This is a genomic window from Pseudomonas sp. IT-P4, assembly GCF_949767755.1.
GTDB classification, from domain to species: Bacteria; Pseudomonadota; Gammaproteobacteria; order Pseudomonadales; family Pseudomonadaceae; genus Aquipseudomonas; species Aquipseudomonas monachiensis.
Window position 1 is genome coordinate 1 of sequence record NZ_CATKPX010000029.1, and the last position, 57,671, is coordinate 57,671.

45 protein-coding genes, 3 tRNA genes, 3 pseudogenes and 1 riboswitch (1 of these 52 running past the window's edge) are annotated in these 57,671 nt (G+C 58.0%); of the genes and pseudogenes, 23 read left to right on the forward strand and 28 right to left on the reverse strand.

The window, feature by feature from the left end; all coding sequences use genetic code 11:
* Window positions 1-29: 29 nt before the first annotated feature.
* Window positions 30-1,472: a magnesium transporter gene (mgtE, locus tag ACM6IT_RS11740; RefSeq protein WP_056724156.1), complete on the reverse strand. Its 1,443-nt coding sequence runs from the start codon at window positions 1,470-1,472 to the stop codon at window positions 30-32.
* Window positions 1,473-1,807: 335 nt separating this feature from the next.
* Here mgtE and ACM6IT_RS11745 point away from each other — a divergent pair.
* Window positions 1,808-1,994 (forward strand): annotated as a pseudogene (locus ACM6IT_RS11745) (cell envelope protein SmpA); the annotation flags it as partial.
* A gap of 26 nt (window positions 1,995-2,020) precedes the next feature.
* Here ACM6IT_RS11745 and ACM6IT_RS11750 read toward each other — a convergent pair.
* From ACM6IT_RS11750 to ltaE, 7 genes are all read right to left on the reverse strand, one after another.
* Window positions 2,021-2,097: transfer RNA gene (locus tag ACM6IT_RS11750), tRNA-Arg, on the reverse strand.
* 71 nt (window positions 2,098-2,168) lie between these two features.
* A tRNA-Arg gene (locus ACM6IT_RS11755) sits at window positions 2,169-2,245 on the reverse strand.
* Window positions 2,246-2,352: 107 nt separating this feature from the next.
* Window positions 2,353-2,443 (reverse strand) — tRNA-Ser (locus ACM6IT_RS11760).
* Window positions 2,444-2,505: 62 nt separating this feature from the next.
* Window positions 2,506-2,694, reverse strand: a complete 189-nt coding sequence (gene csrA, locus ACM6IT_RS11765) for a carbon storage regulator CsrA (protein WP_002554426.1) — start codon at window positions 2,692-2,694, stop codon at window positions 2,506-2,508.
* Between the two features lie 188 nt (window positions 2,695-2,882).
* Window positions 2,883-4,124 carry an aspartate kinase gene (locus ACM6IT_RS11770; RefSeq protein ID WP_007971040.1) on the reverse strand — a complete coding sequence of 414 codons (1,242 nt, stop codon included), beginning with the start codon at window positions 4,122-4,124 and terminating at the stop codon, window positions 2,883-2,885.
* A 91-nt stretch (window positions 4,125-4,215) separates the two neighbouring features.
* Window positions 4,216-6,837, reverse strand: a complete 2,622-nt coding sequence (gene alaS, locus ACM6IT_RS11775; protein WP_414918040.1) for an alanine--tRNA ligase — start codon at window positions 6,835-6,837, stop codon at window positions 4,216-4,218.
* A gap of 146 nt (window positions 6,838-6,983) precedes the next feature.
* Window positions 6,984-7,988, reverse strand: coding sequence for a low-specificity L-threonine aldolase (gene ltaE / locus ACM6IT_RS11780; RefSeq protein ID WP_414918041.1), 1,005 nt, complete (start codon window positions 7,986-7,988; stop codon window positions 6,984-6,986).
* A 198-nt stretch (window positions 7,989-8,186) separates the two neighbouring features.
* Window positions 8,187-8,357, forward strand: a riboswitch (FMN riboswitch).
* Between the two features lie 99 nt (window positions 8,358-8,456).
* Between ltaE and ACM6IT_RS11785 the strand changes: the two genes are divergently transcribed.
* Window positions 8,457-8,966 (forward strand): 6,7-dimethyl-8-ribityllumazine synthase, encoded by a 510-nt coding sequence (locus ACM6IT_RS11785; RefSeq protein ID WP_223541278.1) that lies wholly within the window; start codon window positions 8,457-8,459, stop codon window positions 8,964-8,966.
* 110 nt (window positions 8,967-9,076) lie between these two features.
* Here ACM6IT_RS11785 and astE read toward each other — a convergent pair whose 3' ends face one another.
* The 7 genes from astE to ACM6IT_RS11820 form a co-directional block, all read right to left on the reverse strand.
* Window positions 9,077-10,087 (reverse strand): succinylglutamate desuccinylase, encoded by a 1,011-nt coding sequence (gene astE / locus ACM6IT_RS11790; RefSeq protein WP_056724150.1) that lies wholly within the window; start codon window positions 10,085-10,087, stop codon window positions 9,077-9,079.
* 12 nt (window positions 10,088-10,099) lie between these two features.
* Window positions 10,100-10,390, reverse strand: coding sequence for a hypothetical protein (locus tag ACM6IT_RS11795; RefSeq protein ID WP_046042326.1), 291 nt, complete (start codon window positions 10,388-10,390; stop codon window positions 10,100-10,102).
* A 61-nt stretch (window positions 10,391-10,451) separates the two neighbouring features.
* Window positions 10,452-11,798: an N-succinylarginine dihydrolase gene (gene astB / locus ACM6IT_RS11800; RefSeq protein ID WP_056724148.1), complete on the reverse strand. Its 1,347-nt coding sequence runs from the start codon at window positions 11,796-11,798 to the stop codon at window positions 10,452-10,454.
* A gap of 167 nt (window positions 11,799-11,965) precedes the next feature.
* On the reverse strand, window positions 11,966-13,435 hold the full coding sequence (gene astD / locus ACM6IT_RS11805) for a succinylglutamate-semialdehyde dehydrogenase (RefSeq protein ID WP_414918067.1): 1,470 nt from the start codon (window positions 13,433-13,435) through the stop codon (window positions 11,966-11,968).
* The gene (gene astA, locus ACM6IT_RS11810) at window positions 13,432-14,457 is read right to left on the reverse strand and encodes an arginine N-succinyltransferase (protein ID WP_056724145.1); all 1,026 of its coding nucleotides are present in this window, start codon (window positions 14,455-14,457) and stop codon (window positions 13,432-13,434) included. Before astA ends, astD begins: the two co-directional genes overlap by 4 nt.
* A 79-nt stretch (window positions 14,458-14,536) precedes the next feature.
* Window positions 14,537-15,556 carry an arginine/ornithine succinyltransferase subunit alpha gene (gene aruF / locus ACM6IT_RS11815; RefSeq protein WP_046042322.1) on the reverse strand — a complete coding sequence of 340 codons (1,020 nt, stop codon included), beginning with the start codon at window positions 15,554-15,556 and terminating at the stop codon, window positions 14,537-14,539.
* Between the two features lie 151 nt (window positions 15,557-15,707).
* A complete protein-coding gene (locus ACM6IT_RS11820) occupies window positions 15,708-16,928 on the reverse strand; it encodes an aspartate aminotransferase family protein (RefSeq protein WP_414918042.1) in 1,221 nt (406 codons plus the stop codon).
* Window positions 16,929-17,237: 309 nt separating this feature from the next.
* Here ACM6IT_RS11820 and ACM6IT_RS11825 point away from each other — a divergent pair, with 309 nt between their 5' ends.
* On the forward strand, window positions 17,238-22,259 hold the full coding sequence (locus ACM6IT_RS11825; protein ID WP_414918043.1) for a dermonecrotic toxin domain-containing protein: 5,022 nt from the start codon (window positions 17,238-17,240) through the stop codon (window positions 22,257-22,259).
* 17 nt (window positions 22,260-22,276) lie between these two features.
* Here ACM6IT_RS11825 and argR read toward each other — a convergent pair whose 3' ends face one another.
* The 6 genes from argR to acs all read right to left on the reverse strand — a co-directional run bounded on the left by argR (window position 22,277) and on the right by acs (window position 29,110).
* Window positions 22,277-23,257 (reverse strand): transcriptional regulator ArgR, encoded by a 981-nt coding sequence (gene argR, locus ACM6IT_RS11830; RefSeq protein ID WP_056724139.1) that lies wholly within the window; start codon window positions 23,255-23,257, stop codon window positions 22,277-22,279.
* A 203-nt stretch (window positions 23,258-23,460) separates the two neighbouring features.
* Window positions 23,461-24,225, reverse strand: coding sequence for an ABC transporter ATP-binding protein (locus ACM6IT_RS11835; RefSeq protein WP_056724137.1), 765 nt, complete (start codon window positions 24,223-24,225; stop codon window positions 23,461-23,463).
* Between the two features lie 37 nt (window positions 24,226-24,262).
* Window positions 24,263-24,961, reverse strand: coding sequence for an ABC transporter permease (locus tag ACM6IT_RS11840; protein ID WP_056724135.1), 699 nt, complete (start codon window positions 24,959-24,961; stop codon window positions 24,263-24,265).
* Window positions 24,958-25,647, reverse strand: coding sequence for an ABC transporter permease (locus ACM6IT_RS11845; RefSeq protein ID WP_015096506.1), 690 nt, complete (start codon window positions 25,645-25,647; stop codon window positions 24,958-24,960). The genes ACM6IT_RS11840 and ACM6IT_RS11845 overlap by 4 nt, the downstream gene beginning before the upstream one ends.
* 91 nt (window positions 25,648-25,738) lie before the next feature.
* The gene (locus tag ACM6IT_RS11850) at window positions 25,739-26,515 is read right to left on the reverse strand and encodes an ABC transporter substrate-binding protein (protein ID WP_056724133.1); all 777 of its coding nucleotides are present in this window, start codon (window positions 26,513-26,515) and stop codon (window positions 25,739-25,741) included.
* 639 nt (window positions 26,516-27,154) lie between these two features.
* The gene (gene acs, locus ACM6IT_RS11855; RefSeq protein WP_409078348.1) at window positions 27,155-29,110 is read right to left on the reverse strand and encodes an acetate--CoA ligase; all 1,956 of its coding nucleotides are present in this window, start codon (window positions 29,108-29,110) and stop codon (window positions 27,155-27,157) included.
* Between the two features lie 483 nt (window positions 29,111-29,593).
* Between acs and ACM6IT_RS11860 the strand changes: the two genes are divergently transcribed.
* The 4 genes from ACM6IT_RS11860 (at window position 29,594) to ACM6IT_RS11875 (ending at window position 32,996) form a co-directional block, all read left to right on the forward strand.
* A complete protein-coding gene (locus ACM6IT_RS11860) occupies window positions 29,594-29,857 on the forward strand; it encodes a DUF2790 domain-containing protein (RefSeq protein ID WP_056725860.1) in 264 nt (87 codons plus the stop codon).
* A gap of 185 nt (window positions 29,858-30,042) precedes the next feature.
* Window positions 30,043-30,318: a hypothetical protein gene (locus ACM6IT_RS11865; protein ID WP_414918044.1), complete on the forward strand. Its 276-nt coding sequence runs from the start codon at window positions 30,043-30,045 to the stop codon at window positions 30,316-30,318.
* A 526-nt stretch (window positions 30,319-30,844) separates the two neighbouring features.
* Entirely contained in the window at window positions 30,845-32,092 is a 1,248-nt protein-coding gene (locus ACM6IT_RS11870; protein ID WP_007978181.1) for a ribonucleotide-diphosphate reductase subunit beta, read from the forward strand.
* Window positions 32,093-32,498: 406 nt separating this feature from the next.
* Complete coding sequence (locus tag ACM6IT_RS11875) at window positions 32,499-32,996, forward strand: Bro-N domain-containing protein (RefSeq protein ID WP_414918045.1); 498 nt, start codon at window positions 32,499-32,501, stop codon at window positions 32,994-32,996.
* A 69-nt stretch (window positions 32,997-33,065) separates the two neighbouring features.
* Here the strand turns inward: ACM6IT_RS11875 and ACM6IT_RS11880 are convergent, their stop codons facing one another.
* The 3 genes from ACM6IT_RS11880 to ACM6IT_RS11890 form a co-directional block, all read right to left on the reverse strand.
* Entirely contained in the window at window positions 33,066-34,361 is a 1,296-nt protein-coding gene (locus ACM6IT_RS11880) for an McrC family protein (RefSeq protein ID WP_056725866.1), read from the reverse strand.
* Window positions 34,358-35,779 (reverse strand): McrB family protein, encoded by a 1,422-nt coding sequence (locus ACM6IT_RS11885; protein ID WP_414918046.1) that lies wholly within the window; start codon window positions 35,777-35,779, stop codon window positions 34,358-34,360. Before ACM6IT_RS11885 ends, ACM6IT_RS11880 begins: the two co-directional genes overlap by 4 nt.
* Window positions 35,780-36,189: 410 nt before the next feature.
* Window positions 36,190-39,693, reverse strand: a complete 3,504-nt coding sequence (locus ACM6IT_RS11890; RefSeq protein ID WP_414918047.1) for an alkaline phosphatase family protein — start codon at window positions 39,691-39,693, stop codon at window positions 36,190-36,192.
* 1,100 nt (window positions 39,694-40,793) lie between these two features.
* Between ACM6IT_RS11890 and ACM6IT_RS11895 the strand changes: the two genes are divergently transcribed.
* The 4 genes and pseudogenes from ACM6IT_RS11895 to ACM6IT_RS11910 all read left to right on the forward strand — a co-directional run.
* The gene (locus tag ACM6IT_RS11895) at window positions 40,794-41,768 is read left to right on the forward strand and encodes a TauD/TfdA family dioxygenase (protein WP_414918048.1); all 975 of its coding nucleotides are present in this window, start codon (window positions 40,794-40,796) and stop codon (window positions 41,766-41,768) included.
* An 11-nt stretch (window positions 41,769-41,779) separates the two neighbouring features.
* Complete coding sequence (gene murI / locus ACM6IT_RS11900) at window positions 41,780-42,682, forward strand: glutamate racemase (protein ID WP_414918049.1); 903 nt, start codon at window positions 41,780-41,782, stop codon at window positions 42,680-42,682.
* Window positions 42,683-42,800: 118 nt separating this feature from the next.
* Complete coding sequence (locus ACM6IT_RS11905) at window positions 42,801-44,018, forward strand: MFS transporter (protein WP_414918050.1); 1,218 nt, start codon at window positions 42,801-42,803, stop codon at window positions 44,016-44,018.
* Window positions 44,019-44,246: 228 nt separating this feature from the next.
* Window positions 44,247-44,420 (forward strand): annotated as a pseudogene (locus tag ACM6IT_RS11910) (HNH endonuclease); the annotation flags it as partial.
* A 210-nt stretch (window positions 44,421-44,630) separates the two neighbouring features.
* Here the strand turns inward: ACM6IT_RS11910 and ACM6IT_RS11915 are convergent.
* Window positions 44,631-46,421, reverse strand: coding sequence for a SulP family inorganic anion transporter (locus ACM6IT_RS11915; protein WP_414918051.1), 1,791 nt, complete (start codon window positions 46,419-46,421; stop codon window positions 44,631-44,633).
* A 118-nt stretch (window positions 46,422-46,539) separates the two neighbouring features.
* Between ACM6IT_RS11915 and ACM6IT_RS11920 the strand changes: the two genes are divergently transcribed.
* The 3 genes from ACM6IT_RS11920 (at window position 46,540) to ACM6IT_RS11930 (ending at window position 48,213) form a co-directional block, all read left to right on the forward strand.
* Complete coding sequence (locus ACM6IT_RS11920) at window positions 46,540-47,505, forward strand: hypothetical protein (RefSeq protein ID WP_414918052.1); 966 nt, start codon at window positions 46,540-46,542, stop codon at window positions 47,503-47,505.
* A 119-nt stretch (window positions 47,506-47,624) separates the two neighbouring features.
* Window positions 47,625-47,942 (forward strand): helix-turn-helix transcriptional regulator, encoded by a 318-nt coding sequence (locus ACM6IT_RS11925; RefSeq protein WP_056725875.1) that lies wholly within the window; start codon window positions 47,625-47,627, stop codon window positions 47,940-47,942.
* A 10-nt stretch (window positions 47,943-47,952) separates the two neighbouring features.
* Window positions 47,953-48,213 (forward strand): XRE family transcriptional regulator, encoded by a 261-nt coding sequence (locus tag ACM6IT_RS11930; protein WP_414918053.1) that lies wholly within the window; start codon window positions 47,953-47,955, stop codon window positions 48,211-48,213.
* Window positions 48,214-48,265: 52 nt separating this feature from the next.
* Here the strand turns inward: ACM6IT_RS11930 and ACM6IT_RS11935 are convergent, their stop codons facing one another.
* Window positions 48,266-49,321, reverse strand: coding sequence for an MBL fold metallo-hydrolase (locus tag ACM6IT_RS11935; protein ID WP_414918054.1), 1,056 nt, complete (start codon window positions 49,319-49,321; stop codon window positions 48,266-48,268).
* 216 nt (window positions 49,322-49,537) lie between these two features.
* On the opposite strand from ACM6IT_RS11935, the gene ACM6IT_RS11940 reads away from it, so the two are divergent.
* A complete protein-coding gene (locus ACM6IT_RS11940; RefSeq protein WP_056725879.1) occupies window positions 49,538-50,149 on the forward strand; it encodes a TetR/AcrR family transcriptional regulator in 612 nt (203 codons plus the stop codon).
* Window positions 50,150-50,275: 126 nt separating this feature from the next.
* Complete coding sequence (locus tag ACM6IT_RS11945) at window positions 50,276-50,806, forward strand: DUF1003 domain-containing protein (RefSeq protein ID WP_414918055.1); 531 nt, start codon at window positions 50,276-50,278, stop codon at window positions 50,804-50,806.
* Window positions 50,807-50,812: 6 nt separating this feature from the next.
* Here ACM6IT_RS11945 and ACM6IT_RS11950 read toward each other — a convergent pair.
* A pseudogene (locus ACM6IT_RS11950) lies at window positions 50,813-51,752 on the reverse strand (LysR family transcriptional regulator).
* A gap of 15 nt (window positions 51,753-51,767) precedes the next feature.
* Here ACM6IT_RS11950 and ACM6IT_RS11955 point away from each other — a divergent pair.
* The gene (locus tag ACM6IT_RS11955; RefSeq protein WP_414918056.1) at window positions 51,768-52,475 is read left to right on the forward strand and encodes a CTP synthase; all 708 of its coding nucleotides are present in this window, start codon (window positions 51,768-51,770) and stop codon (window positions 52,473-52,475) included.
* Window positions 52,472-52,795, forward strand: a complete 324-nt coding sequence (locus ACM6IT_RS11960) for an antibiotic biosynthesis monooxygenase family protein (protein ID WP_414918057.1) — start codon at window positions 52,472-52,474, stop codon at window positions 52,793-52,795. The genes ACM6IT_RS11955 and ACM6IT_RS11960 overlap by 4 nt, the downstream gene beginning before the upstream one ends.
* Window positions 52,796-52,940: 145 nt before the next feature.
* Here the strand turns inward: ACM6IT_RS11960 and ACM6IT_RS11965 are convergent, their stop codons facing one another.
* A complete protein-coding gene (locus tag ACM6IT_RS11965; RefSeq protein WP_056726322.1) occupies window positions 52,941-53,267 on the reverse strand; it encodes a DUF2025 family protein in 327 nt (108 codons plus the stop codon).
* A gap of 211 nt (window positions 53,268-53,478) precedes the next feature.
* On the opposite strand from ACM6IT_RS11965, the gene ACM6IT_RS11970 reads away from it, so the two are divergent.
* From ACM6IT_RS11970 to ACM6IT_RS11990, 5 genes are all read left to right on the forward strand, one after another.
* Window positions 53,479-54,606 (forward strand): glycerophosphodiester phosphodiesterase, encoded by a 1,128-nt coding sequence (locus ACM6IT_RS11970; RefSeq protein ID WP_414918058.1) that lies wholly within the window; start codon window positions 53,479-53,481, stop codon window positions 54,604-54,606.
* Window positions 54,607-54,814: 208 nt separating this feature from the next.
* On the forward strand, window positions 54,815-55,120 hold the full coding sequence (locus tag ACM6IT_RS11975) for a PepSY domain-containing protein (RefSeq protein WP_223541261.1): 306 nt from the start codon (window positions 54,815-54,817) through the stop codon (window positions 55,118-55,120).
* A 146-nt stretch (window positions 55,121-55,266) separates the two neighbouring features.
* The gene (locus ACM6IT_RS11980) at window positions 55,267-56,289 is read left to right on the forward strand and encodes a transporter (protein ID WP_414918059.1); all 1,023 of its coding nucleotides are present in this window, start codon (window positions 55,267-55,269) and stop codon (window positions 56,287-56,289) included.
* A gap of 108 nt (window positions 56,290-56,397) precedes the next feature.
* Window positions 56,398-57,264 carry a hypothetical protein gene (locus tag ACM6IT_RS11985; protein WP_056725895.1) on the forward strand — a complete coding sequence of 289 codons (867 nt, stop codon included), beginning with the start codon at window positions 56,398-56,400 and terminating at the stop codon, window positions 57,262-57,264.
* Window positions 57,261-57,671, forward strand: partial view of a TylF/MycF/NovP-related O-methyltransferase gene (locus ACM6IT_RS11990; RefSeq protein ID WP_056725897.1) — the 5' portion only. It continues 312 nt past the right edge of the window; 411 of the gene's 723 nt are visible here — the first part of the coding sequence; it begins with the start codon at window positions 57,261-57,263; its stop codon lies off the right edge, out of view. The genes ACM6IT_RS11985 and ACM6IT_RS11990 overlap by 4 nt, the downstream gene beginning before the upstream one ends.

A 57,671-nucleotide genomic window follows, 5' to 3' on the forward strand; every position in this document is an offset into this window, starting at 1 on the left:
AGACGGCGGGTTTTTTAGAGAAACGGACTTCAAAGCAGGAAGATTGTCGCCAGCCCCAGGAAGATGAAGAAGCCACCGCTGTCGGTCACGGCCGTGATCATCACACTGGCCCCCATCGCCGGGTCGCGCCCCATCTTCGCCAGGGTCATCGGAATCAAGACCCCCATCAACGCCGCGAGCAACAGGTTGAGCGTCATCGCCGCGGTCATCACCACACCCAATGACCAACTGCCATACAACAGGTAGGCAACCACACCGATCACCCCACCCCAGATCACGCCGTTGATCAGCGCTACCGCCAATTCCTTGCGCATCAGACGCGAGGTGTTGCCGGTGCTCACCTGGTCCAGCGCCATGGCCCGAACAATCATGGTGATGGTCTGGTTACCCGAGTTGCCGCCAATTCCCGCCACGATCGGCATCAATGCCGCAAGCGCCACGAGTTTCTCGATCGAACCTTCAAACAAACCGATGACCCGAGAAGCCACGAACGCGGTAATCAGGTTGATCGCCAGCCAGGCCCAACGGTTACGCAGGGATTTCCAGACCGACGCAAAAATGTCTTCTTCTTCACGCAAACCCGCCATGTTGAGAACTTCGCTTTCGCTCTCTTCACGGATCAGGTCGACCATTTCATCGATGGTCAGACGGCCGATCAGCTTGCCGTTCTTGTCGACCACGGGGGCGGAGATCAAGTCGTAACGCTCGAACGCCTGGGCGGCATCGTAGGCGTCTTCGTCCGGGTGGAAACTCACCGGATCGCTGGCCATCACCTCGGAAACCTGTTTGTCCGGATCGTTGACCAGCAAACGCTTGATCGGCAACACCCCCTTGAGGACGCCGTCGTAATCGACCACGAACAGTTTGTCGGTGTGACCCGGCAACTCCTTGAGACGGCGCAGATAACGCAAGACCACTTCAAGGCTGACATCCTCGCGGATGGTCACCATCTCGAAGTCCATCAGCGCACCGACCTGTTCCTCGTCGTAGGACAGAGCCGAACGCACACGCTCGCGTTGTTGCTGGTCGAGGGTCTCCATGAGCTCATGGACGACGTCTCGCGGCAGCTCGGAGGCCAGGTCAGCGAGTTCGTCGGCATCCATGTCCTTGGCGGCTGCCAGGAGCTCGTGATCGTCCATGTCGGCGATCAGCGATTCACGGACCGAATCGGATACTTCAAGGAGGATGTCGCCGTCGCGATCGGCCTTGACCAATTGCCAGAGCGTCAGACGATCGTCCAGCGGCAAGGCTTCAAGGATGTAGGCGACGTCGGCGGAGTGCAGGTCATCGAGCTTGCGTTGCAACTCGACGAGGTTCTGCCGGTGGACCAGGTTCTCGACCCGGTCATGATGCGGGCCTTCCTGGCGGTGAGTCAGGTCTTCTACAACTCGCTGGCGCTGCAGCAACTCGACCACCTGAGCCAGGCGATCCTGCAAGCTTTCCTGCGTTTTCTTTACTTCAACATCGGACATAGGCGAACTCCACTCCCAGCAGCGGGGCACGCCGGAAGGATCAATCAGTCAATTCATGATTGGTGAAACGGGGTACTGAGTAACTACTGGGTAAGTCCATGGAGGTATTCCACAAGCCCCGGCGGGGCTGACGGGCGCAATGATACACCGCCTGACGGTTTTAAACGTTAAAAAATCTCGGCTGAAACAAGCGCTTGCACAACAAACTTGAGCATCGTCCTGATCCTGGAAAATGCGACGACGCTTCCAGAAAAGAAAACACACCTCCTTTTCGAAATTGTAGTCGCTACCCTTGAAAAGGAACGTCACGGAGGACGCCGGGGAGCGTGTAGAGGCAATCATCAATCACCGGCATGAGCCAGCAAGACGCCGAAAGCGCCCTCGGCAAGCCGGACAGGATCAGCATTCGCAATTCGCCCACCAGCTATCGCTACGACAACCAGCGAGATCGCAGCACAGGTGGAGTTCGACGAGAGGGGATGCACGAAAGGAAAAGCCAAATCCCAGACGGCAAAAAGCCCGCATAAAATGCGGGCTTTTTGTTTGTATGGTGCACTCGACAGGATTCGAACCTGTGACCGCTCGGTTCGTAGCCGAGTACTCTATCCAGCTGAGCTACGAGTGCATTTGTGTTTTTATACCAGATCACAACTGGTTGAAGCCAAGTTACCTGCATTGCTGCAACTAACTCTTAAATGGTGCACTCGACAGGATTCGAACCTGTGACCGCTCGGTTCGTAGCCGAGTACTCTATCCAGCTGAGCTACGAGTGCATTTGTTGCCGCGCATTATAGGCCGTCTAATCTCTATGTCAAACACTTTTTCTAGTAATTTCAACAACTTACCGAAGAAGCCAGATTACAACGTACTACGCAAATAATGGCGGAGAACGGGGGATTCGAACCCCCGACACCCTTTTGAGGTGTACTCCCTTAGCAGGGGAGCGCCTTCGGCCACTCGGCCAGCTCTCCGCAACACGGGGCGTATATTAACCAGCTTCTTCCCCGTTTGCAAACATAAAAAACGATAAAAATTAATGGCTTGGTTCTTCGTCCTTCTCTTTCTTGATACGCAGGTAAATTTCTTCCCGGTGAACAGCCACCTCTTTGGGGGCATTAACACCGATGCGCACTTGATTTCCTTTGACGCCGAGCACGGTCACGGTGATTTCGCCATCACCGATAATCAGGCTTTCTGCGCACCGACGAGTCAGAATCAGCATACCTTTCTCCTCACGCATTACATTTCAGGGACAACAGTCTGCAAAAAAAAGGCACTCGACCCACAACCGGAGCGATCGCAGCCCTACATGCCTGAGTATTGACTAGCGCGAGCAAAAGAACAGCCTCGGGGGTCACGCCATTCAAAAAAACAAAAGGCGCGGTCAGACCGCGCCTTTTGGCAAACGCATCACTCGCCCTGGCGGGCCGGTGCGTCCAGTTCGAAAGCTGTGTGCAGAGCGCGCACAGCCAGTTCCAGGTATTTCTCTTCGATCACTACGGAGACTTTGATTTCCGAAGTCGAGATCATCTGGATGTTGATGCTTTCCTTGGCCAGGGATTCGAACATGCGACTGGCCACGCCTGCGTGAGAGCGCATGCCAACGCCGACGATCGACACCTTGGCGATCTTGGTGTCGCCCACGACTTCACGGGCACCCAGCTCGCCAGCGGTCTTTTCCAGCACGGCTTGCGCCGCCTGGTAGTCGTTGCGGTGCACGGTGAAGGTGAAGTCGGTGGTGTTATCGTGCGCGACGTTCTGCACAATCATGTCGACTTCGATGTTCGCGGCACTGATCGGGCCGAGAATCTTGAAGGCAACGCCCGGGATGTCTGGCACGCCACGGATGGTCAGCTTGGCTTCATCGCGGTTGAAAGCGATACCGGAAATGATCGGCTGTTCCATGGTTTCCTCTTCATCAATAGTAATGAGGGTGCCCGGACCCTCCTTGAAGCTGTGCAGTACGCGCAGCGGAACGTTGTACTTGCCGGCGAACTCGACCGCACGGATCTGCAACACCTTGGAGCCGAGGCTGGCCATTTCCAGCATCTCTTCGAAGGTGATCTTGTCCAGGCGCTGAGCCACGGACACCACACGCGGGTCGGTGGTGTAGACACCGTCGACGTCGGTGTAGATCTGGCATTCGTCAGCCTTCAGGGCTGCCGCCAGCGCCACGCCGGTGGTGTCGGAACCGCCACGACCCAGGGTGGTGATGTTGCCGTGCTCGTCGACGCCCTGGAAACCGGCGACAACCACCACACGACCCGCCTTCAGGTCACCGCGAATCTTCTGGTCATCAATCTGCAAGATACGCGCTTTATTGTGCGCGCTATCCGTCAGGATCCGCACCTGGTTGCCGGTGTACGACACCGCCGGCACGCCGCGCTTGATCAGCGCCATGGCCAACAGGGCAATCGTCACCTGCTCACCGGTGGAAACGATCACGTCCAGCTCGCGCGGAACCGGTTGGCCGTCGCCACTGATTTGCTTGGCCAGATCGATCAGACGGTTGGTTTCGCCGCTCATTGCAGACAGCACAACCACCAGGTCATCGCCGGCATCGCGGAATTTCTTAACCTTGTCGGCGACCTGCTCGATTCTCTCGACAGTGCCGACCGAGGTGCCTCCAAATTTCTGTACGATCAAAGCCATTTCAAAGCCGCCTCTGCCCATGAAGGGCGCCCAAATAATCACTCAAACAGCGTCGCGGCCCACCACTAGACTGCGGGCCGCAAGTACTGCCTTATAGACCCTGCTCTACAAACGGAACGGTCAGGGCCAGTGCCGCATCCAGTGCGCCAGCGTCGGTACCGCCGCCTTGCGCCATGTCTGGACGACCACCACCCTTCCCGCCCACTGCCGCAGCGGCTTGCTTCATCAAATCACCGGCTTTGAGTTGGCCAGTCAGGTCTTTGGTTACACCTGCAACCAGAACGACCTTTTCCTCATGGACACTGCCGAGCAGGATCACTGCGCGGCCGAGTTTGTTTTTCAGTTGATCGACCAGCGCCAACAGCGCCTTGCCATCCTGACCGTCCAGACGCACGGCCAGCACTTTCACGCCCTTGACGTCCAGCGCCTGGGCCGACAGATCGTCGCCCGCGGCACTGGCAGCCTTGGCTTGCAACTGCTCGAGTTGCTTCTCCAGCAGACGGTTGCGCTCCAGCACAGCCGACAGCTTGTCGATCAGGTTGTCGCGGCTGCCCTTGACCAGGCTGGCCGCTTCCTTGAGTTGTTCTTCCGCCGCATTCAAGTAGGCCAGCGCTTGCGCACCGGTGACGGCTTCGATACGACGCACACCCGATGCCACACCGCCTTCGCTGATGATTTTCAGCAGGCCGATGTCGCCGGTACGGTTGGCGTGGATACCGCCGCACAGCTCAACGGAGAAATTACCCATGCTCAGTACACGCACGTTGTCGCCGTATTTCTCGCCGAACAGCGCCATGGCGCCTTTCTGCTTGGCGGTTTCGATATCGGTTTCTTCGGTTTCAACTTCGGAGTTCTTGCGAATCTCGGCGTTGACGATGTCTTCCAGCGCTTTCAGTTGTTCAGGCTTGATGGCTTCGAAGTGACTGAAGTCAAAACGCAGGCGCTGACTGTCGACCAATGAGCCTTTCTGCTGAACGTGATCGCCCAGCACCTGGCGCAATGCAGCGTGCAGCAAGTGAGTCGCGGAGTGGTTCAACGACGTGGCGTGACGCACCTCGGCATCAACGTGGGTCTCGACCGGCGCACCGACGATCAGGCTACCCGAATCCAGGATACCGTGATGCAGGAATGCACCGCCGGTCTTGGTGGTGTCGCGCACGTCGAAACGCGCAGCGCCGGCCTGGAGGAAGCCGCAATCGCCAATCTGACCACCGGACTCTGCATAGAACGGCGTCTGATCGAGAACGACCACGCCCTCTTCGCCTTCGCTCAACACGTCGACCGACTGCCCATCCTTATAGAGAGCAACGATCTTGGCGGAACCGCTGTGAGCGGTGTAACCAGTGAACTGGGTATCGACGTCAACCTTGACCAGGCTGTTGTAGTCCATGCCGAAGGAGCTGGCCGAGCGAGCACGCACGCGCTGGGCTTCCATTTCCCGCTCGAAACCTTCTTCGTCGATGGTCAGGCTGCGCTCGCGAGCGATGTCGCCAGTCAGGTCCATCGGGAAACCGTAGGTGTCGTAGAGTTTGAACACCACGTCGCCCGGCACCACGTCGCCTTTGAGTTCAGCCAGATCCTGCTCGAGGATCTTCAGGCCCTGCTCCAGGGTCTTGGCGAATTGCTCTTCTTCAGCCTTCAGCACGCGCTCGATGTGCGCCTGCTGGGATTTCAGCTCAGGGAACGCTTCCCCCATCTCGGCGACCAGGGCCGCAACGATCTGATAGAAGAAGCTGCCCTTGGCGCCCAGCTTGTTACCGTGACGGCAGGCGCGACGGATGATCCGGCGCAGCACGTAGCCGCGGCCTTCGTTGGACGGCAGCACGCCGTCGGCGATCAGAAAGCCGCAGGAACGGATGTGGTCAGCCACGACTTTCAGCGAAGCCTGGGCATCGTTGGTGCAACCGATGGCCTTGGCCGACGCGCTCAGCAGGCTCTGGAACAGGTCGATTTCATAGTTCGAGTGAACGTGCTGCAGCACGGCACTGATCCGCTCCAGGCCCATGCCGGTGTCGACCGACGGCGCTGGCAACGGGTGCAACACGCCATCGGCGGTGCGGTTGAACTGCATGAACACGTTGTTCCAGATTTCGATGTAACGGTCGCCGTCTTCCTCCGGCGAGCCCGGTGGACCACCCCAGATGTCGGCGCCGTGATCGTAGAAAATCTCGGTGCAAGGACCGCACGGGCCGGTATCGCCCATGGTCCAGAAGTTGTCGGAGGCGTACGGCGCGCCCTTGTTGTCGCCGATGCGCACCATACGCTCGGCTGGAACCCCGATTTCCTTGGTCCAGATGTCGTACGCCTCGTCATCGCTGGCGTAGACAGTGACCCAGAGCTTTTCCTTCGGCAGGTTCAGCCACTTGTCGGACGTCAGGAAGTTCCAGGCGTAGGTGATCGCGTCTCGCTTGAAGTAATCACCGAAGCTGAAGTTACCCAGCATTTCGAAGAAGGTGTGGTGACGAGCGGTATAACCGACGTTTTCCAGGTCGTTGTGCTTGCCGCCGGCGCGCACGCATTTCTGGCTGCTGACGGCGCGGGTGTACGCGCGCTTTTCCTGGCCCAGGAAGCAGTCCTTGAACTGGTTCATCCCCGCGTTGGTGAACAGCAGGGTTGGGTCGTTGCCCGGAATCAAAGAGCTGGAGGCTACACGGGTGTGGCCTTGCTCTTCGAAGAAGCGAAGGAAGGCTTCACGGATTTCTGCGCTTTTCATTAGGTTCTTCCACGGAGGCTGCGGCCAAAGGCCTGTTCGAAACGTCAACAGACGAAGCGACGGCAAAGGGCCGCATTATATCGGCCCTGCGCGCGGGGTACAGCGTGTTTATACGATAGAAACGGTCAATTGGAGTGCTAACGCTATCACTTGCGCGAAAAGTCGACGAATGTCGCGACGACCTGCTCGATTTGCGCACGGCTGACGTCCATGTGCGTGACCATGCGCAGACGAGCGGCGGCACTGAGCTTGATCCCCCGCTCGGCGGCAAAGGCCTTGATCGCCTCGGCCTGGTCGCCCATCTGCACGTAAACCATGTTGGTCTGCACCGGCTCGACCTCGAACCCGGCCCCGCGCAGGCCCTCGGCCAGCAACTGCGCGTTGGCATGGTCATCGGCCAGGCGCGCTACATTGTTATCCAGCGCATACAGCCCCGCCGCCGCGAGAATCCCGGCCTGACGCATGCCGCCACCGACCATCTTGCGCAGGCGCCGGGCCTTGCCGATCAGCTCGGCCGAGCCGCACAGCACCGAACCGACAGGTGCGCCCAGGCCTTTGGAAAGGCACACCGAGACGGAGTCGAAATACCGGGTGATTTCCCGGGCATCCACACCCAGTTTCACTGCCGCGTTGTACAGACGTGCGCCGTCCAGGTGCAGTTGCAGGCCATGTTCGCGGGTAAAACTGTGCGCCCGCGCCAGGTATTCCAGCGGCAGGACCTTGCCTTGCATGGTGTTTTCCAGCGCCAGCAGACGGGTACGGGCGAAATGGAAGTCGTCCGGCTTGATCGCGGCGGCAACCTGCGCCAGGTCCAGCGAACCATCGGCCTGTACTTCCAGCGGCTGTGGCTGGATCGACCCCAGCACCGCCGCTCCACCCCCTTCGTACTTATAAGTGTGGGCCTGCTGGCCGACGATGTACTCGTCACCGCGCTCGCAATGGGCCATCAACCCCAACAGGTTGCTCATGGTGCCGGTCGGCACGAACAGTGCCGCGGCAAAACCCAGGCGCTGGGCCAGTTCGGCTTCCAGGTGATTGACCGTCGGATCTTCGCCATACACGTCATCGCCGGTGGCGGCTTTGGCCATCGCGTCGAGCATGCCGGCGCAAGGTTGAGTAACGGTGTCGCTGCGAAGATCGATAACGCTCATGAATCTGGCCTCGGTAAGCAGGGGAAATCCCTTTCAGTCAGGAATTACTGCGGGCATGGCGACGATTAATCAACCCTTGGGCTGGGATAATGCTCACTAATAAAGCGAAATACTCGATAGCAATCATCCAAAAGGGGCCATGCGCACACCGCAAATATGTGATAAAAACGCTGCGCCGCCAAACAATTTGGGCGGCAAAAACGTTCTCAGGGCGGGGTGCAACTCCCCACCGGCGGTAATTGCGTGCAAAGCGCATAGCCCGCGAGCGCTTGGCGACGACGCTGCTTCGGCGGTGGTTGGCGACAAGGTCAGCAGACCCGGTGTGATCCCGGGGCCGACGGTCATAGTCCGGATGAAGAGAGAACGGGATTGACAACAAAGGGCCGTCCGCCGGCATTCGTGCGAGCGCACCCTCAGATCCCCTTCGATTCATAACGCCCTGTTTTTCACACAAACAGGAGTCAGAACATGCAACCCACCGCAATCGACAGCAAAAGCAAACACCATCATGGCGAGCGCGTAGCGTTCATCCAGGCCTGCTGGCACAAGGATATTGTCGATCAGAGCCGTAAAGGCTTCGTCGCAGAAATGATTGCCCAGGGTTATCAGGAATCCGACATCGATTTCTTCGAAGTCGGCGGCGCCTTTGAAATGCCCTTGCACGCCAAGTTGCTGGCCAAGACCGGTCGTTATGCCGGCATCGTCGCCGCAGCCCTGGTGGTGGACGGCGGCATCTACCGCCACGAGTTCGTCGCCCAGTCGGTGGTCAGCGGCCTGATGCAGGTGCAACTGGAAACCGAAGTGCCGGTGTTCTCGGTGTCCCTGACCCCGCACCACTTCCATGCCGGTGAAGAGCACCAGAAGTTCTTCTTCGAACATTTCCAGCATAAAGGCCAGGAAGCGGCGAAGACCTGTGCGGATACGCTGATGAAGATCCGCTCGCTACGTCGCAGTGAGCCGCGTGCGGTAGCGGTCTAACACCGCAAAACCCTGTAGGAGCTGACGGGTGCAACGAGGCTGCGATCTTTTGATCTGAAAAGAACAAGATCAAAAGATCGCAGCCTTCGGCAGCTCCTACAGGGGTTGTGTCAGGCCAGGTTTGCGTCGGTGGTTGGCACAACCAGGATGCCGGCACGCAAACCATTCTTCACCCTGGGGTTCGGGAAGATGATCCGGGCGCCCTCTTCCTCGATGATCCAGCGGGTGTTGGCGATGTCTTCCGCCAGCAGGTAACCCACTTCAAGCTCCGAAAAGTTCTCGATGTCCGCCGGCAGGTTCAGGCGGAAGCTGTCGCTGTGCTTGATGATTTCCCGTGCCACGCTGTACAGCTGCAAACCGTCCAGCGCGTCCTCAGTCAGTTCCGGTTCAGTGCCCTCGATGATCTGCTTGAGGCGCTTCTCCAGCAGCGAGACGTTGACCCCGTCGTTCTGACCGAACGGCCGCGCCTTGCCCAACTCCAGGGTGAAGGCCTCGGCCCCCAGTTTGTCGTAGGTGTAGGAGCTGAACACGATGGACGGTTTGTTCTGCAACAGCACCGCTTCCATGCCGGCAGCACGCAGGCGCGCCAGCTCCTGACGGGAATGCTGGCGGTCTTCTTTCCACGGATACAGGGCGAACTGCTCGATTTTCGAGCCACGAATCGCCGTGTGCAGGTCGTAGTGCAGGCGCTGACGGTCCGGCAGGCTGAAGAAGCTCGCTGCCAAACGCTCCAGTTCACAGGCGCGCAGGGCTTCGCAACCGCTGCTTTGTTCATGACGGCCGTTGAACAGCCGATTGACGTCCTGCTCGACGAAACGCTCGCCTTTGCGAATCGCTTCCGGGTTGCCGAACAGGAACAGAATACGTGCGCGCGGCTTCAAGTCGCCGCGGGCAATGTCGTGCAACAGGCGATCGAGCAATTCGATCGGCGCTGTTTCGTTGCCGTGGATCCCCGCCGACAGCAGCAGGTCCAGGCCATTGTCACGGGCTTCAGGTGGCCGGACTTCCAGCGCACCTTCGCTCAACCAGCGCATGCGCACGCCTTCGACAGTCAGTTGAGTCTTCTCCGCCGGTTCGCGGCCGGCGAGGGTCAGTTCAAGCAGTTTGCCGAGGGCGAGCATAGAGCGGTTTCCTTAGTGGTCGTGGTTGCAATCCGGGCCGTGAACGTGATCCTCGTCGTCGCCGAGTTCAGCCGGTTCCATCTCCAGTTGCAGACTTACCAGATTAGTCGCCAATGGGCGCAACAGCAGGTTTGCGTATTCGGCGTCGCCTTCTTCGACGTCTACGCCGATCAGCAACTGGCCACGGCCGTCCTGCTGGATCCACAGCTCTTTGCCTTGCCACAGGACCGCGACACGGGTGCAGGAAGTCTCCAGTTGCGTGCCGTCAGTGTCTTCAAGGATCAGCTGCAGGGTATCGCTCATGTCTTTACGCTCTCGTTTGAGATGAAGCAGCGCGCTGCCGTAGAAAGCGGCGCGCCGTCGATCAATTGATCTGGAATGGATAAACCGCGCCCAGTTTAAGGATTTGCGTCAGTTCATCCAGTGCCGTCCGGCACTCAAGCAGCAATTGCGGGTCCGCCAGATCGTTTTCGGTCATGCGGTCGCGGTAGTGCTTCTCGACCCATTCGGTCAGAGTGCCGTACAACGGTGCCGTCATGATAACCCCTGGGTTGACGGCCGCCAGTTCGGTTTCGTTGAGTGCGACACGCAACCGCAGGCAAGCCGGGCCACCGCCGTTCTGCATGCTCTGCTTGAGATCGAAGACCTTCACTTCGCGGATCAGGCCGCCGGAGCCGGTCAAACCCTGCAGGTACTGCCAGACACGCTCGTTGCCACGGCATTCTTCCGGCACGATCAACAGCATGGAGCCGTCAGGACGCGACAGCAGTTGGCTATTGAACAGGTAGGAACGAACGGCGTCTTCCACGCTTACTGCGGAGCGCGGTACGCAGACGGACTGAAATTTCCCACCGACCTTGGCGAGTTTGCTCTGCAATTCAGCGAGCATCTTCTCGGTCTCGAGGAACGCGTCCTCGTGATAGAACAGCACTTCACCATTACCGACCGCAATCACGTCGTTGTGAAACACGCCCTGATCGATCACCGACGGGTTCTGCTGGGCGTAGACCACGCCGTCATCGCTCAAGCCGTGCAAACGGGCAACGGCCTGGGACGCTTCGAGGGTCTGGCGCGCCGGGTACTTCTGCGGTGCCGGGTAGCGGGTATCGAACGCGCTGCGACCGAACACGAAGAATTCGACACCGGCTTCGCCGTATTCACGGCAGAAACGGGTGTGGTTGGCCGCACCTTCGTCACCGAACTGCGCCACGGCCGGCAAGGCGGCGTGGTGGGCGAAGTGTTGCTGGTCAGCGAACATCGCCCCCAGCACGCGGCTGGTGGTCGGGTGTTCGATGCTGCGGTGGTATTTGCAGTTGAGGTTGGCGGCGGTGAAATGCACGCGACCATCAGCGGTGTCGGCGCTCGGGCTGACCGTGGCGGCGTTGGCCACCCACATGCTCGAGGCCGAGCAACTGGCCACCAGCAGCGGCATCGCGTCTTTGGCGGCGCGCTCGATCACTTGAGCGTCGGTGCCGCCAAAGCCCAGGCGACGCAGTGCGGCCACATCCGGGCGCTCTTGCGGTGCCAGTACGCCTTGCTGGAAACCCATTTCCATCAGCGCTTTCATCTTTGCCAGGCCTTGCAGCGCCGCTTCCTTGGGGTTGGAAGACTGCTGGCTGTTGCTCTGGGACGCGACGTTGCCGTAGGACAGGCCGCCGTAGTTATGGGTCGGCCCCACTAGACCGTCAAAATTGACTTCATAGGATTTCATCAGCGAGGCTCCACGAGAATCTGTTGTTATAGGCTTCAGTAACTAACTGTTCAGTGCGACCGAGTCGCGGCCTTCGCGGGCAAGCCCGCTCCCACAGGTTCAGCAGTGTTCACAAATTTTGTGTTCGACGCAGTCCTTGTGGGAGCGGGCTTGCCCGCGAATGGGCGTTACGCCATTTTCACGCCAGGCGTAAGGGCCGACGGCATCACCAGGCTCGGCGTTTCCAGCGAGGCCACCGGGTACGCGCAGTAATCAGCCGCGTAGTAGGCGCTGGCGCGGTGGTTGCCCGAGGCGCCGACGCCGCCGAATGGCGCGCTGCTCGCGGCGCCGGTCAGTTGCTTGTTCCAGTTGACGATACCGGCACGGCTTTCCAGCCAGAATTGCTGGTAACGCGCTTCGGAATCCGACAGCAGGCCGGCGGCCAGACCGTAGGCGGTGTCGTTGGCTTCAGCGATCGCCGCTGCAAAATCAGCGTAGCGGATCACCTGCAACAACGGGCCGAACAGCTCTTCGTCAGGACGATCGGCAACGGCGCTCACGTCCAGGATGCCCGGGGTCAACAAGGCCGATTGAGCCTGAGGCTGAGTCATTTCCAGCAGCGCCACGGCGCCGTTGGCCAGCAGATGTTCTTGCGCATCCATCAACGCTTTGGCCGCACCGAGGGAAACCACCGAGCCCATGAACGGCGCCGGTTGCTGATCGAAAGCACCGACCTCAATGGTCGAGCTGACCGCCACCAGGCGCGCCAGCAACGTATCACCCCAGGCACCTTGCGGCACCAGCAAGCGGCGGGCACAGGTGCAACGCTGGCCAGCGGAGATGAACGCCGACTGAATGATGGTGTACACCGCGGCATCGAGGTCAGCGACCTGATCGACCACCAGCGGGTTGTTACCGCCCATTTCCAGCGCGAGGATCTTGTCCGGACGACCGGCGAACTGCTGGTGCAGGTGATTGCCGGTGCGGCTGGAACCGGTGAAGAACAGACCGTCGATTCCCGGGTTCGCCGCCAGGGCGATGCCGGTTTCGCGAGCGCCTTGCAGCAGGTTCAATACGCCTGCTGGCAGGCCAGCCTCGATCCAGCACTTGACCGTCAGCTCGGCGACTTTCGGTGTCAGTTCACTTGGCTTGAACAGCACGCTGTTACCGGCCAGCAGTGCCGGCACGATATGGCCGTTCGGCAGGTGACCCGGGAAGTTGTAAGGACCAAACACCGCCACCACACCGTGGGGCTTGTGGCGCAGCACTGCGGTGGCGTCGCCCAGCGGGCCGCTCTTCTCGCCGGTACGTTCGCGGTAGCTCTGCACCGAGATGGCAATCTTGTTGACCATGCTGGTGACTTCGGTCGCCGCTTCCCACAGGGGTTTGCCGGTTTCTTCGCCGATGGTATGAGCCAGTTCGTCAGCGTGATTCTTCAGCGCAGCGGCAAAGGCTTCCAGCACCGAGATACGCTCTTGCAGGGTACGCCGCGCCCAGTCCGGGAACGCCTGACGCGCAGCTTGCACAGCCGACTCGACTTGACCGGCGGTGGCGCCAACGCCGGACCACAGCACCTGCTGGGTCACCGGGTTCAGCGATTCGAAGGCTTCGCCCCCACCTGCCAGCCATTCACCTGCAATGTAAAGCGACTTCATTATTTCGACTCCCGAGCAGCGGACAACGCCACGGCGCGTACTTGGTCGCCAGCGTTGAGTTGAAGACGTTTGGCGGTCTGCGGATCGACCACCAGGGTACCGGCGGCCAGACGTGCCGGCGCAGCAGTGATGCGGCAGTCCTCGCGCTTGCGGTTGTGAATGATAAATGGCGTGGCATCGTCACCCGGCGTGCCGACGGCCAGCACCAGTGCCTGGCTGTCACGCACGGCGCGGATCTTGCCGGTTTCGCACTCGATCGCAGGACCTGCGTCGAAAATGTCGACGTAGCCCTGGTAGCTGAAACCTTCGCTCTTGAGCATGGCCAGCGCCGGCTCGGTGTCCGGGTGAACCTGACCGATCACGTTGCGCGCGTCCGGCGACAGGAAGCAGGTGTACAGAGGGAATTTCGGCATCAGTTCGGCGATGAACGCCTTGTTGCCGACACCGGTCAGGTAGTCAGCCTGGCTGAATTCCATCTTGAAGAAGTGCCGCCCCAGGCTTTCCCAGAACGGCGAACGCCCGGCCTCGTCGGAAACACCGCGCATCTCGGCAATGATCTTGTTGCCGAACAGTTGCGGGAATTCGGCGATAAACAGCATCCGCGCCTTGGACAACATGCGGCCGTTGAGGCCGGTACGATAATCGGCGTGCAGGAACAGCGAGCACAGCTCGGAGTTGCCGGTCAGGTCGTTGGCCAGGAACAGCGTCGGGATTTCGCGATAGATGTTCAGCTCTTGCGAAGCGCTGACCGTCAGACCGACCCGGAAGTTGTACCAGGGCTCACGCAGGCCGACGGCGCCGGCAATGGCGGAAATACCCACCACGCGACCGTCGTCATCTTCGAGCACGAACAGGTAGTCCGCATCGCCCCGCCCGGCTTCGCCGCGAAAGGTCTTCTCGGCCCAGCCGACCCGATGGGCCAGCCGCTCTTCGTTGGCCGGCAAGGTGGTCAGGCCGGTGCCGGTGCTGCGGGCCAGGTCGATCAGAGCGGGTAAATCGCTGCTGCGTACGGGACGAACGATCATGCTATCTCCTCAAACGGGCCGCTTGCGCCACCCGTGAAACTTCGCTGCTTTCTAAACAAGCAATCAGGCCAGGCCGCTGTTAAACCGCCACCAGGCGCACGCTGGCACCCTCGCCGACGCCCAGGGCTTCGGCCGCTTCCAGGTCCAGGGTCACCGGTTTGCCCGGCGCGTAATCGAGCTCGAGCATCACAGCGCGGTAATCCTGCAACTGGGCATTGGCCACCAGATACTGGCGACCGACACCTTTGACCGGTTCGCCGATCTTCACCGGCACCACACGGCTCTGGGCGATCGAACGGATCCCCGAGACACGGGCATGCAGGGTCGGGCCACCGTCGAAAATGTCGATGTAGTGATCGGTCTCGAAGCCTTCGCGCATCAGGATGTCGAAGGTGATCTGCGCCCGCGGGTGCACCTGGCCCATGGCTTCCTGAGCGGAGTCCGGCAGCAGTGGCACGTAGATCGGGTAATGCGGCATCAGTTCGGCGAGGAACGTACGGCTTTTCAGCCCGCACAGACGCTCGGCCTCGGCGTAGTTGAGGTCGAAGAAGTTGCGACCGATGGCATCCCAGAATGGCGAGTCGCCGTTTTCATCGCTGTAACCGACGATCTCGGTCACTACGGAATCGGCAAAACGCTCCGGATGGCTGGCCACGAACAGCAAGCGGCCACGGGAGTTGAGCTCCGACCACGGCGAACCCACCAGCTCGCGCTGCACATAGAAACTGGTCAGCAAGCTGTTGCCGGTCAGGTCATGGCACTGCGAGAGCACGTGGATCTTGTTGTGAATCTTCAGCTCGCGGGAAGCGTGCACGAAGGTTTCGTTGCGAAAGCTGTAGAACGGCTCGGAGTAACCGGCCGACGCCACGATGGCCGAGCAACCGACCAGCTTGCCGGTGGCGGAGTCTTCGAGGACGAAGAAATAGCTTTCCTCACCGTTGAAACTCACTTCGGCGGCGAACGAGGCTTCGCTTGCCGCGATCTTGTCGCTCAGGCGTTCAACGTCATCCGGCAAGGAAGTAACACCAATCGGACTGTCCGCAGCCAGACGCTGTACCTCGCCCAGATCAGCCATTTGCGCGGGGCGCATCACCAGCATGGTGTCACTCCTTAATCTCAGAACTTACAGAAAAAAATCCCGGGCCATCTCCGCAGGAGACTGTGGGAGCGGGCTTGCTCGCTCCCACATTTGATCCGGCCCGGAACAAAAATTGGGTTCGACGCCTGACTTGCAGGCGTCGAAGGGTCTATCAGGCTTGCGTCAGTTTTGCCGCGGCACGTTCGAAGCGGTCCAGACCGGCATCGATATCGGCGTCTTCCACCACCAGGCTCGGGGCGAAACGCACCACGTCCGGGCCGGCTTGCAGAATCATCAGGCCTTCTTGCTCAGCGGCGTTGAAAATGTCCTTGGCCTTGCCTTTCCAGGCATCGCTCAGCACACAGCCGATCAACAGGCCCAGGCCACGGACCTGGGTGAACAGGCCGTACTTCTCGCCGATCTGCTCAAGGCGGGCCTTGAACTTGTCATGCTTGGCGTTGACACCAGCCAGCACCTCAGGGGTGTTGATCACGTCGATCACGGCTTCGGCGACAGCACACGCCAGCGGGTTGCCGCCGTAAGTGGTGCCGTGGGTGCCGACGACCAGGTGCTTGGCCAGGTCTTCGGTGGTCAGCATGGCGGCTATCGGGAAACCACCGCCCAGGCTCTTGGCGCTGGTCAGGATGTCCGGGATCACACCGTAATGCTGGTAGGCGAACAGGTGGCCGGTACGGCCCATGCCGGTTTGCACTTCGTCGAACACCAGCAGCGCGTTGTGCTCGTTGCACAGATCGCGGGCGCCTTGCAGGTAGGCCAGTTCGGCCGGCAGAACGCCACCCTCACCTTGAATAGGCTCCAGGACCACGGCGCAGGTCTTGTCGGAAACGGCAGCTTTCAACGCGGCCAGATCGTTGTACGGCACGTGGGTGATGCCGGTGATCTTCGGACCGAAGCCATCGGAGTACTTCGACTGGCCACCGACGTTCACGGTGAACAAGGTACGGCCGTGGAAGCTGTTGAGCGCGGCGATGATTTCGTACTTCTCGCTGCCATAACGGTCGAACGCGACACGACGGGCCAGCTTGAAAGCGGCCTCGTTGGCTTCGGCGCCGGAGTTGCAGAAGAAAGCGCGCTCGGCAAAGGTGGCGTCGACCAGCTTGTGTGCCAGGCGCAGGGCCGGCTCATTGGTGAACACGTTGGACACGTGCCACAGCTTGTTCGCCTGCTCGGTCAAGGCACCGACCAGCGCCGGATGGGCGTGACCCAATACGTTGACGGCAATCCCGCCGGCAAAGTCGATCAGCTCGCGGCCGGACTGGTCCCAAACGCGGGAACCGGCGCCACGCACAGGAATGAATGCGGCAGGCGCATAGTTGGGAACCATTACCTGATCGAAATCGGCGCGTTGTACCGCAGCGTGCTCAACGGACATCGGAGTCTCCTGAAGAGAAAACACTCGCCTGAAACTGGCGAGCTTGGTGAGGATTGTAAGGACAGTTTTCAGCCCGGCCTTGCCGCCAAGCGACAACTTCTTATAGCGCAAACCCCGGATTTTCCCGGGTTTACGGCAATGCGACATATAGGGTCGCAAAGGCGCAGTTTAACTGGCGGCGGACGTTTGCGGCAGGCTTGCTGCGCTGTAACGCCTGCCAATGGCCCGAGTGCGGTAAATATGTACCGCACAGCGTCCAGGTTCGCGGGTTTTCCTAGTGGCCTTTCAAAACCAACGGCCACTGCCCCCATGATTACCGAATCCACTGCCACTATTGCCTGCGACGCTTTCAGGCCGGACGCTCATTTCCAGCATCTGCAGAATGTGATCCCCCCTTGGCTGCGCCAGGCGGCGCCTCACAGACGCGAGGCGCTGCGCAACATCACTCCCACTCTGCCCGCCGGACTAAAGGCGGCATCGAAACATCACCACACGAAACTCGCCAGGCTGATCGCCCGACAGATCTCCAGCCAGAATCAGGTCGACAAGGCACTGGCCAACCTGCAAAACCCCGCGGATTTCGCCAAGCCGCTGCTCCAGGCCGAAATCAAGCGCCGCTTCGGCCTGGATCTGAATGTGCGCGAAACGTTTTTGCGCCTCTACCTGCCTGATCACCTGCCGTGGTTACGCCTGAAGTCAGGCGCTGCGCGCACCTGGACGGTATCGCTGCTGGATGCCGCACTGCACAATTTCGAAAGTGCCGAGACCCTTGCAGATGCCTTCGAACCCGCCTCGACGTACATCACCGCGCCATCCTCCAACGGGCAATTCCTGACCTTGCCGCAGATCCTGGAAAAGATGCCTGTCACGGTCTTTACCGCCATGTGCCGGGAGCTGGACATCGGCCAGCGCTATAAAACCTATCTGGAAGACAATCTGAGTATCGGCAATCCGGTGGACTCGGCGCTGCTGCGAGGGAAAATCCGCGACAGCCAGAAATCCGCAATCACCGCTGCATTGCACCTGGCGCAGATGCAAAAAAACCTGGGCAGCGACACCCACAGCCTTATTCTCGGCCTGCTCGACAACCTGCCGCAGCACAAGCAGCCATGGCGCTGTCATGACCTGAAGATCCTCAACGCGAGCCTCACCGGCATCCTGCTGTTTGCCCCGGACCTGGACCGCGCCCGGGAAGTGGTTCGCGTGGTGGCTTATATACCGGGCGACCCCGAACAGCCGATCAAGGAATACCCCTCGTCTGCGGCCTTCGCCGAAGAACTGGCCCGGCGTCTGCTCGACCCCGCCTATCAACAGTTTTTCAGTCGCTTCATTAACCATGAAGATCGCGGTCACTTTTTCGCACAGCTGAACCAACTGCTTGTCCCGATCACCTGGCAACCGGTCCGGCCAGGCGATCCTCGTCCGACCTGGCGGCAACAGCCCAACCCGCGCGCGGACCTGAAGATCGTGGCAACGCCTGTCACAGCAGAACTGTGGACTCACCTCTACCAGAGCAAGCTCAACAAAATCCTCAACGATGCGCGGGTGATCGCGGTGTCCACTGCAACGGTCGACCAGAAAGCTCGCTGGGCGCTGTGGGATTCCTTCACGGAGATCGCCTCGGCACTGCTGAACATCGCCGCTTTCGTGGCACTGCCATTCGTGCCGTTTCTCGGCGAACTGATGCTCGGCTACATGGCCTACCAGTTGCTCGACGAAACCTTCGAAAGCGTGGTCGACTGGGCCGAGGGGCGGAGTCGCGAGGCCTTCGGGCACTTGATGGGTGTGGTGGAGTCCGCAGTGCAACTGGGGACCTTTGCCGCAGGAGGGGCGATCGCCGCCGGCGAATTTCGCTCGGTATTGCCCCGGGAGATCGTTGAATTCATCGACGGCTTCAATACGGTAAAACGGCCAAACGGCGACACCCGCTACTGGCAGCCCGACCTGACCGGCTATGAACACCCCTCGGCGTTACCCAAGGATGCAAAACCGAATGAACTGGGCCAGCACCCGTATCAGGGCAAAAACCTGCTACTCCTGGAAAACAAGCACTACGCCGTGAGCAAGGATCCACTAACCGGCGGGTACCACATCGACCACCCCTCCCGCCCTGACGCCTACAAACCAAAACTGCGACACAACGGTGCCGGTGCCTGGCAAACCGAACTCGACCAGCCGTTGAGCTGGGACCAGGCCACCGTACTGCACCGTGTCGGCCCGGACATGCAGCGATTTTCGGCCAGTACTCGCGAACGCATCCTCAGCATCAGCGGCAGCCACGAAGATGTCCTGCGCAAGATGCACGTGAATACCGGGCGGGTACCGCCGCTATTGGCCGACACACTCAAACGCTTCGGGATCGATCAGGACATACAGACCTTTATCGATCAGATCGGCAGTGACCAGCCGGAGCACTTCCTTAAGGCGGATCCGGTGACACAGCTGGAACTGCTCAATGAAAACGGTTACTGGCCGGCAAACAAAGGCCTGCGACTGATCGACAAAAAAGCGCAAACCCTTTGGCAAAGCCCGGCGCCCGATGTACCCGTGGTGCAAATCGATACCACCCGCCTCACCGACGGCGACCTGCTGAAAACCTTTCTCCAGACCCTGTCGGACAGCGAAGCCAGAACGCTGATGAGCGAAGAATTCGGCCACCCCTCCCCAGGCCTGGAAAAGCGGGTGCAGCGATTGCGCAAGATACTCGCGCGGCTTGCCGAACAGAAACGGCAAAGCCTGTTCGATCAACGTTACCGCAGACTCGAACGTGGCGCTCGCGCGGCCATACAAGTGGTCATGGATGCCGAGCCCGGATTGCCACGCAGCGTTGCACAAGCGATTGTGGACACGGCAAGCGATCAGGAACTGCAGCAGCTGAAAAACTCAATCCTTGCCCCTCGCCTGGTCGAGTTGAGCCGGGAGGCCGGATTGCAAGTACGGGTGACACGCGCCTACGAGGGGCTTGATTTGCCATCGACCGAGAACAACCTCGACACCGACCGGCTGGCCTTGCACACCCTGGAAAAACTGCCGGGCTGGACGGCAGAGCTACGACTGGAAATCCGCCAGTACGCCCATGAGGGTCCGCTGATCGACAGCCTTGGCCGTATCGACGCGCCCCTGCGTAAAGTGCTGGTGCTCGGAGAAGAGGGTTCCTATCAGCCCTTCGATCATGACGGCGAAGAACTCAGCGGCATGGGCTCGCTCTACACCTGCCTGCTACAGGCCATGCCGGACAGCGAACGGGCGGCCTTGAATCTGAATATCGGTGAAGGTGAACGGCTCAAGCAGCTGATTCGCCAGCACGCCTTGAGCCGCGATGCATTGCGCGCACTGCTGATTCAACACCCCGACCTCAAACCCACCTACGACCCAAAAGTGATGCGCTTGCTCGGTGGCGGTGACGGGTATCGTCAAATGCCACGCAACACACCCACCTTGCAAGGTCGGGCACAGACACTGTTTCCCCATCTATCCGCCGAAGAACTCGACGCCTTCATCGAACGCTTGCAACTGCATCCCGGCGGACCGCGAGCAGAGCTGAGTCGACTCATGACTCAACACACGCAACTGCTGGAGGCACTTTCATCCTGGCGAGAGGAAATTCCGCTGTTCATTCCAGACACGCAAATCAGGATCACGCCCGGGCAGTTCGCTGCGCAACAGCAGGTCCGCCGTCAATTCACTATCGATCTGGCCGACTGTTGGCGCCAGCAATGGACCCTTCCCGAAACGACTCTTGAAACAGTCGACTTCAACTTCTCCCAAGCCATCATTGGCCAATTGCCAACACTGGACACCGACTTCAGCGGCGTCACAATGCTAAGGCTCGATGGTGGTAGCGCCACGCGGGGCCTGCACGAGTTTCTGCGCGGCTTTACCGGCCTACGCATCCTGAAACTGCGAGACTTCAACCTTGGCCGCTTGCCAGACACCCTTCCATCGCTGCGACTCGAAGAGCTCATTCTGAGCAATTGCTCGATCACCCTCAGCCCCGAAAGCCAGCTCGGGCTCGAGGGCCTGCATCAGTTGACCACTTTGGACTTGTACAACAACCCCTTGGGCCTGACACCCGATTTCGGCAGCATGCCGGACTTGAACTACATCGATTTATCGCAGACGGGCATCACTGAACTACCGCGCAACTTGCTGACTCGTCCGCGCCTGCGCACCGCCCTACTCAATGATAACCAGATCAAAGAGTTGCCCAGCGCACTGTTCACGCTGCAACAACGCACCCAGGAGGGTTTCGACCTGGCCAACAATCCGTTTTCCAGCGCAACCCGTGAACGCCTCAAACAGCACTTCCAACAGACCCATCAGGACTTCGGTATCTTTGCCGAGCAAGCAGATATCGACCGCACCCAGGCGCTGTACCCCATGATGGACCAGGAGGACGCCAGCAAATTCGTGTTCCTGCTCCCCGGCACACTGGACGAGGGGCGAATCGCATTGACCCGCCTGGAAGCCGAACTCACCACCCTTGAACACGACCTGTCGGCCTGGACCGGCAATATTCCGGCCGTCCACCCCCACAGCAATCAACCGTTCACTGCCCAGCAACTGCTGATCGAACATTCGACGCGGGACGCATTCAGAGAGTCCGTGCTGCGCTGCTGGCGCCGGGAAACCGATCCAGTGAACCTCAACGACTCGCTGCAAGCGACAACTTATGACCTGAGCCTGAACACGTGGATTACCGGTCACCTTCCGACACTTAGCGCAGATTTCAGCCATGTTTCTCTGGTTTACCTGGAGAGCGAGAGTGGCCTGACTTCGGGTGTCACGGGGTTCCTTGAGTGTTTCCCCAAACTCAAGACCCTCGTTATCAACGACTTCAGGCTGGGCAATATCCCGGAGGCGATCTTCCGGATGAGCGATTTGAGCTCGCTCAATCTCCCTGACTGCAACATCACCCTGACCCCGGAGTCGGTCCTGAACCTGGCCGAGATGGCCCGCCTGGAATTCATCGATTTGAGAAACAATCCGCTGGGGCTGGCTCCGGATATCAGCCAGATGACGGACCTGGCAACCCTGCAGCTGGACAACTGCGGGCTCCCCGAATTACCCGCCGGACTGATGCAACTCAAGAGCCTGGAAATCGTAGACCTGAGCGGCAACACGATCAGCCAGATACCCGCCGACCTCCTCGAAATGCCGTTGGAGGTCGCCGAAAGCATCAGCCTGCGGGGTAATCCGCTCTCTGAAGAAAGCCTGCAAATCCTGCTTGAGTACTTCAGGTTGACCAGCGTCGACTTCGGGGTTCAGGAAGTGATTGATCGGGCAGAATTGGAGATGTCGACTTCCGAGGCGTCCGAACCGGAAGACTGATCGGTATCAGGCGCGGATCAACCGCGCTCCGGCGGCACCGATGACAACTCGAACGGGCTGCTGCTGCGCCGCTGGTTGCGATCTTCCCGCGGCGTGGCACCGAAGAAATTGCGATAGGCGCTGGAGAAATGCGGCCCCGAGGAGAAGCCACAGGACAGGCCGATCTGGATGATCGACTTGCTGGTTTGCATCAACATCTGCCGGGCCTTGTTCAGGCGCAGTTCCAGGTAGTACTGGCTCGGCACACGGTTGAGGTATTGCTTGAAAATGCGCTCCAGTTGCCGACGGGACACGCACACGTGCTGGGCGATTTCGTCGGTGGTCAGCGGCTCTTCGATGTTGGCTTCCATCAGCAACACCGCCTGGGTGAGCTTCGGATGGCTGGAACCGAGGCGGTTCTGCAACGGAATACGCTGGCGTTCGCCGCCCTCACGGATGCGCTCGACCACCAGTTCCTCGGACACCGCACCGGCCAGTTCCGCACCGTGGTCGCGGGCCAGCACCGCCAGCAACAAGTCGAGCACCGACATGCCGCCGCACGCCGTCAGGCGATCGCGATCCCAGTCGAACAGGTGGCTGGTGGCAATGACCTTCGGAAAGCGCTCGGCGAAATCGTCCTGCCAGCGCCAATGCACCGCCGCGCGATAACCGTCGAGCAAACCCAGCTGTGCCAACGGGTAAACACCGGCCGACAGACCGCCGATCACGCAACCGGAACGCACCAGTTGCTTGAGCGCACTGCTGAGCGCCGGCGCCAGTGCGGTCGGTGGTTCGTCAGCGAGCAGGAACAGTTTCTGGAAGTTTTCGAGCTTGCCGGCCCACGCCTCGCCCGGCAATTGCCAGGCGCTTTCGGCCGGCGGTTCGGCCTGCAGGAACGACAACTCGTAAACCACGTCCGGATGCACACGCTGGGCAACACGCAAGGCCTCCTCAGCCAGCGCAAGCGTCAGTGCTTTAGTGCTGGGCCAAATCAGGAAACCAATTCGATGGGCAGTCATGGTGGGCAATCCGAAGCGGAGAACAGTGATGAAGGCATGGGCCAATGCTAGCCCGTAAATGAACGCAAATCTTAAAACCAGCAGAGATCAAACCTGTAGGAGCTGTCGAGTGAAACGAGGCTGCGATCTTTTGACTCGAAAAATCAAGATCAAAAGATCGCAGCCTTCGGCAGCTCCTACAAGGTGCACAACGGCAGCCCTGATTACTTCAGGCTACCCGAGAGAAATTGCTGCAAACGCTCGGATTGCGGGTTCACCAGCACTTCGCGCGGGTTGCCGCTTTCTTCGACCACACCTTTGTGCAGGAACACCAACTGGTTCGACACTTCACGGGCAAAGCCCATTTCGTGGGTCACCACGACCATGGTCCGGCCTTCCTGGGCCAGGGCCTGCATGACTTTCAGCACGTCGCCGACCAGCTCCGGGTCGAGGGCGGAAGTCGGTTCGTCGAACAGCATCACTTCCGGCTCCATCGCCAGCGCACGGGCAATGGCCACGCGCTGCTGCTCGCCGCCGGACATGTGCCCAGGGTAAGCATCCTTGCGATGGGCCACGCCTACCTTGTTCAGGTAGTGCTCGGCCTTGTCGCGGGCCTCGGCCTTGGACATGCCCAGCACATGCACCGGCGCTTCCATGATGTTTTCCAGCGCGGTCATGTGCGACCACAGGTTGAAATGCTGGAACACCATCGACAGGCGCGAACGCATGCGTTGCAGCTGTTTCGGGTCGGCTGCCTTCAGCGCGCCGTCCTTGTTCGCCACCAGCTTGAGCTCTTCGTTGTTGAGCAGGATCTTGCCCGCGTGCGGCTGCTCCAGCAGGTTGATGCAGCGCAGGAAAGTACTTTTGCCGGAGCCACTGGAACCGATGATGCTGATCACATCGCCGGCTGCCGCTTTCAGGGACACGCCCTTGAGCACTTCGTGACTGCCATAGCGTTTATGCAGGTCTTGGACTTCAAGTTTGTACATGCTGTCGGTTCTCACAAAAACAGTCAGTCAGTGGTATTCAGTGCTTGCGCGGGGCCAGGTAGCCCAGCCAGCGGCGCTCGGCCATCTTGAACAGCTTCACCAGGATGAAGGTCAGGCACAGGTAGAACACGCCGGCCGTGATGTACGCCTCGAACGGCAGGTAGAACTGGGCGTTGACCGTGCGCGCGGCACCGGTGATGTCGATCAGGGTCACGATGGACGCCAGACTGGTGGTCTGCAGCATCATGATCACCTCGTTGCTGTACTGCGGCAGCGCACGGCGCAGGGCCGACGGCAGCAGGATGCGCTTGTACATCTTGACCCGCGACATGCCCATGGCCTTGGCCGCTTCGATCTCGCCGTTCGGCGTGGCGCGCAGGCTGCCGGCGATGATTTCGGCGGTGTAGGCGCTGGTGTTGATCGCGAACGCCAGGCACGCACAGAACGTTGCGCTGGACAGCCACGGCCAGAGGAAGCTTTCACGCACCGCTTCGAACTGCGCCAGACCGTAGTAGATCAAGAACAGCTGCACCAGCATCGGCGTGCCGCGGATCACATAGGTGTAGAGCCAGGCCGACATGTTGACGACCGAGTTCTTCGAGACGCGCATCAGGCCCAGCGGCAAGGCGCACAGCAAGCCGAAGAACAGCGACAGCGCGAGCAGTTTGAGGGTGGTCACCAGGCCGCCGAGGTACAGCGGCATGGCCTCCCAGATGACGTTGTAGTCGAAGATCATAGATCAGCCGCCCTTACGCCTACCGAGTAGCGCTTCTCAAGGTGACGCAATGCCAGCAACGACACACTGGTGATCACCAGGTACATCGCCGCCACTGCGAGGAAGAAGGTGAAAGGCTCGCGGGTGGCATCGGCCGCCTGCTTGGCCTTGAACATCATGTCTTGCAGACCCACCACCGAAATCAGCGCGGTAGCCTTGGTCAATACCAGCCAGTTGTTGGTGAAACCCGGAATCGCCAGACGAATCATCTGCGGCACCAACACCCGGAAGAACACCTGGAAACTGCTCATGCCGTAAGCCATGCCGGCTTCGGCCTGGCCCTTGGGGATCGCCATGAAGGCGCCACGGAAGGTTTCCGACAGGTACGCACCGAAGATGAAGCCCAGGGTGCCGATACCGGCCGCCAACGGGTTCAGGTCGATGTACTCGTCAAAGCCGAGCAGCGGTGCGACGCGGTTGAGCAGGTCCTGGCCACCGTAGAAAATCAGCAGGATCAGCACCAGGTCGGGAATACCGCGGATCACCGTGGAATACAGGTCGCCCAGCCAGGCCAGCCAGCGCACCGGCGACAGACGCAGTGCCACGCCGATCAGGCCCAGAACGATGGCCATGGCCATGGACGACAAGGCGAGCTGAAGCGTCAGCCAAGCGCCATCGAGGATGACAGCCCCGTAGCCTTTCAACATGATTCAGGTCCTCGAAAGTTGGGATGAAAAAATGGCGCAAACCTCAGAGATCCTGTTGCTTGCGCCATTTCGGACTTGTCGCTGGGACGAGTTACTTGCCGTAGATATCGAAGGCGAAGTACTTGTCCTGGATTTGCTTGTATTTGCCGTTCGCACGGATGGCCGCGATAGCATTGTTGAGTTTGTCCAGATCTTCCTTGTCGCCCTTGCGAACCGCGATGCCTACGCCGTCGCCGAAGTATTTGACGTCGGTGAACGCAGGGCCGACGAAGGCGAAACCTTTACCGGCGTCGGTTTTCAGGAAGCCGTCATCCAGAAGCGTAGCGTCTGCCACGGTGCCGTCGAGGCGGCCGGCGGCCACGTCGAGGTAAATCTCGTTCTGCGAACCGTAAGGCTTGATCTCGGCACCCAGCGGGGCCAGGACTTCGCGGGCGAAACGCTCGTGGATGGAACCACGCTGCACACCGATGTTCTTGCCCTTGAGCTCGGTCAGGCCTTCGCTGACCTGAGTGCCGGCTTTCATGACCAGGCGAGCCGGGGTGTTGTAGTACTTGTTGGTGAAGTCCACGGACTTCTTGCGATCTTCAGTGATCGACATGGACGACAGGATCGCGTCGATCTTGCGCACCTTGAGCGCAGGGATCAGACCGTCGAACTCTTGCTCGACCCACACGCACTTGACCTTCATTTCTTCACACAGCGCGTTGCCGATGTCGTAGTCGAAACCAACGATGCTGCCGTCCGGTGCCTTGGACGCGAACGGAGGGTAAGCCGCCTCGATACCGATTTTCAGAGGTTTTTCATCGGCGAAGGTTGGCAAGGACAGCACGGACAGTGCCAGGGCGCCAAGCAGCACGAGTTTCTTCATCTTGGGACTCCATCGGTAAAGGGCAAAAACGGCAGAGTGAGCAACAGCCCAATATGCGAGTGAGTGGAACCGGAAAGCAGTGCTGCGTCCTGGGAAGCGGGTGTTGAAATTCAACACGAGCAACGACGAGCGAGTGATCGGCATTCTAACGACAGGCCCGAGGCCGATATTTCTTCAATGCGACAACTAATTACAGAAGCACTGAGAAAGCCGTTTTAGCACGTTGACAGCCCTGCAAAATCATGCAAGAGCAAAAGATATTGAACCGATCTATATTGCAAATTGCGGGCCTATTATTGGCAAACCCTTCTAATCCGGCAAGCGCAGTGTAATGGCTTATTTTTTTCAAGGGCATTTAAGGACCGGATTTGAGTACCGACGTTTCCCAATGCCCCGTATTGGCGCGACACGGTTACACATTCAGTAACCTGAAAGAACGCAGGTAACAGTAGGAAACCGCCCACAGAGGAAGCCGATAATTATTGGTTGAAGATCAAATGATCGCAGCCTTCGGCAGCTCCTACAGAGGAACGCGATTCATGTAGGAGCTGCCGAAGGCTGCGATCTTTTGATCTTCAAAAACAAAAGCCCCGCCAGGCTCAACACCTGACAGGGCTTTCAGTGACTCAGAACCCGCGCTTACGCGACATTCATCGTCTTGTGCGTATCAATCAAATGTTGCACCACACTCGGATCAGCCAGGGTGGAAATATCACCCAACCCATCGTACTCAGCCGTCGCAATCTTGCGCAGAATCCGGCGCATGATCTTGCCCGAACGAGTCTTTGGCAGCCCCGGCGCCCACTGGATCACATCCGGCGAAGCAATCGGACCGATCTCCTTGCGCACCCAGTTTTTCAGTTCCAGGCGCAGCTGCTCGCTCGGCTCTTCACCGTTTTTAAGAGTGACATAAACATAAATGCCCTGCCCCTTGATGTCGTGCGGCACACCGACCACTGCGGCTTCGGCGACTTTCGGGTGAGCGACCATCGCGCTTTCGATCTCGGCGGTGCCCATGCGGTGGCCGGATACGTTGAGCACGTCGTCCACGCGACCGGTGATCCAGTAGTAACCGTCAGCGTCACGACGCGCACCGTCACCGGTGAAGTACATGCCGCGGAAGGTCTTGAAGTAAGTGTCGACGAAGCGGTCATGGTCGCCAAACAGCGTACGTGCCTGGCCTGGCCAGGAATCGAGAATCACCAGGTTGCCCTCGGCCTCGCCTTCGACGATGTTGCCCAGGTTGTCCACCAGGGCCGGCACCACGCCGAAGAACGGACGCGCCGCAGAGCCGGGCTTGAGCGCGTGCGCCCCCGGTAGCGGGCTCATCATGTTGCCGCCGGTCTCGGTCTGCCACCAGGTATCGACGATCGGGCAACGGGACTTGCCGACATTCTTGTAGTACCAGTCCCAGGCTTCCGGGTTGATCGGCTCGCCCACCGAACCCAACAGGCGCAGGCTGCTGCCATCGGCGCCTTCAACAGCGGCGGTGCCCGAAGCCATCATGGCGCGGATCGCGGTCGGTGCGGTGTAGAGGATGTTGACCTTGTGCTTGTCGACGATCTTCGCCACCCGGGTGATGTCCGGGTAGTTCGGCACGCCTTCGAACAGCAGCGTGGTCGCGCCGTTGGCCAGCGGGCCGTAGACGATGTAACTGTGGCCGGTGACCCAGCCGACGTCGGCGGTGCACCAGTAGATTTCACCCGGGCGGTAGTCGAACACGCGCTCGTGGGTCATGGCTGCGTACAGCAGATAGCCGCCAGTGGTGTGTTGCACGCCTTTCGGCTTGCCGGTGGAACCCGAGGTGTAAAGGATGAACAGCGCTTCTTCGGCGCCCATCTCTTTCGGCGCGCACACGGTGCCCGCCACTTTCATCAGGTCCTCGAACCAGATGTCGCGATGCTGGTTCCACTTGATGTCGCCGCCGGTGCGCTTGCACACGATGACTTTCTGGATGCTGCTGGTTTCCGGGTTGGTCAGCGCGTCGTCGACGTTGGCCTTGAGCGGGATCTTCTTGCCGGCACGAATGCCTTCGTCGGCCGTGATCACCACTTTGGATTTGCAGTCGATGATACGACCGGCCAGGGCTTCCGGCGAGAAACCGCCGAACACCACCGAGTGAATCGCGCCGATCCGGGTACAGGCCAGCATGGCGACCACGGCTTCGGGGATCATCGGCATATAGATAGTCACCACGTCGCCGCGGTGTACGTCCTGGCCACGCAGGGCGTTGGCGAACTTGCACACTTGCTCGTGCAGTTCGCGGTAAGTGATGTTGCGGCTTTCGGCAGGGTCATCGCCTTCCCAGATGATCGCGACCTGATCACCGCGCTCGGCCAGATGACGGTCGAGGCAGTTGTAGGAAACGTTCAGGGTGCCGTCGGCGAACCATTTGATGTCGACATGGTGATCGTCGAAGGAAGTCTGCTTCACCGTGGTGAAAGGCTTGATCCAGTCGAGGCGCTTGGCTTGCTCGCGCCAGAAGCCGTCCGGGTTGACGACCGACTGCTGGTACATGGCCTTGTAGGTCGCCTCGTCGGTCAGCGTGTTAGCCAGAACCTCGGGACGAACGGGATACAGGGAAGCCGCACTCATCTTTCTTACCTCGGTGGAATAGTTGTTTTTGTATGACCCTGTTTTAGCCGGGCCGGGGCTATAGAACCATTCGACGATGGTAGTAACAAGCCCCTACAAAATGTCGTAAATAGGTCCCCAGCCTGCCAAACCGCAGACGTTTCGTCGTCCCCCAAACGAGGTAGGAGCTGCCGCAGGCTGCGATCTTTTGACCTTGCTCTTAAAAAACGGGATCAAAAGATCGCAGCCTGCGCCAGCTCCTACACAGGGCGAAATTACCCAGTTTTCGGGGATTGTTACGAAATACGTCAAAAGTGTTTATCAAATCCACGGCTATATGGACGAGGCGCGTACACCTAAAATCAGCCACGCCAACAAGGCAACCTGATTAACCCAGTTGCAGCCCCCACGAAGGCAGTTAATCAAAACCCTGATACCGAATCTCCACGCGCAATCCCAACAAGATTGCGTGCCCCCTTTCGACCTCCAAAAGGTAAATCCGAAATGAAAGCTTTATTAGTTCTGGCCCTCAGCAGTCTGTGCGCAACCGCCATGGCAAACGAGGTCCCGGCTGATGTCGCGCAGCAACAACCGGCAATAGAGGAATACACCTACTCCACCCATCTGGACATCGCCAAAGTGATCTCCATGAGCGAAGCGCCGAACGTGTGTGAAGTTGTACCGATGAAAATGGAATACGAAGACTCTCACGGCCAACGACACATCCTGCGTTACAGCGCCATGGGCAACGGCTGCTCTAACGGCTGACCTCCTGCTTCACCCCCAATAAGGTTCGAGCCACCCGCCGCGATCAGGCAGATGAAGCGTCGAACCTTAATGATCGATTAGTTCGATTGTTTTAAGCATTTATTTGCGCTTTTTAATCGAAATAGTCGGCGTAGTATTGAATGCAACCCAAGACAAACAACACCTTCGAAACTGGAGTAACGACCATGAAAACCCAACTGATCCTCGCCCTGACCCTCTCCGTACTGGCTGCCAACACCTTCGCCGCCGATGGTTACGACCGCACCGGCTCGGCGGCTTACACCACTGAAGCCTCTGTCGCTTCCGACGGTTCTGACCACACCGGCGCTGCCCGCCTCGCCGCCGATGGTGCCGATCACGTTGGTGCAGGCAAACTGGCTTCCGATGGCGCTGACCACACCGGTGCCGGCCGCCTCGCCGCCGATGGTGCTGATCACGTCGGTGCCGCTCGCCTGAGCTGATCCGCCAGCGTGACTTCACAGCCCGACTTCGGTCGGGCTTAGTTGTGTCTGGAGCCTGAGAAAACCCCACCGAAACACAAGATGTAGTGAAAAAAGCCTTTTTTGGTTATTTCTTGAACAAAAATAATCCGGGGCAAAAAATCAGGAAAAAAAATCTTCCCTCGCCAACGCCCTTCAAAGCCCTGTAAACCCTCACTCCAACCGAAAAACGGCCCCCGTCGACCGATCCGTGAGCCATTTCGCCGCACCACAGCACGCAAAACTTCCCTATAATGCGGCCTTAAACGGGCCTGCAATATTCCCTTACAGGGACGAAAAGCCAGTCTGAAGCCCCGCACATGCGATCAACGCTTGCTGCGCCCATCAGTGGCTCTCGGAACCCCGTACAAAATTCTGTTTGATGCCTGCGTATAGCTGCCGCAAAAAACGATTCCTTTAGATCCAACGCGGCCAGTAAGGCCGTGTGAAAAACCGACCATCCAATTTCACACGGGCACACTGGCCCTCACGCAGGAGACGACACGTCATGCTGAGCTGGGACGAATTCGACAAAGAAGACACGGAAGTAGCAGTCAAGAGCGCCAACGCTGGCCACGCCACCGAAGCCAACATGGACCGTCTCGACAGCGCCGGCGGTGCCGCCGCCCTGGAAGCCCGTGCCGTGACCGCCGCTGACTCCGCCGCCGTTGCCCGCGCCAAAGCCGCCCTGGACTCCCTCGACGTCGCCGAAGGCCTCGCCGAACTCGAAGGCGCCTCCGCTCGTGTCGCCGTAGACGAAAAGCGCATGATCAACTGCCGCGCCGACCTCAACCAACTCGTACCCTTCAAGTACGACTGGGCCTGGCAGAAGTACCTGGACGGCTGCGCAAACCACTGGATGCCGCAAGAAGTCAACATGACCGCCGACATCGCCCTCTGGAAAAACCCGGAAGGCCTGACCGACGACGAGCGCCGCATCGTGATGCGCAACCTCGGCTTCTTCTCCACCGCCGACTCCCTGGTTGCCAACAACCTGGTCCTGGCCGTGTACCGCCTGATCACCAACCCGGAATGCCGCCAGTACATCCTGCGCCAGGCCTTCGAAGAGGCGATCCACACCCACGCCTACCAGTACTGCATCGAATCGCTGGCCATGGATGAAGGCGAAATCTTCAACATGTACCACGAGATCCCGTCGGTCGCGAAAAAAGCCACCTGGGGCCTGAAATACACCCGCTCGATCTCCGATCCGAAGTTCGAAACCGGCACCGTCGAAACCGACAAAGAACTGCTGCGCAACCTGATCGCCTACTACTGCGTCCTGGAAGGCATCTTCTTCTACTGCGGCTTCACCCAGATCCTCTCAATGGGCCGCCGCAACAAAATGACCGGCGTCGCCGAGCAGTTCCAGTACATCCTGCGCGACGAATCCATGCACCTGAACTTCGGCATCGACGTGATCAACCAGATCAAAATCGAAAACCCGCATTTGTGGGATGCCGAGATGAAGGAAGAAGCTTCGCAGATGATTCTGCAAGGCACTCAGCTGGAGATCGAATACGCGCGTGACACCATGCCTCGCGGCGTGCTGGGCATGAACGCGGCGATGATGGAGGACTACCTGAAGTTCATCGCTAACCGTCGCCTGTCGCAGATTGGGTTGAAGGAAGAGTATCCGGGGACGACTAACCCGTTCCCTTGGATGAGCGAGATTATGGACTTGAAGAAAGAGAAGAATTTCTTTGAGACGCGGGTTATTGAGTATCAGACTGGTGGGGCTTTGAGCTGGGATTGATTCCAGAGCTTGCCGTGATTTGACGACTTGAGTCGACGAATCGAATACCAAAAAGCCCCGATCTGATCGGGGCTTTTTTATGGAGTAAGAAAACTCTTACTCGCAATATCAGTAGTAGCTAAATCTCCTACATGTATTCCAGCACCTTCTGTATTGAGGGCCATTCCAAGCGGCCCTAAGCTCTACTGCAGGTGCCTAAGAAACGCCCAACGTAGAAAGCTAGCCAATTGCACAGACGAGCAGTCACCCTTGGTGATTTATCGTACGGCTGTGTGAGGCTTTTGCTCGTTGGAGCTTCTTATGTCCACTCTACGTTGGGGTCAGGCCCGCCAAAGTCCAAACGTAGAGGTAATGGATATGCCTGAACACAACCTTCTCATCACTCTCCGAACCATGGAGATCGGTCATGTCTGATCTCTTTTCTGTAACAGTCTTCACCCGCCACAACCTCCCTCTCCACGCCCTCCTCCTCGAAAACCAACCGTGGTTCTGCGCCCGCGATATCGGCCGCTTGATGGGTTTCCATCTGAGTGAGCGCATGGTCAACAAACTAGACAAAGACCAGCACCGCACGTTGTGGATTGAGTATTACCGGCAACCGGAAAAGCAGTTGATGCTTAGTGAGTCCGGTGTGTACGCGCTGCTGGTCTATCACTACGCACCAGGAAATCGGTTGCTGCGAGAGTGGATCACTCATCAAGTGGTGCCGACCTTACGTGATGCGGAGCAGTCGGGTAATTCGGATCGACCGATGTTGAGTTTGTTGGATTGGCCGGAGATGTCGCTGAGTCTGCTGCATTGGCGGGATGAGCCGTGGATTCGATTGCGGGATATGCCTTGTTTACTGCTGGGCCAGCAGCAAACGTCTTGGTGGCGGAAGGTTTCGCAGTTTTTTCTGTTTTAACAGGCTGTCGCAAAAAGGGTGCAACCTTCTGCACCCTATATTGATTTGGCCCGCAGAACATCCAATCGACTAACCACTGGCCGTCTGTAACCACTGAGATTGCAGCGGTAATCCCTCAGGCCCACCCATCAAGATGCCCTGTTCCAAATCAAATGGCAGCACCCAGAGCTTAAGTTGTGGTGCGAACTCGAACACCTGTAATGGGGCATCAAACGCAGCTTGCCTTGGGTAGATCAGCACCAACTCCCCATCACCCGATAGATATTTATGACCATAGGCGAACAACTGATAAAAATCTGATTGCTTCAATCCGTAGTTTTTATACTCTCCCGATGAACTCAGCCGCTTCCACTTTGTGTCGAGCACCCAGCTTTTCTGCTGATGGTGGATCATCAGGTCCGGCCGCAGCTGAAAGAAGTTTTCATCCCTATGCTTACACAGGTGTTCGCTGCGGGTTTGGGTGAACAGTCGCGCATCGTGCAGCAGATCCCTATTTAGGCTCGCAGCTACATAACGCTCAAATAGCTTTTCCATAGGGAATAACAAGCTCATGCCGTGCCAATCCCCAGCGACCGCCAAAGGCATCTGTTGTTTGATGATCAGCTCGCACCATGGTTTCACCGGTACGTAGTGCGCCATCAGTCGCTCGTTACTCCACAGTTTGAAGTCCTGATGCACGTTGCGGCTTGTAGGCACCTCTAACAATACGGTTCTTAACTCATGAGCCAGTCGCCAGTTACCAGCATCTTTTGTTGTTTTACAGACCTGATCTAACACGAATTTGATTAAGCGATTCTCTGGTCGGTCGGGCAAATAAATATCATGTCGTATCTGGAAATGGTGTTGTCGACCAGGGGGTTGGCGCATTTGCTTGACCACATCTAACTGACCACGAAGGAATCGCTGTTCCTCCTCCACTCGCTGGTAGTCAAAGCGTAGGCCTCGATTGATCAAGTGATCCAGAGCCAGTAAGAATCGGCCCATGACCCATTCGCTCAACGGCGCATCGAAACTCTGAAGATCCGCCGCACCGACTTCACGGGTGGGTAAATCTAAGGAAGCTTGGATCATGCGCCTCAGCAACGCTCTGCTCTGCTTGATGCAATCCTCTCGCTCGAAATGCTTGGGAAGAATTTCAAGGCGCGTACCACAGGGGGTTTCCAATACGCCGACGTAGTTGTCGAGCTTGAGCAAACAACGACTCTCAAGCTGAACCAGCGCAGCCCCAGCGCTGCTGAAAGAAGCATTTAATTTGCACAACCAATCGAAGGCGGAAACTGATACTTGAGCGATATCCAGCGTCGGCACAGCGACGTAATCTGTCGTCAGCCTCGCGTATTCGCGAACCGTGATGACGGGTTTCACGCCGTCACGCCTTTTTCAAGCTGATGAATCTGGATGTCACCTTTTTCAGTTTCAATAGCATCTTGCAGCTGTGGAAGCACTGTTTGGTGATCTATGACACCCCAATAAGACTCGATCCGGGAAAAGGCCTCTTCGTTGATCAGCCATCGATTATTTTGGTTGTTGAGCACCACTTGATCGCCAAACAGCGAATCGGGCTTGAATGGCGGCTGTTCGATAAAGCAATTTTCAGGGGCCTTGCGATGATCATTGAACACCCACTGAATCCGCTGCCAATCTTCGAAAAAATACTCTTGCAGCAGCGGGAGAACTTGCTCGCGAAAGATTTGCCTCAATCGTTCCAGCGTACGGTCGCTGTCTAGCGGCATAAAGTACGCGTGTCCTAGGCAATGATCTCGATCTAGCAGCATTTCGATTCGCTGATTCATCACTCTCAGAAGCTTGGCAATATTGAGCTCGCCCACGGTAATGTGTTCCAACAGCTCAGGCTTAGGCGGCATTTCGCGGAAAGTGAAGCGACGACGTAAAGCGATATCAAGACCGGCCAACGAACGATCAGCAGTGTTCATCGTGCCAATGAGATAGACATTGTTCGGTACACTGAAATGCTTTTTCGAATACGGCAGCGTCACTTTCAAAGCCTCGTCAGCCCCGGCACGCTTGGACGGTTCGATTAGCGTGATCAGTTCACCGAAGATCCGAGAAATATTGCCGCGATTTACTTCATCGATGATGAGTACATGAGCATTGCAAGGTTGAGTTTTTGGCTCAACCTCAGCGCCTTTGGATCGCCCATCCAATATACGCGCCACCAAATGCGGCAAAACATTGTTGTAGCCATTGATGAGATACGGCTCCAACATAGTCTCTGGCACCTTGTCAAAAACCTGCTTGTTGCGAATATCTGCGACAGTTAAACGTCCTGCGCGCACATATTCAGCAAGCGTGTTGAGCATGTTCATGCCAATCGGCAACTCTTTACCGTTGGGCTTAACCAAGTTGAGCAACTCTGTGGATGAACTTGTGACTACGTATCCCGAACCAAAGGTTTCGCCCCTAATAAAGAGAGCACCATGTCTCACTTCCGCTGCGGGCGCTTGTTGAGTCACTTGGGCAGTGGTACATAATTTTTTGAATACACCATCAACAACTTCATAGCGCAATTGCCCGTCGTCTCCGCTTTCCGCGCGTAGGCCTTCAACGAAATCTTCGTAGCTGAAGCTTTGATGAAACGTGACGAACTCGACATATCCGTCTGCGGCTAGCTCATCGAAGCGCTTTTTCAGCGCAGCCCGATTTTCTTTGTTGGTCTGAAGAAACTCAGGGGCAAGGATTTCTAGCGCTGCCTCGATGGTGGCGAAAGTCTTCCCAGTACCGGGGGGGCCAAACAAAATCTGGTTGAGTGCAGGCGAGGTCATCGAGTCGCTTTCCTTGGCTACATGAGCAAAAAATGGGCATCGCGTGGTGGCGGCTCGATCAAAGTCGGTAGGAGTTATAGGAACCAAAACCCGACCATGGAAACAGGCTACAGCCGCAGGAGATTAATCCTACAACGGTAACCACATTGCTATCACGGGTAAAGCAGTACAGAGAGACGAGGCTACGGAGATTAGAAGCACTTAACCGCCGATCATCAAATAGTCGTTCTGCGGAGCGAAGTCCACTTAGGGACTCGGTGGCGGACTTTGTTTATGCGACATATTCACCTACGCCATCGCGAGCAAGCTCGCTCCCACAGGGGGTCTGCGGCTGGCTTGGGAACGTCGGTGTTATCAGGGCCGTAGAATTTCCTGCGGCCCTTTTCTTTGCCCGCAACAAGGCTAAAATCTCACCTCCCCAACCCACTAATCCGCCAAGGGCACACCGCCGCCCTAACCCCACTAGGCCCGACAATCTCCGGCGTCTGCCCCAACGACCTCGCACTCAACACACTCCCCACCCGCTCAATCAACTGATCAAACCCCAACGTCGCATCCTCCTGATGCAATTTCCGCAGTTGTTCGACCAGGGCGTAGGTAAAGGCGCCATAGCTGTTCGATCCCACCTCATACTCATTGGCCTTTTCGTTTTCCCGCGCGGCGTAGAGCATCAGCGGCATATAGGGCCCATGGTGACCATAGAGTTTGCCTTGGCGCAGCAGTTGGGCTTTTTTCTCGGGGCGAAGGCCCGTGGCGGCGCCTTGGGTGGTGCGGGTACGGGTGAGGCCGCGGGTTTTGTTGTCTTGTTCGCTGAAGTCGCGGCGGTCGGTGTCGACGGCGTAGACCCGGCGGTCCCAGTCTCCGGCGTAGGGGTCCCAGCGCAGCATGCGGTGGCGGATGTCGCTGGGTGGGGTGATGCCGCGCACGCGGCCGTTGCCGCGGGTCATGCCGCCGGCGTAGCAGCAGTCGAACATGACGGTGAGTTTGGCGCCGTGGCCGTCCGGGTCGAATGGCAGGTGGCTGTAGAACTGGCGGAACAGTTTGTCGGTGAAGTGGGTGCTTTCGTCGTCCCAGTCGAAGTCGTGGAGCACCAGGGTTTCGTCCATGCAGTCGGCTTCGCCGCTGCTGCTGTAGACCGGCAGCTGGGTGCCGTGGCCGGAGTAGAACAACACGCGCTCGTCGCCGGCGCGGGCGCCTTCCACCAGCCATTCGAGGCGCTCGACGAAGTTGGCCCGGGTCGCTCGGGCGTCGTGCAGCAAACGGATGTCGCCGGCGTCGTAACCGCTTTCCTGGAGCATGCGGCTGATCAGGTAGGTGTCGTTGATGCAGCCGTCGAGGCGTGCGCTCGGGTCGAGGTAATCGTTGATGCCGACCACCAGCGCGCGGCGTTTGCGCTGGCCGCTGCGGGACAGGAACGCCGGCACTTCAAGTGCCCGTGCGGCCACCACATCGCGGGCCAGTTGCGGCCAGAGGTCAGTCTGGCTAGTGGGTGACGACAAGTAGGCCTGGGCGGCGTGATTGAGGTCGAGCAGGTCATCGCGCAATGGCAAGGTGAATTCGGTTTGCAGGTCGACTCGCGCGGAATCCGGTGAGGTGATTGGCCGGGTCAGCAAGCCGTCGTTGGGGTTATGGAGGTGGAACCAGCGGCGGATGCCTCGGCCGTTTTCGCTCAGGCGCGGGACTCGCCCACCCCATACTTCGCGCATCACCAGCGGCAATGCGATCGGTGAGCCGAAGCTGACGAACACTCGGCCATCGATGCGCTTGAGCGCCGCCCCCTTTTTCGCCACCGAACGGCGCAGGGCGTCGTAGCCGATCAGGCTGCCCAGGCCTTGGGCGAAGATGATCTGCGGATTGAATGCCTCGATCTTTGCGAGCAGATGTTGAGTCAACTCAGTGCGTAACTCGGCGTCCTCGATCCATTGCACGAGGGCGCCCACCGTGGTGCGTAACATCTGGTTGACCGGCAGGCCCCAACTGCCGAAATTCTCATCGGCCTTGCCCCTGGCGTCGGCCCTCAGCATCGCCAGGCCTCGGGTGATCTGGGCGAAGTCCGGTCCTTCCTTGAGTTGCTCATCGAAAGAAAGAAAGTCGATGTCCTGGTCATCGATGAGGCGCCCGCTCTGTGCCAGTTGAGTACGGATCAAGGTGCGCCATTGCTCCTGCCAGTTCGCATCGATACCGCCCTGCCCGCCTGCTGCCCGGCTGAACCCGACACCAGGCAGGCACAGGACGCGCAGCCGTGCTAGCGCGACCTCCAATCCCGGCTCGACCAAGGCTTTGCTGGCCGGCGTCGCAACCGGAGGCACCGTTTGCCCTTGGGCGGTGACCATCAAATCCTGCAGGCGCCGCAGTTTCGCCTCCAGGCTGTCAGCGCTGGGTGCGGCAGGCGTGAGTGCCGCCTGACCCGGATCAGCCAAGGCTCGGCTGCGATTGCCGAGAAAACCGCTGACCCATTGCGCGCTGCTCTTCCAGATCTGCTCTGGATCAAGGCCGTCTAGGTAACCGGTGGTGCTGTCCACCACCTGTCGGCTTTGAGTCGCCAGTTCGGACTCGATCAAGGGCAACCCAGCGCGACTCGGCACTACGGTGGCCGCCAATTTTGGCGCAGCCGTTACGCCCGGTGCAGCGCGCCAGATGGGTGCATTGCCGAAGTGCTGTGCCGCGGCCACCCGTGGGCCGAGGGCGCTACGCGGCAATTTGAAGTGATCGCAAAGAAACGCCAGCAAACTGGTGTGATCGTAGTGCTGCGCCTGGACGTCACTCGTCCAGGGGATCAAACCCGGCTTGAGCCACGGCGAAGCCAGGATCGCCGGTACACGCACGCCGAGGCGGGTGAAGGGGTTCTTCCAGGGGACATCGACCGTTGAACCGGTCGCCACGCAAGTCGGTGGCACCACGTGGTCATGGAAACCACCATGTTCGTCGTACAGCAGCACGAACAGGGTTTTATTCCAGACAGCGGTATTGGCCGACAAGGCGTTGAACACCTCACCGACAAACTGATCGCCAAAGCGCAGGTCCTCAGGTGGATGATGGGACACGTTTGGCCCGAGCTTACCGTTGAGCAGGCCATAGCTCGGCTCGATCCAGGACAGTTCGGGGAGTTTGTTGCCGGCGACGTCCGACTTGAAGTCGTCGATGCTCAGGTGCTGCAATCCCCCCTTGACCAGCGCCGCCAGCGGCACGGCGCCGTCGGAGTAAATGCGTGCGTCGTGGCCGTTGTTGCGCAGCAGCGAAAAAATGCTCTCGCCGCCAAACTGTGCGATCAGGCTTTTGATGCCGGCCAGTACCGTGCCGGTGGAGGGCATCAGCAGATGACCATTGCAACTGCCGAGCATGGAAAAAAAACGGTTCGGCCAGGTTGGGCCCGGGACCGAGGAAAACCAGCGGTCGCACACGGTGAAATTGCGCGCCAGCCCGTGGATGGCCGGCAGCGTATCCTTCGCGGGCGTAGCGCCGAACGGGATGTAGTTCATTGCCCGCTGGGCCATGGATTGCGACCAGGTTTTGTACACTTTCAGGTCGGTGCGGGCCTTGTCGTAGGCGTCCTGGGCAAAACCCTTGAGCGTGGGGTTGGCCGGGCTGGTCTTAAAGGAGACGCCCAGTTGTTTCTCTACATTGACGAACTCGTGGCCAAGGTCGAAACCCTCACTGTTGCCCGGCGGCAGCGCCGGAGGCAGAGGGGGCGGCGGCGCCCACAGGCTGTAGTTCTCCGGAAACTCCGAGGCCTGGGTGATCACCGTCGAATTGCCATTGGCCAGCTTCAGCGGGTTGGTGCTGGGCGCCTTGCGGTTGATACCGTCACACGCGGGATTGATGCTTGTGTAATCCCCCAGCAAATGGTCGAACGAACGGTTTTCCATCATCAATACGACAACGTGCTCAATCCCGGCGGGCCAGTTGTTCGGCATGGTGCGCTCCTTGCTGTGAAGTCTCGATTTCGACCTCTCGGGTTTCACGGCAATCAAGGCTTGGACGGCTGGACAGTCCGCTTGGCCCGGCACTTGCCCATGAGGCATGCGGCGATTCGATATGCCAGACAACGCTAGTCAGACGATGAGGGCTTGTCCAATAACGGGCGAGGGTTGAGGCGACGAACGTGAATCAACAAGTGATCTATCACAGGCCAAACTTTCGTCTTCAACCGACCAGGCTCGCGCAAGCGAGCGGTATCGACATGAGGGAGCAGATCAACATAAGGCGTGGCGATTAACGATCACAACCTTATCGCCCTGACATGCGCGTTCCGCGAGTTGGGAGTTGGCTTCGCGCATATTTACTTGTTCCTGCTCAGTTATATGGCACCTCCACAGAGATAGCCAATGTAGCTGAAACCTAAGATTTCAAAAGGTAAGGCGCTAATTCAATCGACGTAAAAATAACTTTGAATCCCCATACTGCAGCTGAAAAATGTCCGGATCGGACGAGTAACGCCGTCGCACTTTACTCGAATCGCCATGGTCTGCTGCCCGCACAAAAACAAATGCACCGAACAAATCGGAGCGCTTTTTTTCATCACCATCAGAACGCTTTCGCACAGCCTGAAACGCTGAACTCTTTTGTGCTCATAGTAAAATCAGAAACTTCCTACAAGCAAGAAAGTTGACTCCCCTCACCAAAATTAATACCTTCTTTCGCACTCCTTTGGGAAAGCGCCGCCGCCAACCATTTCGCATCAACATTAACTCACAACAAAAACAAAAAAATGCAATTCGAGTGATGCGCAAAATACCAAGCCACTTAATTCAATTCGACCGCCCGACACATTCACTAATCTATTTTAAATCCAAGCAAAACTCAGCCACTTATTTTTCATGCCTACCCACAAACTTGAGGGACCGACTTCTTTTGTTAAAAAACAACAATACAATCAAGAGAAATACCAAAACAATGTGCCTAGGGGCATGAACTGGAGCAGTGGGGCATACCGTCTTATGCAAACTTCGGGAAATTTTCAAATTAAGAAAAATTTACACAATGACATCAACCATCAATTTCACGGGCCGACATCATGGTAACTTTAGTCAAAAAAATAATTCTTACCAACCAAGAAAAACAACAGATTCGTGGCCTACTCAATGAGATCATCCAAGTCCCTGCGATGACGAGCCAGTACAACTTCATCGAAAAGGCAGCCTTGTACGCTCAGGAACTTCCGCGAAGAATCCGCCAGGAATTCTATAGTTTCAAGCGCAACGAGGAACTTGCGGCACTCTTGATTTCCGGCAATCCTGTGCTTCTTGATGGCGCAGGTCCAAGTCCCTCAAAATATATTGAGCTAGATAATGACTACCGCTTAAATGACGCCAAAATTTTGCATGGATTATATGGATCACTGCTTGGCGAGGGAGTCGGGTTTACTTCGCAACGCTGTGGCAGCATTTATAACAATATTATTCCACTTAAAGAACTTAGCAACATTTCAAACTCGAGTAGCGGATCTGCCCTCGACTTTGGATTTCACGTGGAAGATGCTTTTCACCCCGCACGTGCCGAATACTTGGGACTCGTCTGCATGCGTAATAATGAACGTGCTGCGACCACTATTTCGTGCATTGATGGCATAAAACTTAGTGCAGAGGAGAAGCAAATACTATTTGAACCGAGGTTTAAAATTTCTCACAATCCGATCCATAGCACTACTGACATAGTAGAAGAAATCTCCCAGCCCATCTTATTCGGTCACAGCAACGCGCCATATGTCAAGATTAATGCTGCCGCATTAAATATTGATGAGTATGATGGCATAGAGCGTCAAGCTTTAGAAAAACTTCTACGTCACTTTGCAGAGAACCGCAATGCGGTCATGCTCGAAGCTACGGATTGCTTTTTCATAGATAATTACCGTTGCGTCCACGCACGAGACTCATTCAAGGCAAACTACGGCGACGGTGCTCGATGGCTCGCAAGAGTAGTTTTCGCTTCGAGCCTGAGAAAATCGCGCGAAATGCGAAGCTCGGTAGAAACTCGCGCTATCAATGCGTAAGAGGAATGTCGATGGACGCCCACAACTCAACATTAGCAACCACCCCGAAATTCTGGCTAGGCGACGAGACGGCGTTTGATGGTGCGCAGCTTATCAACTCTAATCGCCCGATTGTCGTGTTCGATTCAGGTGTGGGTGGCTTAACAGTAGCACGGCAACTGGAAAAGTTACTTCCCGACGCAAACATTCTATATGTAGCGGATAACGATTGGTTCCCTTACGGTAACAAGACTGGATCTGCGGTAGCTCAACGGGTCCAACAGTTGTTCGATGAGCTTCATACGCAGGTAAGCCCCTCAGCGATAGTCGTAGCGTGCAATACAGCTTCAATAGCGATAATAGAGAACGGCCTCGACCAGTTTAGGCACAATTGCTTTTTGGTCACGCCACCGATAGATGAAGCGCTTGAAACCTCCGAGAACAAAAATATTGTTTTGCTTGCTACTCCCAGCACGCTTGAAAGCAGACACATCATTCAGGAGATAACCAAAGCTAAAATGCACGCAAGAATATGGCCAATCGCGACCCAAGCGCTAGTAACACTATCTGAGACTAAACTAGCAGGAGAGGACACAAATTTCGATGACTTTGCTGAACTGATCGATAATCACCTTACAAAAGAGCAGCGATTATCAGTCGACACAGTTATTCTAGGCTGCACTCACTTCCCTCACTTGATCGATGACTTACGCAAGATCTTTCCAACTGCTGAAAACTGGATTGATCCCGCCAAAAAGCTTGCTTCGCAGGTAGCATCTTTAACGACAAAAAAATCAGAACCCATTAATTCCCCATTTAAAATCACCACATTCACAAGCAAGCACGGACTGACCAAATACCACAAGGTATTTTCGAATAATGGATTCGGTATAAGGCCACCCATCAATAGAGATACAATTCTACAACAAAATTAGCCATCTTAGCATTTAGTCACATTGCACCGCACTGTTCTCTACGTAACTAGGCTCAGTACATTTTACTTTTTACGCAGTATAGCCCTACCCAGTCTTTTCAAGAATGGAGATCAAGTATATGAATTTTTTTACCAAGGAGTATCGGTGGGTAATTTTAACTGTAGCCACTTTAGCTCAAGCGTGCGCCTGCTTCTTTGTACAAGGATTTGGAGCCATTGCAATACATGTAAAAACTGAAATGGCCCTGAGTAACTGGCAGATAGGAATACTAGTATCAGCAGCACAACTCATCCCTCTTATTGGACTTTTGGTCGCTGGCGAGTTGCTGGACAAGTACAGCGAACGGTTTGTTGTAGGAATGGGAACAGTGATCGTCGGAGTCGCATTGTGCGGAGCAGCGCTGGTTACTTCTTATATAGAGTTACTTATACTTCTTACAATATTGGGCGTTGGGTACAGCACCGCTCAGCCTGGAGGAAGCAAATCAGTATCCAATTGGTTTGCAGGTAATCAGTTAGGATTCGCAATGGGAATCCGACAAGCTGGATTACCACTTGGCGGCGCAATGGCAGCACTACTGCTTCCATTTATTGCTACCCGCTACTCGGTTCAAGCAGCCTTCCTAACCGGAGGTATGGTCGCCTTGTTTGGCGCTACTTTATTTATGCTGCTATATAAGTCTCCTGAGCGACAACACTGCCCCCCAAAAAAACAAGTCGACTTAAGGTCCGCGATTGCATCACGTTTTTTGATGGCAAAGGACCCATCCATGAGAAACATTATGCTGTCGGGTGCCAGCCTTACCGCTTCGCAGTACGCCATCTCAGTCTTTCTAGTCTTGTACCTTCATACTTCGCTTGGACTTGATAGCTTCGTTGCGACAACGATGTTATTTGTAGTGCTTGGGGCAGGCATAACTGGAAGAATTATACTTGCAGCTTGGAGCGACCGCTGCAAGGCTGGTAGATACTACCCTGTGTTGATTTGTTTGGGTGCAGTTACTGTATTTTTAACACTACTGCCACTTTTGGAGACCAAAAATCTGGCGATCGTCAGTGTATTTATGGCTCTGACTGGATTTTTCGCATACGGGTGGTATGGCCCTTGGGTGGCTTATGTAGCCGAGACCGCTCCTGCTGATCGCAAGGGCTTCGCGCTTGGAATGGCTATGACCGCTAATCAGATTTCCGTCGTATTGGTGCCACCAATTATTGGTCTGTCGAAAGACAGCTTCGGAACCTTTGCTTATGGCTGGGGGGTATTGGCAATAATCTCTGCCATTGTGTTGTTTATTACCAGCAAGAGAAAAAAGGAAATAGTAATGGCCTCTGGATAGTTTTGTTTAACACTCGCATTCCACTGAAGATCGATGCACGGCGCATTACAACAGGTTCGAGTATCTATAGGACAATAAGGAGCTAATTTTCTGGGGCAAGATCGAGGGGCACGCGCCGAGCTTTCGTATCAATTCCGAACAGAAGGTCTGGTTCAAGCAAGCAGATCAAGTGAAGAAGAAGCTTTTAACGGTCAGCGGAGTGTGTCTGATCCGTTTGAAAAGTCGAGCAAGCCGTTTCTTGAGGTTCATCTCGTTAAACATTTGGCATAGGAAGGTTCAGACCGTCCAAGCAACGCTATAGCGCTATGCCAGAACTGTCATCAACGTTGTCACAATTCAAGTGATCGGGATGAGTTCACTGCTTCGCTTTACAAAAGAGTTGAACGGTTGATTCCCGAATAGTCGGGCATGCTGGATTCTGTGGCGAGGGAGCTTGTCGGATCGCCGCACCGTCCCGTTCGGCTGCGGAGCAGTCGCCCAGCGAGTTACGTGCTCTGCCTGATTAACCGCGTTTGCTGAGTTTGGGGCCGCTTCGCAGCCCAGCGGGAGCAAGCTCCCTCGCCACAATAAGGTGTTTGTCTGCCAAATCCGTGCAAGGGCTGCCAACCAGGCTCAATGCCCCACCTTCCCTCCTTCATCCCCTTCCACATAATCCACCCGATAATTCGCCACATAACTATCCACAGCCGTCCCGATCGTAGGAAAAAACGCCGTCTCCCCCAACCGTGCAAACAACCCGAACCGCTTCAGCTTGTCCTTCACCGGATCCTTCATTTCGGCAATGCACAACTCGATACCCGCCGCATGCAACGTGTCGCCCAGTTCGGCCAGCATGTCGGCGGAGGTCACGTCGACGCTGGTGACCGGTTCTGCGGCGACTACCAGCCAGCGCACGGGTGTGGGCGATGCTGCCACGGCGTCCAGCACGCGGTCGCTGAACAATTCGGCGTTGGCGAAAAACAAGGGCGCATCCCAGCGAAACAGGACCAGGCCGGGGATCAGGCGCGCTTCGGGGTAGCGTTTGATGTCGTGGTAGCCCTTGACCCCTTCGGCGCGGCCCAATACCGCGGAGTACGGGCGCCAGCCGTCCCAGAGGAATTCAATGACGGCAATCACGATGGCCAGGCCGATGCCCTCGATCGCGCCGAACACGGCCACGCCGACGGTACAGACAATCGATAGCCAGCATTCCCAACGCTGGATACGGTAGATCCGGCGCAGGTCGGTGATCTCGATCAGGCCAATGGCCGAGGCGATCACGACGGCCGCCAGGGCGCTGGACGGTAGATGTTGCAGCAGGTCCGGTGCCACCACCAGCAGCAAGGCAACCGCCAGTGCGCCGACAACGCCGGTCAGTTGGGTTTTGGCGCCGGCCGCCTCCGCCACGGGGGTTCGTGACGAGCTGCTACTGATCGGGAAGCCCTGGAAAAAACCGGCTGCGAGGTTGGCGATGCCCAGGCCTACCATTTCCTGGTTCGGGTTGACGTAGGTGCGGGTCCGCGCCGCATAGACGCGGGAGAGCACGCTGGTGTCGGCGAACGAGACGAGTGCGACGGCGCAACCGCCGATCAGCACCGGGACGATGTCGGCGCGGGTGATCCAGGGGATGGCGAAGCCGGGCAAGCCTTGGGGGAGCGAGCCGAGGACCGACACACCGGCGCGTGTCGCCAGGTCGAGCACACCCACGGCGACTGTCGCGCCTACCACGGCGATCAGAATGCCCGGCAATCGCGGCCATCGTTTGAGCAGCAGGATCGCCGCCAGGGTGAGCCCGCCCACCGTGAAGGTGGTCCAGTTGACCTTTCCCTCCATCACAGACGAGGCGATGGCCGCGATGTTTCTCAATGGGCCGTCGGATTCAATCGAAAAACCGAACAGCTTGGGCAACTGGCTGATCAAGACGGTCAGTGCGATGCCGTTCATGTAGCCGTAGCGGATTGGTTTGGACAGCAGCTCGGTGATGAACCCCAGGCGTGCCATACCGGCCAGGATGCACACCGCTCCCGAGACGATCGCCATCATCCCCGCCAGGGCGACGGCACGCTGCGGGTCGCCGCCGGAGAGTGGAATGATCACGGCAAGGATGACGGCCACCAGGGAAGAATCCGGCCCCATCACCAGAATTCGGCTGGGGCCGAACAAGGCATAGAACAGCAGCGGAACGATGGTCGCGTAGAGGCCATAGATGCCCGGCACGCCCGAAGCCACCGCATAGGCGATACCGACGGGCACCAGCATCGTGGTCAGCACCAGGCCGGCGACGATGTCGTAACGCAACCATTCCGGTTGGTATTCCCGCAGTATGCCCAGCCCCGGTAGCCAGCGGCGCCAACCGGTCTGTTCATCGCGGCGAGCTATGCGGCCCGGTTCCGGGAGAGGGGGCGAAGCATCTGAATGGCTCATGAACCGCCCTCGTTGATGGACTGTGCAAACTCCGGGATATCGAAGTGATCTCAGTGTAGCTATTGCTTCGAATGCGCCATCACTGGAAGCTGTTCATCTAAAGGACTTGGAACCCGACATGAAATTCGACCTCGCCTACTGCCTCAGCCTCAACGACAAGTTGTCGATCTACGACGTGCGGGATCTGAATTTCGACGAGACGATGGATTTCGACTCCGCCAGGGAACACTTTCAATGCCCCAACGATGCCTGTCGCCTGGCGTTCGATACGGCCAATGAGCTAGGCACGTTCAACGCCAAGAACGTGAATTACGTGCGCACGCCGCACTTCAAGAACTTGCCGAGTACGCGGCATGTCGAGGGCTGCCCTTATGTCAGCCTGAAGACGCCGACGTCGAGTGTGGATGAGACGGAAACGGATGACAGTCGCGAGGAACATTTCCCATCGGAATTGTTACTGACTCGGCGCGAATATGTGCGTAAGCCGCCCAGCTCGGTGGTGATTGCCGATGTGGTTCGGGATGAGCCATTGGCGCCCAAGGCGGCTAGTCATGTTGAGCAACCGAGCAGGGAGTCGGCCCCGGACAAGACCAGCGTCTTCGCCCATCCGGTGGAGTGTTTCGTGTCGAACTTCGACGACAAGGATTTGCTCAAGCGCGTGCCGCTGAAAATTGGCGAGCACACCGCGCCTTACGGGTCGTTTTTCAAGAAGATCGAATACCTGCAAGACAACAAGGGGCTGATTTACTGGGGCAAAGTCAAGGAGATCAAGGACTACACCCAGAGCTTTCGCATCGACTTCGAGAAGAAGGTCTGGCTCGAGAAAAAGCCCTACTCGGTCAATGTCTACCTGAGCAAGAAACTGATCGACAGCTACCGCAAGCGCAAGGCGTTCCTGGAGGAGATCAAGCACGCCATCGAGAGCGGGCGGGCGTTGTACTGCTTCTTTTATGGCGTAACGCCCGAGCTGAAGCAGGTGCCGAGCAAGAAAAACCCCGAGCAAACGTTCGGGGTGTTCAGCGCCAACATTGAAAACCTGGATCACTTTATTGTGCGCGAAGCGCCGGGGTTGGCGGGTAAATAAGCGCAGTGCCGTTCGTCTGTCTGAAAAGAAAAATTAAAAAATGCGTTTGATCCGGGCTCAAAACAACTGTACAAAAACACAGTATATTTTGACCAACACTCTCGAGCCCGGAGAACACCATGGCCTCTCAAGCGATGAAAATCACCCTGGAACGTATCGCCCTCTTCCAATTCACCCCGGCCCACTGCGCCCAGGCCCGAGCGATGCTGGGCTGGAGCGTGGAGGAGCTATCGCGGGAATCCCGGGTCTCGGTGGATGCCATTCAACGCTTCGAGGCGCGACAGGAGGTGCGGGATGTCACGCGCCTGGCGCTGGCCTATCGGCTTGAAGCCGAAGGGTTGGTGTTCTTCCCGGGGTTTGCACCGGGTCGAGGGATGAATGTGAGAGGGTCGACGCCGAATCCGGTTGGGCGGGCGGATTTTGCGATGGTGGAGTGAGGGTTAACAGATGAACGAAATCGACGATGGCGATAACTGCGTTTATCAGGCACTGGGCATTCCCGATGCTGGTGATGTGCGGGCCAAATCTGATTGCGTTATGAAAATTGGCCTTCTGCTGGAAAGCGTCCGGCTGAGTAAGACGGATGCTGCGCAGAAGCTCGGATTATCTGTCGAAGAACTAAACGAAATACTTCGAGGGAAGTTTCGCGACCTGAGCGTGGCAAAGATCTCGGGGTTCCTTGAGCAGTTAAAGAACTCGCGTGGCTAACTGATTTAGTTGAACTCCCAAGCCGGTCCGCAGACCGGCCGGGGTCACAACTTCACGCGTTCTGCACCACTCGCTCACTCTCCCCTTCCACCGCCATCCACCACGCCCCACCACGCTGCGGATGCATCAAGTTGAACGCCTCGCCCATCTGCGGTGTGGTGATCGATACGTTGCGCTCCCAGGCCAGGGCCAGGATGCGGTCGAAGGGTTCGTACCAGGCGTGCATCGACAGGTCGAAGGTGCCGTTGTGGATCGGCAGTAGCCAGCGGCCCTTGAGGTCGAGGTGGGCTTGCAGGGTTTGTTCGGGTTGCATGTGCACGTGCGGCCAGTCGACGTTATAGGCACCGGTTTCCATCAGGGTCAGGTCGAATGGGCCGTACTGTTCGCCGATGCGTTTGAAGCCGTCGAAGTAGCCGCTGTCGCCGCTGAAGAAAAGGCGTGTGTCGCCGTCGATCATCACCCACGAGGCCCACAGGGTGCTGTTGCTGTCGAACAGGCCACGGCCGGAAAAGTGCTGTGACGGGGTGGCGATGAACTGGATGCCATCGACTTCCGTGCCTTGCCACCAATCCAGTTGGCGGACTTTGCTGGCGTCGATGCCCCACTTGATCAGGGTGTCGCCTACGCCCAATGGGGTAAGGAAGTGTTTGGTCTTGTCCGCGAGCTTGAGCACCGCCTGATAATCCAGGTGGTCATAGTGGTCGTGGGACAGGATCACCGCTTCGATCGGTGGCAATTGTTCCAGGCTGATCGGTGGCTGATGAAAACGCTTGGGGCCGGCCCATTGCACGGGGGAGGCGCGCTCGGCGAAGACCGGGTCGGTGATCCAGAATTTGTCGCGCAGCTTGAGCAGCACCGTGGAGTGGCCCAGACGATAGACGCTGTGGTTGGGCGCTGCGATCAGCGCGGCTTGAGTCAGCGCTTGCACCGGCACGGGTGCGCTTGGGCGGGTGTTCTGCGGTTTGTGAAACAGCGCGGTCCACAGGATGCCCATGGTTTTGCCAAAGCTTAAACGTTGAACCGGCGTGAAGTTTTGATACTGCCCTTGGGCCTGTCGGGACGCTTCAGGTGTGGAGGCGTTGTCCGCCGGGGAGTTTGAATTGGCCATGACTGAATGACTCCAGAAAAACCGCGCATCGCGCGACTTTCCGTTTTGGGACGATAAATGGCCAAGGCACGCACGCATCAGCCGGACGTTCTATTTTTGCTGGGCAGGGTTAACAAAACATTACACTGCACAGTGTAGTTTCTAGGTTGCATCAAAGTCGATGACAAGTAAACTACTGAGTGTAATTCCCACCTTCTCCCCTGCCGAAGCGTACTTATGACAGCTCCACAGCGCCTCACCGACCGAAAACGCCAAGCGATCATTCAAGCCGCGATCAACGAATTCCGTGAAAACGGTTTCGAGATCACCAGCATGGACAAGATTGCTGCCACTGCCGGTGTGTCGAAGCGCACGGTGTACAACCACTTTCCCAGCAAGGAAGAGTTGTTCGCCGAGATCCTCAATCAGTTATGGATCCGGGTGACGGCAGAACAGGAAGCGACCTACAGCCCCGACCTGCCGTTGCGCGAGCAATTGCGCGGGTTGCTGATGGCCAAGCTGCAAATGTTGGGCGATGACAATTTTCTCGACCTGGCGCGGGTGGCGATAGCGGCGACGATTCATTCCCCGGAGCGGGCGCAGGATATGGTGGCGCGAATGGGCGAACGCGAAGAAGGGTTGACGGTATGGATTCGTGCCGCTCAGGCCGATGGTCGCTTGAAAGCCGTAGCTCCCGAATTCGCCGCTCAACAGATCCATGGCCTGCTCAAGTCTTTTGCATTCTGGCCGCAGATTTCCATGGGGCAACCCAGCTTGTCAGCCAAGGAGCAACACACGGTGGCGGATTCCGCGCTGGACATGTTTCTGGCCTGCTATCAGTTGCAATAAATGACAAGGTCGAAGGTGGTGTTAGAAGGATTGATGACTCGGATTTGAACGGCACGATGTGTTTCAGAATGAAACCGGCGCTGAGGCTATAGTGAGCTTCAGTCCCAGCGCCAGACAGAGAGCATCATGACCACCAGCCACGAAACCGCCGCCCACGTCGATCACCTGCGTTTCCATCGCCCTCATGCCCACCTCGCACCGACCTTTGGCAATGACAAGTTTGCCTTGCGCGCCGAAGCCTTTGCACGATTCTTCGGCACACCGACCTTTCTCGGCGCACAAACGCTGATCGTGGTGATCTGGGTGTGCCTCAACCTCTCCGGTTTCACCCACTTCGATGCGTACCCGTTCATCCTGCTCAACCTGGCTTTCAGCCTGCAATCGGCCTATGCCGCGCCATTGATTCTGTTGGCCCAGACGCGTCAGGCCGCGCGAGACAAAGCCCAGTCCGATGCCGATGCGCAGCACCGCGAAGCGCTGGCGACCGCCAACAGTGAGCGGCAGGCGGAGGCCGCGAAAAACTCTGCGCAACTGCTGGAGTTGCTCGAGCAGAACACCCGTCTCACAGAGATGACCAAGATCCTCACCGAGCGCATCGAAAACCTGACAACGGAAATGCACCAGCAGTTCGTGCGCAAGGATAAGCCGAAGGCTTGAACGGTTTCACGGCAGTTTCAGCGCCCGCCCCAACTCATCGAACAAGGTAACCACCGAGCGCAAGGCGCGGCAGTCGGGACGGGTCAGCAGCCATAGCGCAGTGTCGTATCCGTGCAGCGGTTCGCTCAGCGGCTGTAAACCGTCGCCGATCAAGAAGTCCGGTAACGCCGCTACACCCAGCCCCGCCCTGACCAACTCGGTCACCGACAGCATGCTGTTGCAGCGATAGCCCGGCGTTACGCCCGGCAAGGCCTGGCGACGCCAGGTAACGGTCGGGTGATCAGGCAGGAAGTCATCCGGGGCGATCCAGGTCAATGAGGCCAGGTCAGTGCTATTGACCGTTTGCAGGTATCGCTCACTGGCACACACTCGGTAGGAAATATCCGCCAGCCGCCGTCCCACCAGATGCTCCGGTGGCGTGCGGGTCAGGCGCAGGGCGATATCGGCATCCCGACGGCTGAGGTTGGCAAAATCATTGGACGTGCTGAGCTCGAGGGTCAGCGCCATAGTTCGGCATGAACTGCGCCAGCGCCGGCAACAGCAAACCTTGCAGGACCGAATCGGTACAGGTCAGGCGCACGATGCCGCTGATCACTTCACCGCCCTGCTCCACACCGATGCGCGCCGCCTCCAGTGCCTGCTCAGCGCGCTCGGCCTGTTCCGCCAGGGACTGCGCCAGGGTGGTGGGCAGGTAACCGGCGCGGCTTTTTTCGAACAGTTGCTGGCCCAGCGCAGCCTCCAGCCGGCGCACCGCTCGAAACACCGTCGAGACATCCACCTTGAGCAGTTGCGCGGCCCGGGCCAGAGAGCCGCCGCGCACCAGGGCGAGGATCAGCGCCAGGTCCGGGTAGTCCAGTCGATAGTGCGTCGCTGCATTGATCACTTGGATAAACGCCAATATTGAGTGCGTGAACGCCAATCTATAGTGGGCACCGGCAATCAACAAGTGCAGAGGCCCCACATGGAAACCCGCCCGATTCGCATCGCCCTGATCGGCGACTACGACCCGCAAGTCACCGCCCACCAGGCCATTCCTGTAGCTCTGGAAAAGGCCGCTGAACACAGCGGCCTGAACGTGCAATGGCATTGGCTGGCCACCGATGAAATCAGCGCCGAGACACCGTTGCACAGATTCGACGGTTTCTGGTGCGTACCGGCCAGCCCTTACCGCAGCACGGACGGTGCGTTGCTGGCGATTCGCTTTGCCCGCGAACAACGGCGACCTTTCCTCGGCACCTGCGGTGGTTTTCAACACGCGGTGCTGGAATATGCACGCAATGTACTGGGCTGGTCGGATGCCGAACACGGCGAGACAAATCCCGATGCCGCGCGAGCGCTGCTGACACCGCTGGCGTGCTCACTGGTGGAGGCCGTCGATACCATTCATTTACAGGAAGGCTCGTTGATTGCCCAGGCGTACGAAAACGCCGAGACTCGTGAAGGCTATCGCTGTCGTTATGGGATGAATCCGCAGTTCGAAGAGGAGTTGCTCAAGCGCGAACTTCACGCCGTCGGCCACGATTCTGAACACGGACTGCGGGCGGTCGAACTCGGTGATCATCCATTCTTTGTCGCGACCTTGTTCCAGCCCGAGCGGGCGGCGCTCAAGGGCATCTTGCCGCCGTTGGTTGGCGCCTTTGTCGAAGCCTGTGCGGGGCGCTCGTCATGATCGCCGATACGCCAGCTGCGCCTTATTACGCGGTGATCTTCACCTCACTGCGTACCGAGGGTGACCAGGGTTACGCCGATGCGGCTGCACGGATGCTGGAACTGGTCCGTGAACAGCCGGGGTTTCTTGGAGTGGAGTCGGCGCGGGGCCAGGATGGGCTTGGGATTACGGTGTCGTACTGGGCCAGTGAAGCGGCGATTCTGGCGTGGAAGCATCATCCTGAGCATGCGGCCATTCGCGAGAGTGGGCGCTCGACCTGGTATGCGCGGTGTCATACGCGGGTGTGCCGGGTAGAGCGGGCTTACGGATTCAATCAGTAACTGATTTAGAGTTCTTCAGGCCGCCATCGCGAGCAAGCTCGCTCCCACATTTTGATCCCGGTCGGTCACAACATTTGTGCGCGACAAAGATCTACTGTGGGAGCGAGCTTGCTCGCGATGGGGCCAGTACAGTCACCGCAAAAACTCACCCCCGAACCAAACTGCGAACCGCCGAAATCTCCGGCACTTCCCGCCGGTTCATGTACACCCGCAACGGCTCGGTGATGTTGATCCGGTCATCGATGTTCTGGTCCAGCAACAACTGGATCAATTCGCGTTTGAGCGTCATGGTTTGCTCAGGCCCCGCGGCCCAGACGAATTCGCTGGTCGGGATGATGCCGTCGTCCGCCACGTCCATGCCAAACGAGTCTTCGCTGAAGCGCACGATGTAGTGCCCGGTCTTGCGGTTGAGGCCGACAAAGCCTTTGAGTTGGTCGGCAGCCTGGCAGATGAGCTGGGAAGTGATGCGCATGGTAAACCCCGCAATGGTGATCATTGGTTTGCACGCAGGGCCTGCGTTTCCCTCTGTCGGGGAAATTGCAGGGCCCCAGCGTACTGCAAACGGGCGCACAAAAGCGCTGACGAAAATCAGCTTTAGACAGGTTTATGTCGGCCTGGCGATAGCGCCTGCAAAGATGAATTGTTAAAAGGGACCGCTCACTTATTGCGAAAGGATCTCGACCATGCCCGCAACCTTTACCAAAAGCGCCCTGTTACTGAGCCTGTTGCTCGGTCTCGGCCACGCACAGGCCGCCAGCGAACCTGGCCCCTCGGTACTGGCGACCCGCTTGGGCATTCCGCATCCAGCGGTGATCGCCCACCGTGGCGCGTCGTTCGATGCGCCGGAATCCACCGCCGCCGCCTACAGGACTGCCCGCGACCTGGGCGCCGACTACCTGGAGCTGGATCTGCAGCGCAGCAAGGATGGCGTGCTGTTCGCCCTGCACGACAACAATCTGCAACGCACCACCGACGTCGCCAGCAAATTCCCCGAGCGCAAGGACAGCCCCGCCAATGCGTTCACCATGGCCGAACTGAAAACCCTGGACGCGGGCAGCTGGTTCAATGCCGCGTACCCGGATCGCGCACGCCCGGCCTTCGCGGGCCTGAAGATCCTGACCCTCGATGAAATCATCGACATCGCCGAGGGCAACAGCCTGCACAAGCCCGGCCTGTATATCGAGACCAAGGAGCCCAAGCAGTTTCCCGGCATCGAACACGACCTCAAGGAAAAACTTCAGGACCGTGGCTGGCTGAGCCCGACCGCTTCGAAACTGGAAAAAAGCGAGCTGGCGGTCGGCCAGGGCAAAGGCAAGGTGATCCTGCAGACCTTCGAGAAGAGCAGCCTCGAACTGCTGCAAAAGGAGATGCCGAAGGTGCCGAAGATCCTGCTGTTGTGGGTCGGTGAAGGCAGTATCGAGCCCAAGTCAAAGGTGACATTTGCCGAGTCCGGCGAACAGGATAAAGCCGCGTACTACGCCAGACAGCAACCGAAGGACAAGGCCGAATTCCAGCAATGGGTCGACTACGCCAAGGCCCAGGGCGCCATCGGCACCGGCCCGTCCGCTGCACTGACCCAGGGTGGCGACCAGAGCTACTCGGATCTGGTGCAACCCTGGATGAACCAGTACACCCACGACCAGGGCCTGCTGGTACACGTCTACACCATCGACGATGCGGTGGACTACCGCAAAGTCATGGACGCCGGTGTCGACGGCATCTTCACCAATCGCGCCAGTGAGTTGTTGAAGTTCTATAAACGCCCGGCGGCGGCGAGTGTGGCGCAGGTGCTACAGAACAACGGGTATTGATCCAAAATTGCGCAAAACCTGTGGGAGCGAGCTTGCTCGCGATAGGGCCATCAGCTTCAACATCCACGTTGACTGACACTCCGCTTTCGCGGGCAAGCCACGCTCCCACCAGGGATTGATGCAAGACATGCCGGGGGTTTTAAGGGTGGATTAAGTTACACAAGCTAACCTGATCTCACTTGAACGGATCACCCAAGGAAAGAAGCCCATGAAGACCCTGACTGCTTTGTTTACCGCTGCAACCCTGACCCTCACCGCCGGTCTGGCCCAGGCCGATGTGCGGGTCGATCAGATCCCGCAACTGGTCAAGGACGGCAAGATCAAGCCACTGGAAGACCTGAACAAGATCGCGCTGGATCTGCACCCGGGTGCAACGATTACCAAGACCGAGCTGGACAACCACTTCAACGGTTACGAGTACGAAGTCGAACTGCGTGACGCCAAGAACGTCGAGTGGGATGTGGACATCGATGCCTCCAACGGCAAGGTCCTGGAAAACAAACAGGACAAGTAATCCCGAAACAAATAAAAGCCGCGCGATGGGAACATCGCGCGGCTTTTGCGTTTTCTGAGCGTCACAAAAAAGTCATCAGCGCTTGCGATGATGCCGCTCACGTGAACCTGTAAAAACGTGACAGGCGCCTCCCCTTGCGAGTCCTCATGAACCACAGCATCGATCAAAGCCATCGCGACACGGATCTGTTCGGCCTGCTTTACGGTTTCAGCTTTCGCCCCGGTGAGGCCGGTCGGGAAATCAATTCCACCGAAGCCTTGCAGTACCTGCAACAGCCGCAAAGCGACGAGCAATTTCTCTGGCTGCACCTGAACCTCGCCCACGCCGCGTGCGAGCGCTGGATGAAAAGCCATCTGGAGTTGCCCGAGGAGTTTTTCGAAGCGCTGCACGAAGGCTCGCGCTCGACGCGCATAGAGCATGTCGACTCCGCGTTGCTGGCGGTGGTCAACGACGTGGTGTTCAACCTCAGCAACATGGTCTCCTCGGATGTCTCGACCCTATGGGTGTGCGCCCGCAGCCAATTGATCATCAGCGCCCGCCTGCAACCGCTGCACTCGGTGGACAAATTGCGCTCGTCGGTAAAGGCCCGGGAGTGCTTTCGCTCCCCGCTGGAGTTGCTGGTGCATTTGCTGCGCGACCAGGGTGAAGTGCTGACCCAGATCGTGCGCAAGACCAGTCAGAGCGTGGATCAGATCGAAGATGAATTGCTGTCCTCACGGCTGTCGACCAACCGCGCCGAGCTGGGTGCCAATCGACGGGTGCTGGTGCGATTGCAACGGTTGCTGGCGCTGGAACCGGGTTCGTTGCTGCGCCTGCTCAACCGGCCGCCGCAATGGCTGCAAAAGGAAGACGTGAAGGAGTTGCGCAAATCCACCGAGGAGTTCGCGCTGATCATCAACGACCTCACGGCACTGGGTGAGCGGATCAAGCTGTTGCAGGAAGAGATCGCCGCCAACATCAACGAACAGACCAACCGCACGCTGTTCACCCTGACGGTGGTGACAGTGCTGGCGCTGCCGATCAATATCATCGCCGGTTTCTTCGGCATGAACGTCGGCGGCATTCCCCTGGCCGGCGACCCGCAGGGTTTCTGGATCCTGGTGGCACTGGTCGCAACCTTTACCGTGATCGCCGGGCGCTGGGCGTTTCGCAAGCAGCAGGATTATTGAACGCACCGCGGCGGGCAAAGGCATTGTGCTTTCGTTCAAAGTTGGCACTTCAGTTTGTCCGCGTGTTGCCGACTCTTAAGAGAGCCAAAGTATTCCTGGGTGAGAACCGTGAACTTATTCATCAATCAGTTGCACAAACACACTGATTTCAGAAGTGCGATCTACGCTGGCGACATCTTCCTCAACACCGAACTGAAAGCGGCAAAGGAACTCTGTGCCTTTGCCCAGGAAAGCATCACCGCCGCCTTCGATGGCGAGACCAACCACCAGGCGCTGCACACGCTGATGCCAGTGGAAGAGTTCGTGGTGCTGGTGACTCGCCTCAAGGGTCAGTTCACCAACAGCCTGCGCGCCAAGGAGCTGATCCGCAGCTTCACCGACGAAATCGGTGGCGCTGCGCAGGAGTTCATTTTCGACGTACCGCGCATCCGTGTCGTGCCCAACTACGACTACCTGCACGCTGGCGTCAGCTACGCCTACAAGCCCCATCGCGATACCTGGTACGGCGGTGTCGACTGCCAGATCAATACCTGGATGCCGGTCTACACGATCCAGCCCGAGCAGACCATGATGATCAACCCGGCCTACTTCGACGTCCCGGTGAAAAACACCTCGGCGCAGTGGAGCCTGTCCGACTGGATCGACGTGCAACGCCAGCGCGCCAAGGACAACGTCAAGGAAGAGGCGCGCCAGCACCCGGTACCCACTGAAGCGATCAACAACGCCTCTGAGCTGCGCATTGCCGGCAACACCGCCGAGATGCTGGTGTTCTCGGGTTCGCACCTGCACGGCACCGTGCCCAATTACACGCAACAAACCCGCTTCAGCGTGGACTTTCGCCTGATGCACCTCGACGACCTCAAGCAGCAGCGCGGCGCGATCAACGTCGACAGCGCCTGCCCGGATGTCGGCGCCGGTTTCAAAGACTACTTCCACGTCCACGACTTTTCGAATTTCCGAGGAATCCCGCAATGACCAAGCGTCGCATCACGCCCGCCGAAGCCCAGTACAACGAAACCCGTACCAATGTCCTGAAACGGGTCGATGCCGAATACGTGGCCGACGCGCCGTTCGTCTTCGCCAACCGCATTGGCGTGACCGCCGCATTGTCGCGTATGGAACTGTTCAAGAAAGTCGCCGAAGTACCGGGCGCGATCATTGAGTGCGGCGTGTACAAGGGCAACTCGCTGATGCTCTACATGCACCTGTCGATGATTCTCGAGCCGTATGCGATCAACCGCTCGATCGTGGGTTTCGACACCTTCGAAGGCTTCCAGAGCATCGACAAGAAAGAGGACCCGGCCGACGTCAACGAGACCATGTTCGCCGACACCGACCAGTCGCTGATCCAGGACATGATCGACGCCAACGACCTGTTGCGC

Bases quoted from the DNA above. Each gene is read 5' to 3' on its own strand.
- ACM6IT_RS11970 (WP_414918058.1), top strand. From the start codon at position 53,479: ATGCCCGCAACCTTTACCAAAAGCGCCCTGTTACTGAGCCTGTTGCTC.
- ACM6IT_RS11820 (WP_414918042.1), bottom strand. From the start codon at position 16,928: ATGTCCGTTGAGCACGCTGCGGTACAACGCGCCGATTTCGATCAGGTA.
- astA (WP_056724145.1), bottom strand. From the start codon at position 14,457: ATGATCGTTCGTCCCGTACGCAGCAGCGATTTACCCGCTCTGATCGAC.
- argR (WP_056724139.1), bottom strand. From the start codon at position 23,257: ATGACTGCCCATCGAATTGGTTTCCTGATTTGGCCCAGCACTAAAGCA.
- alaS (WP_414918040.1), bottom strand. From the start codon at position 6,837: ATGAAAAGCGCAGAAATCCGTGAAGCCTTCCTTCGCTTCTTCGAAGAG.
- ACM6IT_RS11925 (WP_056725875.1), top strand. From the start codon at position 47,625: ATGGCCTCTCAAGCGATGAAAATCACCCTGGAACGTATCGCCCTCTTC.
- ACM6IT_RS11785 (WP_223541278.1), top strand. From the start codon at position 8,457: ATGCAACCCACCGCAATCGACAGCAAAAGCAAACACCATCATGGCGAG.
- ACM6IT_RS11895 (WP_414918048.1), top strand. From the start codon at position 40,794: ATGGTAACTTTAGTCAAAAAAATAATTCTTACCAACCAAGAAAAACAA.
- murI (WP_414918049.1), top strand. From the start codon at position 41,780: ATGGACGCCCACAACTCAACATTAGCAACCACCCCGAAATTCTGGCTA.
- ACM6IT_RS11770 (WP_007971040.1), bottom strand. From the start codon at position 4,124: ATGGCTTTGATCGTACAGAAATTTGGAGGCACCTCGGTCGGCACTGTC.
- ACM6IT_RS11945 (WP_414918055.1), top strand. From the start codon at position 50,276: ATGACCACCAGCCACGAAACCGCCGCCCACGTCGATCACCTGCGTTTC.
- ACM6IT_RS11940 (WP_056725879.1), top strand. From the start codon at position 49,538: ATGACAGCTCCACAGCGCCTCACCGACCGAAAACGCCAAGCGATCATT.
- csrA (WP_002554426.1), bottom strand. From the start codon at position 2,694: ATGCTGATTCTGACTCGTCGGTGCGCAGAAAGCCTGATTATCGGTGAT.
- ACM6IT_RS11795 (WP_046042326.1), bottom strand. From the start codon at position 10,390: ATGAGCGATACCCTGCAGCTGATCCTTGAAGACACTGACGGCACGCAA.
- ACM6IT_RS11850 (WP_056724133.1), bottom strand. From the start codon at position 26,515: ATGAAGAAACTCGTGCTGCTTGGCGCCCTGGCACTGTCCGTGCTGTCC.
- ACM6IT_RS11860 (WP_056725860.1), top strand. From the start codon at position 29,594: ATGAAAGCTTTATTAGTTCTGGCCCTCAGCAGTCTGTGCGCAACCGCC.
- ACM6IT_RS11885 (WP_414918046.1), bottom strand. From the start codon at position 35,779: ATGACCTCGCCTGCACTCAACCAGATTTTGTTTGGCCCCCCCGGTACT.
- ACM6IT_RS11905 (WP_414918050.1), top strand. From the start codon at position 42,801: ATGAATTTTTTTACCAAGGAGTATCGGTGGGTAATTTTAACTGTAGCC.
- ltaE (WP_414918041.1), bottom strand. From the start codon at position 7,988: ATGAGCGTTATCGATCTTCGCAGCGACACCGTTACTCAACCTTGCGCC.
- ACM6IT_RS11965 (WP_056726322.1), bottom strand. From the start codon at position 53,267: ATGCGCATCACTTCCCAGCTCATCTGCCAGGCTGCCGACCAACTCAAA.
- ACM6IT_RS11825 (WP_414918043.1), top strand. From the start codon at position 17,238: ATGATTACCGAATCCACTGCCACTATTGCCTGCGACGCTTTCAGGCCG.
- aruF (WP_046042322.1), bottom strand. From the start codon at position 15,556: ATGCTGGTGATGCGCCCCGCGCAAATGGCTGATCTGGGCGAGGTACAG.
- ACM6IT_RS11920 (WP_414918052.1), top strand. From the start codon at position 46,540: ATGAAATTCGACCTCGCCTACTGCCTCAGCCTCAACGACAAGTTGTCG.
- astB (WP_056724148.1), bottom strand. From the start codon at position 11,798: ATGAAATCCTATGAAGTCAATTTTGACGGTCTAGTGGGGCCGACCCAT.
- ACM6IT_RS11875 (WP_414918045.1), top strand. From the start codon at position 32,499: ATGTCTGATCTCTTTTCTGTAACAGTCTTCACCCGCCACAACCTCCCT.
- ACM6IT_RS11870 (WP_007978181.1), top strand. From the start codon at position 30,845: ATGCTGAGCTGGGACGAATTCGACAAAGAAGACACGGAAGTAGCAGTC.
- acs (WP_409078348.1), bottom strand. From the start codon at position 29,110: ATGAGTGCGGCTTCCCTGTATCCCGTTCGTCCCGAGGTTCTGGCTAAC.
- ACM6IT_RS11935 (WP_414918054.1), bottom strand. From the start codon at position 49,321: ATGGCCAATTCAAACTCCCCGGCGGACAACGCCTCCACACCTGAAGCG.
- ACM6IT_RS11835 (WP_056724137.1), bottom strand. From the start codon at position 24,225: ATGTACAAACTTGAAGTCCAAGACCTGCATAAACGCTATGGCAGTCAC.
- ACM6IT_RS11930 (WP_414918053.1), top strand. From the start codon at position 47,953: ATGAACGAAATCGACGATGGCGATAACTGCGTTTATCAGGCACTGGGC.
- ACM6IT_RS11955 (WP_414918056.1), top strand. From the start codon at position 51,768: ATGGAAACCCGCCCGATTCGCATCGCCCTGATCGGCGACTACGACCCG.
- ACM6IT_RS11845 (WP_015096506.1), bottom strand. From the start codon at position 25,647: ATGTTGAAAGGCTACGGGGCTGTCATCCTCGATGGCGCTTGGCTGACG.
- ACM6IT_RS11975 (WP_223541261.1), top strand. From the start codon at position 54,815: ATGAAGACCCTGACTGCTTTGTTTACCGCTGCAACCCTGACCCTCACC.
- ACM6IT_RS11890 (WP_414918047.1), bottom strand. From the start codon at position 39,693: ATGCCGAACAACTGGCCCGCCGGGATTGAGCACGTTGTCGTATTGATG.
- ACM6IT_RS11915 (WP_414918051.1), bottom strand. From the start codon at position 46,421: ATGAGCCATTCAGATGCTTCGCCCCCTCTCCCGGAACCGGGCCGCATA.
- ACM6IT_RS11865 (WP_414918044.1), top strand. From the start codon at position 30,043: ATGAAAACCCAACTGATCCTCGCCCTGACCCTCTCCGTACTGGCTGCC.
- ACM6IT_RS11980 (WP_414918059.1), top strand. From the start codon at position 55,267: ATGAACCACAGCATCGATCAAAGCCATCGCGACACGGATCTGTTCGGC.
- ACM6IT_RS11840 (WP_056724135.1), bottom strand. From the start codon at position 24,961: ATGATCTTCGACTACAACGTCATCTGGGAGGCCATGCCGCTGTACCTC.
- astE (WP_056724150.1), bottom strand. From the start codon at position 10,087: ATGCTCGCCCTCGGCAAACTGCTTGAACTGACCCTCGCCGGCCGCGAA.
- ACM6IT_RS11960 (WP_414918057.1), top strand. From the start codon at position 52,472: ATGATCGCCGATACGCCAGCTGCGCCTTATTACGCGGTGATCTTCACC.
- mgtE (WP_056724156.1), bottom strand. From the start codon at position 1,472: ATGTCCGATGTTGAAGTAAAGAAAACGCAGGAAAGCTTGCAGGATCGC.